The organism is Stenotrophomonas sp. SMYL89, assembly GCF_036319985.1.
GTDB classification, from domain to species: Bacteria; Pseudomonadota; Gammaproteobacteria; order Xanthomonadales; family Xanthomonadaceae; genus Stenotrophomonas; species Stenotrophomonas maltophilia_Q.
The window spans coordinates 1-57,671 of record NZ_JAWIRW010000018.1 but is presented as its reverse complement, the minus strand read 5'-3'; the positions used below and the strand labels follow the sequence as shown (position 1 = coordinate 57,671).

The window sequence follows — 57,671 nt, the reverse complement described above, 5'->3', positions numbered from 1 at the left end:
GCCTGCGCGCCATCGTCAGCAGCGAGATCGCCGACATCTTCCGTGGCAACTCGCTGAAGAACGGCCTGCTGCCGATCGTGCTGGACGAGGCCGATGTGCAGGCGCTGATGCAGCGCCCGGACGATGAGCTGACCATCGATGTGGCCGCACGCGAGCTGCGTACCCCCGATGGCCGCGTGTATTCCTTCCCGCTGGATGGCTTCTCGCAGACCTGCCTGCTGGAAGGTGTCGACCAGTTGGGGTATCTGTTGGGCCGTGTCCCTGAAATCGAACGTTACGAGAGTGAGCATGCACGCTGAAATTGTTGTCCTGCCCGGTGATGGCATCGGCCCGGAAGTGGCCGCCGCCGCGGTTGCCGTCCTGAAGTCCGTCGCCGAACGCTTCAACCACACCTTCACCTTCAGCGAGCACGATATCGGTGGCATTGCCATCGACCGCCACGGCGAACCGCTGCCTGCGTCGACGCTGGCTGCCTGCCAGGCCGCCAATGCGGTGCTGCTGGGCGCGGTCGGTGGCCCGAAGTGGTCCGACCCGAATGCCAAGGTGCGTCCGGAACAGGGCCTGCTGGCAATCCGCAAGGCGCTGGGCCTGTATGCCAACCTGCGCCCGGTGCGCACCCATGAAGCCGCGTTGCATGCCTCGCCGATCAAGGCCGAGCTGCTGCAGGGCGTCGACTTCGTGGTGGTACGTGAACTGACCGGCGGCATCTATTTCGGCGACAAGACCCGCGATGCCGAAAGTGCCAGCGACCTGTGCCGCTACACCGTGGCCGAGATCGAGCGCGTGCTGCGCAGTGCCTTCCGCCTGGCCCAACAGCGTCGCGGCAAAGTCACCTCGGTGGACAAGGCCAACGTGCTGGAGACCTCGCGCCTGTGGCGTGATGTGGCCGCGCGCATCGGCCGCGAGGAATTCCCGGACGTTGCGCTGGAGCATCAGCTGGTCGACTCGATGGCCATGCACCTGCTGGCCAAGCCGCGCGAGTACGACGTGATCGTGACCGAGAACATGTTCGGCGACATCCTCACCGATGAGGCCTCGATGCTGGCCGGTTCGCTGGGCCTGCTGCCGTCGGCGTCGCTGGGCGAGCCGGGTGCGGTCGGCATCTATGAACCGATCCATGGCTCGGCCCCGGATATCGCCGGCAAGGGCATCGCCAATCCGTACGCAACGATCTTCAGCGCGGCGATGCTGCTGCGCCATTCGCTGGGGCTGGAAGCAGAAGCCGCCGCCGTCGAAGCGGCGGTGCATGCCGTGCTGGACGACGGTGTGTTCACCGCCGACCTGGCCGCCAAGGGCCAGGCGGTGAGCACGGCAGCCGCCACCGACGCGGTGCTGGCAAAGCTGCGCTGACCCATCGGGCAACACCTGTAGAGCCGAGCCATGCTCGGCTCATTCAACAGCAGTCGAGCATCGCTCGACTCTACAGGTAGCCGGCGGCCAGGCCATGCGTGGCTGCCTTACTTGGTGGTGTACCCACCATTGACCAGAATCGTCTGCCCGGTCATCCACCAGCCATCGGTCACCAGGAAGCGGATCCACGGCACGATATCGGCGATGTCGGTCAGGCCGGTGCGGGTGAACGCCGACAGCGCCGCCGCGGTCTTGTGGTACGCCTGCGCATCGGCATTCTCGGCCGGGTAGAAGAACGGCGTATCCATCGGCCCCGGCCCGATCGCGGTCACCGAGATGCCGCGCTCACCAAACTCCTTCGACGCCGCACGGGTGAAATGCTCGACCGGCGCCTTGGTGCCGGCGTAGCTGGAGTAGAACGGTGTGTAGGCACCCAACAGCGAGGTGACCAGGGTGCAGATGCGGCCACCGTCGTTGACGTGGCGCCCCGCCTCCTTGAGGAAGAAGAACGCTGCCTTGGCGTTGACCGCGCTCATCTCGTCGTACTCGGCTTCATTGATCTCCAGCAGCGGCTTCTTCAGCACCTTGCCCACGGTGTTGATGGCAATGTCGGGACGGCCAACCGAGGCCACGGCATCGGCGAACAGGCGCTCCATCGCTGCCGCCGACGTCAGGTCGCCCTGCAGGGCCACCGCCTTGCTGCCGGCGGCCTGCACCGCAGCGACGGTCGCCTCTGCATCGGCGTGGGTGGCGGCACTGTTGTAGTGAACCACGATGGCCTTGGCGCCTTGTGCGGCGAAGTCGCGGGCGATCAGTCCGCCCAGGTTCTTGGCGCCTCCGGCAATCAGCACGGTCTTGCCCTTGAGGGAATGGTCGGTCATGGCTTCGATCTCGGGAGGGGGCTGCCCGGGGTGGCAACCCTGCCCTGACGACGATATCGTGCAGAAAATAAGGATAAAGCCCACCACATTGACTTAACTTTCCAGAGCCAGCGAACAATGGACCGGATCGATCGCTTCCGCATCTTCACCCGGGTGGTGGAGTGCGCCAGCTTCACCCGCGCTGCCGACCAGCTCGGCCTGCCCCGCTCCACCGTCTCGGCAGCCATTGCGGAGCTGGAACAGCGGCTTGGCACCCGCCTGCTGCAGCGCTCGACCCGCCGGGTGTCCACCACCCATGATGGCGACGTGTTCCATGCGCGCTGCCTGCGCCTGATCGCCGAAGTCGAAGACGCCGAATCGCTGTTCCGGCAGGACGATGCGCAGCCGGTGGGCCTGCTGAAGATCGACGTGCCCAGCCGCATCGGCCGCCGAATCATCGCCCCTTCCCTTCCGGATTTCTTCGCGCGCCATCCGCAGGTGGAAGTGGATCTGGGCATGACCGACCGCGCGGTGAACCTGATCGAAGACGGTTGCGATGCGGTGTTGCGTGTCGGCCAGCTGGGGGATTCCAGTCTGGTGGCGCGCACGCTGGGCCAGCTCGACTTCGTCAACGTCGCCGCGCCGGCGTACCTGCGTGAACACGGCATGCCGCAGCAGCCTGCCGACCTGCAGCAGCACCGTGCAGTGAACTACGCCTCGCCGACCACGGCACGGGTGGAACCGTGGGAGTGGCAGGAGGGCGCGCAGCTACGCACATTGCCGATGCCCGGCTGGGTGCGGGTGAACAGCGCAGAAGCGTCGATCGCGTGCTGCGTGGCCGGGCTGGGGTTGCTGCAGATTCCGCGCTACGACGTGCAGGCGGAACTGCAATCCGGCGAACTGGTGGAAGTGATGCCGCAGTACGTGGCACAACCGCTGCCGGTGACCCTGCTGCTGCCGCATCGGCAGCACCGCGCACAACGTGTACAGGTGTTCATCGAATGGCTGCTGCCGGTGCTTCGAAACGGCCTGCGATTGCGGTAGATCCACGCCATGCGTGGATGCTTCTGTAGCGTCGAGCCATGCTCGACTCATCCCACCATCATGCGAAGAGCAGCCGAGCATGGCTCGGCTCTACAGAAAGCAGATCCCGCGATCAGATCACTCCACGCCATGCGTGGATGCTTCTGTAGCGTCGAGCCATGCTCGACTCATTCCATCATCGTGCGAAGAGCAGCCGAGCATGGCTCGGCTCTACAGAAAGCAGATCCCGCGATCAGATCACTCCACGCCATGCGTGGATGCTTCTGTAGCGTCGAGCCATGCTCGACTCATCCCACCATCATGCGAAGAGCAGCCGAGCATGGCTCGGCTCTACAGAAAGCAGATCCCGCGAGCAGATCACTCCGCGCCATGCGTGGATGCAAAGCGCAGTGCCAACCCAGGTTGGCACCTACCAGAGGCGGTGGCCGTAGAACCCGGGGTGTTACGCCCCGGATTCGTCCGGCTTGACCCGGAACCACGCCGCGTACAGGGCCGGCAGGAACACCAGGGTCAGCACCGTGCCGACGATCAGGCCGCCCATGATCGAGATCGCCATCGAGCCGTAGAACGCACTGCGCGACAGCGGAATCATCGCCAGCACCGCTGCCAGCGCGGTCAGCACGATCGGGCGGAAGCGGCGCACCGTGGCGTCGATGATCGAATGCCAACGGTCATGCCCGGCATCGATGTCCTGCTGGATCTGGTCGATCAGGATCACCGAGTTGCGCATGATCATGCCGGCCAGCGCAATCGTGCCCAGCAGTGCCACGAAACCGAATGGCGCGCGGAACAGCAGCAGGAACAACGTCGCACCGATGATGCCCAGCGGCGCGGTCACCAGCACCATCGCCGCGCGCGAGAAGCTGCGCAGCTGCAGCATCAGCAGCGTGGCCACCACCACCAGGAACAGCGGCATGCCGGCCTTGATCGAGTTCTGGCCACGTGCCGAATCCTCCACGGTACCGCCGGTCTCCAGCAGGTAGCCGCTGGGCAGCTCGGCACGGATGCCGTCCAGCGTCGGCAGGATCTGGTGCACCACGTCCAGTGGCTGCATGCCATCGCTGATGTCGGCGCGCACGGTCACCGTCGGCAGGCGGTTGCGGTGCCAGATGATGCCGTCCTCGAAGCCGTACTCCATCGTCGCCACCTGCGACAGCGTGATGCTGCCGCCGTTGGCAGTCGGCATCGACAGGCTCGACAGCAGCTCCAGCTGGTTGCGCTCATCGGCCGGGCCACGCAGCAGCATCTCGATCTGGCGGTTGCCTTCGCGGTACACGCTCACCGACTGCCCGGCCAGCGAACTGGACAGGAACTGGCTGACCTGTGCACTGCTTACGCCCAGCGCGCGGGCACGCTCCTGGTCGATCACCAGCCTCACCACCTTGCTCGGCTCGCTCCAGTCCAGGTTGACGTTCATCACGTGCGGGTTCTCTCGCACCTTGGCCTCGACCTGGCGTGCGATCGCCTGCACCTTCTCGATGTGCTCGCCGGAAATACGCATCTGCACCGGATAACCGACCGGTGGGCCATTTTCCAAACGGGTCACGCGCATCTGCACGTCCGGGAACTTCGGGATCACCTCGTGCAGCAGCCAGTCGCGGGTGCTTTCGCGCGACTTGATGTCCTTGGCCAGCACCACGAACTGGGCGAAGTTGGTCGCCGGAAGCTGCTGGTCCAGCGGCAGGTAGAAGCGCGGCGAACCGGTGCCCACGTAGGACACGTAGTTGGCGATGCCCTCGCGGCTGGACAGCAGTTTCTCCAGCTTCTCGGCCTGCGCCTGGGTCGAACGCAGCGAGGCGCCCTCGGCCAGCTCGATGTCCACCATCAGTTCCGGCCGGGTCGAATCCGGGAAGAACTGCTGCGGCACGAAGCGGAACAGCATCAGCGAACCGATGAACAACGCGATGGTCGCGGCGATCACCCACCAGCGCCGGCGCAGGCAGGTATCCAGGAAGCGGCGGAAGCTACGATAGAACGGGCGCTGGTACGGATCATGGTCATGCCCGTGCTGCGGCGGCGCGATCAGGTTGGCCAGTGCCGGGTAGCGGTCGGCCCACTGCTGGCGCTTGGCGTGCCAGCGCGCAGGCAGGCTGCCCGGCTTCGGCGGCTGCGGATTGAACAGGTCCGGCAGCATCTTGTCGCCCAGGTACGGGATGAACAGCACCGCTGCGATCCACGACACCACCAGCGCGATGGTCACCACCTGGAACAGCGAGCGGGTGTATTCACCGGTGCTCGATGCCGCCGTTGCAATGGGCAGGAAGCCGGCCGCGGTGATCAGGGTACCGGTCAGCATCGGGAACGCGGTCGACTCCCAGGCGAAACTGGCCGCGCGCAGGCGGTCATAGCCCTGCTCCATCTTGGTGGCCATCATTTCCACCGCGATGATCGCATCGTCCACCAGCAGGCCCAGCGCCAGCACCAGCGCGCCCAGCGAGATCTTGTGCAGGCCGATGTCGAAGTAGTGCATGACGAAGAAGGTCATCGCCAGCACCAGCGGAATGGTCACGCCCACCACCAGGCCGGTACGCAGGCCCAGCGAGAAGAAGCTGACCAGCAGTACGATCACCACCGCCTCGGTCAGCACCTGCACGAACTCGCCGACCGACTCTTCCACCGACTGCGGCTGGTCGGACACCTTGCGCAGCTGCATGCCGGCCGGCAGGGTCTTCTGCAGGCGCTCGAACTCGGCATCGAGGTTGGCGCCGAGTTTGAGGATGTCACCGCCATCCTTCATCGCCACCGCCAGGCCGATCGCCTCTTCACCCATGAAGCGCATCTTCGGCGACGCCGGATCGGCAAAGCCGCGCTTGACCTCGGCGATGTCACCCAGGTGCACGGTGCGGTCACCGGCGCGGATCGGGAACTGGCGGATCGCTTCGATGTCGTTGAACTGGCCGGTCACGCGCAGCTGCACGCGGTCGGTGGCGGTCTCGAAGAAGCTGGTACCGCTTACCGCATTCTGGTCGGCCAGCGCCTGCTGCACCTGTTGCATCGACACGCCCAGCGTGGCCAGCCGGGTGTTGGACAACTCGATCCAGACCTTCTCGTCCTGCAGGCCGACCAGGTCGATCTTGCCGACGTCGGGTACGCGCTGCAGTTCCAATTGGATGCGGTCGGCGTAGTCACGCATCACCGCATAGTCGAAGCCCTTGCCGGTCAACGCATAGATGTTGCCGTAGGTGTCGCCGAACTCGTCGTTGAAGAACGGGCCGACGATCTCGCGCGGCAGCGTCGCGCGGATGTCGCCCACGCGCTTGCGCACCTGGTACCACAGGTCCGGAATCTGCTTGGAACGCAGGCTGTCGCGGGCCATGAAGATGACCTGCGATTCGCCCGGGCGCGAATACGAGCGGATGAACTCGTACTCGCCGGTGTTCATCAGCGCCTTCTCGATCGGCTCGGTCACCTGCCGCGAGACCTGCTCGGCGGTGGCGCCCGGCCACAGCGTGCGCACCACCATCGCCTTGAAGGTGAACGGCGGGTCTTCGGACTGGCCCAGATGCTTGTACGACCATGCACCGATCAGGGCGAAGGCGAGCATCGCAAACAGCACCAGCGGGCGATTGGCCAGCGCCCACTCGGAAAGATTGAAGCGGCGCACCGGCTTACTCCTTGGCCTTGGCGGCAGCAGGCGGCGCGGCCGGCTTCAGCACCGGGCGGTTCTGGCGGTCCACCGCGATCACCGGCTGGCCGGCGCGCAGCAGATGGCCGCCGGCGGCGACCACCCAGTCAGCGGCGCCAACGCCGGACAGCACCGGTACCGTTTCGCTGCCATAGGCACCGGTGGTGACCGACGCAGCTTTCAGCGTGCTGTTGGCCGGATCGACCACCCACACGCTGGCGGCACCGTTGGCGCCGCGCTGCAGCGCGCCCAGCGGCAGCTGCAGGGTGCCGTGGCGACCGGCACTGCTGTAGACGCGTGCGCTCTGGCCCAGTTCGACATCGGCCAGCGCATCGGCGGCCAGGCTCACCCGGGTGGCATAGGTGCGTGCCTGCGGATCGGCGGCGGCAGCGATCTCGCGGATCGTCCCCGGCAGGCGCTGGCCCGGGCGGTTCCACAGTTCCACCTCGACCGGCTGGCCGACCGCATAGTCGCGGATGGTGGCTTCGGGCAGGTCGATCAGCACTTCGCGGCCACCATCGGCGGCCAGGTTGAAGATGGTCTGCCCGGCGGACACCACCTGCCCGGCTTCGGCTTCGCGGCTGGCGATCACGCCATCGGCCGGTGCGCGCAGCTGTGCGTAGTCGGCCTGGTTGCGCAGCACATCAAGGTTGGCACGGGCCGCATTGGCCTGGCCCTGCGCAGCCTTGAACGCGGCGGACTGCTGGTCCAGCTGCGAGCGGCTGACCAGCTGCTGGTCGGCCAGCACCTGGTAGCGCTTGAGATCGTCACGGGCACGCACCAGATCGGCTTCCGCCGCCGCCAGCTGGGCCTGCGAGGCACGCGCCTGCAGCGCGAAGTCGGCCACGTCCAGTTCGGCCAGCACGTCGCCCTTCTTCACCCGCTGGCCGGCATCGACATGGCGCTTGACCAGGTTGCCGCCGACGCGGAACGACAGCGGGCTTTCCTGGCGGGCACGCACCGTGCCCGGGAACGCCGCCGGCGCCTGTCCGGCCTGTTCGCCGGGGTGAACCACCAGTACGGGCACGGCCGCCTGCGGCGCCTGTTCCTGTCCCGAACAGGCTGCCAGCGCAGCCACCCACACCATACCGCCCATCCAGCGCACGATCTTCATCGGTCAACGTCCTGAAAACGCAGGGTTGCAACAAGGGGGAGCCGCGACTGCCGGCCCAATTTAATAAACCGGTCGGTATAGTATAAATATCGAACCGCTTGGTCTAGTATTGTTGCGATGAGTTCTTCCACTTCCCGCAAGCCGTCGGCCAAGCCTGCTGCCAAGGCCGCCGGACCCGGGCGCCCCAAGGATCTGGGCAAGCGCGCGGCGATCCTTGAAGCAGCCAAGGTACTGTTCATCGAACAGGGCTATACCGGCGTGAGCATGGACGCCATTGCCGCCCAGGCCGGCGTCTCGAAGTTGACCGTGTACAGCCACTTCGGCGACAAGGAAACCCTGTTTTCCGAGGCCGTGCAGTCCAAGTGCATTGAAATGCTGCCCGATGCCCTGTTCGTGGCCGACGCGGACGGCCCGCTGCGCGACCAGCTGATCGGCATCGGCCTGGCCTTCTTCGAGCTGATCACCTCCGATGCGGCGATCTCGATCCAGCGCATGATGATGGCGCCGGAGACCGACGAACGCCTGCGCGAGCTGTTCTGGCAGGCCGGTCCGGAACGCACCTGCGAGGCCCTGGCCGACTTCCTGCGCGCCCGCGGCGAACGCGGTGAGCTGGCGATCCCCGACTACTACCTGGCCGGCCAGCAGTTCCTGACCCTGGTCAAGGGCGAAGTGCACATGCATATGATGTGCGGCATGCCACTGTCACCGGTGGAGTGCGACCCTCTTGCCCATGTGACCGCCAGCATCGACTTCTTCCTGCGCGCCTATGCGCCGCGGGGGGCCGCGACGGCTGAATAACCAAAACTGAACGAACCGGAGGTCGCGATGACTTCCGGCACTGCGACCCCGGCCACCCGGCAGCTGATGCTCTGGGCGCGCCGCCGGCCTCCGGCACCGGTAAAATGGCCGGCCCACTGCGCTGGATTTGAACCTCATGACGATTGATTACGCCCACGCCCGCGAACTGATGGTGGAACAGCAGATCCGTCCCTGGGACGTGCTGGACATCAAGGTGCTCGACGTCCTGGCCCGCCTGCCGCGCGAGGCCTTTGTCGCCGATGCACACCGGGCGCTGGCCTACGCCGATGTCGAACTTCCGATCGGCCATGGCCAGAAGATGATGAAGCCGGTCATCGAGGGCCGTACCCTGCAGGCACTGGATCTGCAGCCGGGTGACGAAGTGCTGGAAATCGGCACCGGCAGCGGCTTCCTGTCCGCCTGCATCGGCGCGCTGGCGCGCGACGTGCTGAGCCTGGAGATCGACCCGGATCTGGCCGCCGCCGCGCGTTCCCGCCTGGACGCCTCCGGCCTGGGCACCAACGTCCGCGTGGAAGTGGCCGACGCCCTGTCCTGGCAGACCGAACGCCGCTTTGACGTGATCTGTGTCACTGGTGCCGTCGACGTGGTGCCGTCACAGTTCGCCTCGTGGCTGCGTCCGGGTGGTCGCCTGTTCGTGATCCACGGCCGCTCGCCGGCGATGGAGGCCCTGCTGGTCAAGGCCGACGGCAGCACCGAGTCCCTGTTCGAGACCGATATCGATTACCTGCGTGGTGCCGCCCCGGCACCCCAGTTCCACCTCTGAGTCCAAGGAAGCCGCAATGATCCGCCGATCCCTCGCTGTTGCGCTGGCCACTGCTCTGCTGCCGTTGTCCGCCCATGCCGCCGACCTGCTGCAGGTCTACGAAATGGCGCGCAACGGCGATCCGCAGCTGTCCGCAGCCGAATCGACCCGGCTGGTCGACAAGGAAGGCGCCGTGCAGGCGCGCGCCGCCCTGCTGCCGCAGATCAACGGCCAGGCCACGCTGAACCGCACGCGCAGCGAGCCGAACGCCGACATCAACTCCGGCTCGTTCACCAACAAGCGCCGCAATTACACGATCGATGGCAGCCAGACGCTGTTCAACTGGAGCCAGATCAACAACCTGCGTTCGCAGCGTGAGCTGAGCAAGGCGGCGGACTTCACCCTCGAATCGGCCAACGACAGCCTGATCGTGCGCACCTCGGCGGCCTACTTCAACGTGCTGGTGGCGATCGAATCGCTGAATGCCGCACAGACCAATGAAGCGGCCGCGAAGAAGCAGTTCGACTTCGCCGACAAGCGCCTGGAAGTGGGCCTGGCGCCGATCACCGACGTGCACGAAGCCCGCGCCCAGTACGACCAGGCGCGCGCCAACACCATCGTTGCGCAGAACACCCTGGCCGATAACTACCAGGCCCTGACCGAACTGACCGGCCAGCCGGTGGTCAACCTGCGTGGCCTGCCGGCGGACTTCCGCCCGGAAGTGCCGGCCAACCGCGGCAACATCGACGAGCTGGTGCACCAGGCCACCACCCAGAATCCGGCGCTGAAGGCGCAGGAACTGAAGGTCAGCGCCGCCGAAGCCGGCGTGCAGGCCGCGCGTGGTGGCCACTACCCGACCCTGTCGCTGGGTGGCAGCTGGGGCAAGAGCGCGACCTGGGGCGACAGCACCGGCTCCGGCTCGCTGTCCCCCGATGCCCGCACCAACAGCATCGGCCTGACCCTGAACGTGCCGATCTTCGCCGGCGGTGCCACCCAGTCCAACGTTCGCCAGGCGCTGGCCCAGCGTGACATCGCCCAGGATGGCTACGAGCAGCAGAAGCGTGCCCTGGACCGCAACACCCGCAATGCCTACCAGACCCTGGTGCAGGGCATCAGCGAAGTGGAAGCCCGCCGCCTGGCGGTGGTCTCGGCGCAGAGCGCGTACGACGCGTCGCAGGTCGGCCTGGAAGTCGGTACCCGTACCGTGCTGGACGTGATCCAGAACCAGCGCATCCTGTTCTCGGCGCAGCTGGACTATGCCCAGGCTCGTTACACCTTCCTGCAGAACCGCCTGCTGCTGAGCCAGTCGCTGGGTGCGCTGGACGTGGCCGAGCTGCAGGACGTCAACCGCCTGCTGACCCAGGACGCGGGCAACCCGGCAACGACCACGCACTGAGTCGTCAGCCTGCCGGTCACGAAGAAGCCACCCGCGAGGGTGGCTTTTTTGTGGGTCGCGCGTACGGAAGCAAGCATGCATCCAGCGACCCGTCAGCCGGGCCAGACCCGCATCCGTTCGACTGCGGCCAGCAGACACAGTGCGATGGCGACGGGCGCCAGCACCGGCAGGGCGCGTGACCGCGGTACCTTTCCACGCAGCACGGCCAGGCACACGGCCCCCATCACCAACAGGGTTGCCGGGCCAGGCAATACCGGCAGGCTGCCCATTGGCGCCCACAACGCCAGCAATGCCGCCGACAGGACGACGGCAACCGGCACCAGCCTCTCCCGGAATTCCAGGGATTCGTCACCTTCCGTCGGCCACAGCTGTATCGCCAGCCGCGCAGCCAACATCAGCAGCACCAGAACGAGCGCCACCAACCCCGCCACTCCCGCCAGCGGCAGCAAGGGCATCATCCAGTACAGCTCCGGGTGATGCTGCAGGGCCACCGACAAAGGCCGCGTGCTGGCCAAGGACGGAAATTCGACCAGGCCAGCCTGCAACGCGGCCAGTACGATCAGCAGCACCATGGCCAGCAGCACGCACACCAGCAGCCGCGGCGTCCGTGCCCTCGCCTGCCTGCCGATGCCAGGGAATCCCAGCACCAGGCCAACGGTGGCGAACACACCGGACAGCGGCACGCTCGCCGCCAGTACACCGCCGATCCCGAAGCGATAGGGTGCCGTTGCCGGCGGCAGCCATGGAATCCAGTACGCGTAGTGCACATGGCGCGCTGCCAGCACCAGCAACAGCAGGCCGACGCCGATCTTCACCGTCAGCAGCACACCGGCAACCAGCACCACACGGTGTGGCCGCAGCAATCCGACCACTGCAAGCAGCAGCAGGCTGGCAGCAGCCATCAGTTGATCCGGCATCCCGTTGCGGGTCTCGATTCCAGAACCGGCCAGCAGCGCATGCAGATGGCTGGCGATCGACTGCGCCACGCCAGCGGTAGTCAGCACCAGTTCCAGCAGCAGCGCACCACCGAGCAGAACGGCCGGCACGCTTCCCAAACGATCCCGCAACACGCCATACAGGCCGTCGGCAGCGGGCCATTGCTGGTTCTGAACGTGCAGGCAGTACAGCAGCGGCCCCATGCCCAGCGCAGCCAGCAGCAGGCTCAGGACGATGGCCGGGCCGGCCTGGGCTGCGGTGTGCTGGCCGACCAGCGCGACCACGCTGCCTCCCAGCAGCAAGGTCAGTGCCACCACTACAAGGCGATCGCCGTACCCGGGCGCATCAATGCCGTCGGGGCTGCTGTCGCGGTCCATCGCAAGTTCCCTTGATATCCGCCAAGCGCGGTCGACAGCAGACTGACAGCCTGTGCCGGGAGGCGGTATCGGAATATGCGCCCTGCGCACCACGATGTGACGGCAGGCACGTTGGCAACGAACCTCCCGGTCCAGCTACGACAGGTTCCCGGTCGTCAAGCAGAATTGACGCGGTCTTTCACGACAGTCGCGTCGCACGCGCCGGCCCTTCGAACTCAGCGGCAAGGTGGCGGCAGGTGCGGTCCGACCAGCGCCAGCGTACGCTGCAGCGCGCCGCGTCCATTGCTGATCAGCGTGCAGCCTGCCCGCGCCATGTCCTCGCGCGCCTGCGGGTCTTCGAGCAGGTGCTGCAGCAGTTCACCGACCGCCTGCACGTCTTCGCCGATCAGCAGCGCGCCAGCCTCGCGCATGCGCCGGGAAATTTCCGAGAAGTTGTGCAGGTGCGGGCCAGTCACCGCAGCGGTGCCCATCGCCGCCGGCTCCAGCAGGTTGTGGCCACCGATCGGCTGCAGGCTGCCACCGACAAACGCCACCTGCGCGCAGGCATAGAACGGCATCAGCTCGCCGAGGGTATCGATGACGAACACATCGGTTTCAACCTCCGGCCACTGCTTCGCGCGCCGGGTTGCCACGTTCCAACCCTGTTCCCGTGCCAGTGCCTCCACCTTCGGGAAGCGCTCGGGGTGCCGCGGCGCCCACAGCAACAACAGGTCGGGGTGCTGCTGGCGCAGGCGCCGGTGCAGATCGATCACCGCCTGTTCTTCACCATCATGGGTACTGGCGGCGATCCACACCGGCCGCCGCGCCGGCACGCGGGCGTGGAACTGCTCGACGAAGCCCTGCACGTCCGGCGTGGTGATGTCGAACTTCAGGTTGCCCAGCGCCTGTACCTGCTCGGGCGCAGCGCCCAGCTGCACGAAACGGTCGGCATCGTCCTGCGACTGCGCGGCCACGCAGGTGACCGTGCGCAGCGCACGGCGGATCAACGCCGCCAGCAGCCGGTAGCCCCGCAGCGAACGCGCCGACAGGCGCGCGTTGAGAATGTAGACCGGAATGCCACGGTCACGGCAACCGAACAGCATGTTCGGCCACAGCTCGGTTTCCAGGATCAGCGCCAGGCTGGGCTGGAAATGGCCGAGGAAGCGGTTGACGCTGCCGGGCACGTCGTACGGCAGGTAGACGTGGTCCAGTGCATCGCCCCACAGCGCACGCACGCGCTCGGAGCCGGTCGGGGTGATGGTGGTGATGACCCAGCGGATGTCCGGCCGCTCCTTGCGCAGCGCGTTCACCAGCGGCGCAGCGGCATTGACTTCGCCCACCGAGACCGCGTGCAGCCAGACCCGCGGTTGGCCGGTGGGCTGCGGATAGGAGGCATAGCGCTCGTCCCAGCGCCGGAAGTATTCACGGACCCGGAAGCCGCGCCAGACCAGGTGGTACACGGTGATCGGCAGCAGGATGTAGAGCACGACCGAGTACAGGCCGCGCAGGATCCATTCGACAGGGTCTTTACGCATGCGGCAAGGATACGGGAGCCCCCCGGGAAAGACACGCGGCCGCCTTGGTAGAATGGGCCAATGTCCGATGCCACCACCGCCGTCCGCCCGTCGCTGCGCGATCCCCGCAACTGGCCGATGTTCGCCGCCATGCTGGGCGCCTTCGCCATCGCCCGCCTGCCGTGGATGCTGCAGCGTGCGCTGGGCCGGGGCGTCGGCTGGATCACCTGGCGCCTGCTGGGCAGCCGTCGCCGCGCCGCCGAGGTCAACCTGCAGCTGTGCTTCCCCGAGAAGGACGAGGCCTGGCGCCAGCGCCTGGTGCGCGACAGCTTCGATGCCCTGGGCGTGGGCGTGTTCGAGTGCATCCGCGCCTGGTGGGGCAGCATCGACAGCATCCGCCCGCAGGTGCAGATCGAAGGACTGGAACATCTGCGGCAGATGCAGGCGGAAGGTCGTGGCGTGCTGCTGGTGTCCGGCCACTTCATGACCCTGGAAATGTGCGGGCGCCTGCTGTGCGACTACGTTGATCTTTCGGGCATGTACCGCAAGCACAAGAACCCGGTGTATGAGTGGGCGGTGAAGTTCGGCCGCCTGCGCTATGCCAAGGCAATGTTCGCCAATGAGGACATCCGCGCTACCGTGCGCCACCTGAAAAAGGGGGGCTTCCTCTGGTATGCGCCGGACCAGGACATGCGCGGCAAGGACACCGTGTTCGTACCGTTCTTCGGCCATACCGCCTCGACCATCACCGCTACCCACCAGCTGGCGCGGATGACCGGCTGCGCGGTGATCCCGTATTTCCATCGCCGCGAAGGCGGGAAGTACTTCCTGAAGATCGGCGCGCCGCTGGAGAATTTCCCCAGCGAGGACGTGGAAGCGGATACCACGCGGGTCAACCAGGCCATCGAAGAGATGGTGCGCGAGGCGCCCGACCAGTACCTGTGGATCCATCGCCGATTCAAGCGGCAACCGGGTGGCCGGAGCGATTTCTACAAGTAACGCGGAGTCAGCTTGGCTCTATCCACGCCATGCGTGGATGCGCAGTTACTTCAGCGCCGGTGATTCGTCCGCGTCGCGGGCCAGCAGGCTGCCGGCGAACAGCGCGGCCAGCAATACGGTCAGCCCCCCCCAGAAGGCCGAGTAGAACGCCAGATGGGTGTTCAGCGGGAACACGGTCACCGCCAGCGCCAGCATCGCCGGACGCGCGCGTTCGCGGGCAATCGCCGGCGCGTAGCGCCATGCACGCCAGGCCTGGGCCACGGCCGCCAGCCACAGCAACAGGCCAATCACTCCGGTCTCTGCGAGGATTTCCAGCACGATCTGGTGGGCGTGCAGCGCCGGCGCATTGCCCCACACCGCCGGCCCCTCCTCCGCCACGCAGGCGGGATAGGCATCGCGGAAACCACGTGCACCCACGCCATTGATCGGGTGCGCTTCAATCATGCAGGCGGCAGCTTCCCAGATCCGCGCGCGCCCTGACAGGGCCTCGTCGACACCACGCTCGCCCCCATCCAGCGCCATGGCCGTACGCGCGAAGCGCTCGCGCAGCTGCGGCACGCTGGCGGTCAGCGCGCCCGCGCCGAGCACCGCCACCAGCGCCAGCGCGGCCAGCCGTTTCCAGCCGAACTGGCGCACACCGCTGTAGGCCAGCACCAGCGCGAAGGTGATCCACGAGGCGCGCGAACCAGCCAGCAGCAGCACGCTGCCCAGCGCTGCCGCAGCCAGCAGCCAGCCCGCATTGCCAAAGCGCCGCGCGACAGGCAGCAGCAGGAACGGCGACAGGCTGGCCAGCACCTGGCCGAACTTCAGGTTGCACGGTCCCAGTGCGCCGCTGAGGCGGTCGGCCAGCGCGGCCTCATCGGCCGGGCACAATGCGTGGCCACTGACCGCCAGCTTCAGGTGTTCCAGTGACCAGAACCATGGGCTGGTACCGGCCACGGCCTGCACCAGCGCATCCAGCGTCCATGCGCCGGTGATCAGCGCCAGACCTGCGAAGGTCAGCCGCCGCCGCTCTGGCGTGGCCACCGCGATCGCCACCAGCCACATGAAGGGCAGATAGCGCAGGCCCGCTGCAGCTTTGGTCCACGAGGCCGCCGGGTCGATCGCATCGAAGGCGGAAAATGCCTGCGGCAGCCAATAGCCGAGGAACAGGATCGAAGTCAGTGCCCAGGCCGCCGTGCTCAACAGATGCGGGCGGCGCTGCAGGCGGCGCATCACCATGCGCGCCGCCGCGTACAGCGCGCCCAGGCCCAGCACGGTTTCGGCGATGCCCGGCAACGGCCACATCGCCACGTACGCCAGCACCCACCAGGGCGCCCAGCGCCCGGCGCGGTCGTCGCGCACGATGACGGCAGGGTCAGCCGGCGAGGTCGGCATAGAGGCGGAGGGTATCGCGCTGCATGGCCTGCAGGGTAAACGGGATGCGGGTCGGCAAGGACGGAGGCTGGGCCAGCAGGGCCAGCGCACGTTCACCCAATGCGCGCGCATCGCCGAGCGGCACGGCACCTGCGGGTTGCAGCTGCCGAAGCAGTTCACCGACGCCACCATGGTCCCAGCCCAGCACCGGTCGGCCCACCGACAGCGCTTCGACCACGGTGCGGCCGAACGCTTCGGGTTTGTCCGACAGCTGCAGCACCAGGTCGCTGGCCGCGTAAGCCTGGGCGATGCGCGCGGTCGGTGTGCTGATGTGCACGGCCTCGGCCACGCCGAGCGCGGCCGCCTGCCGGCGCAGATCGGCCACGTAGGCTTCACGGCCGGGTTCATCGGTGCCCAGCATCCACACCTGTGCCGGCACACCGGCGGCGCGCACATCGGCCAGCAACTGCAGCGCATGTGCGTGGCCCTTCAGACGGGTACCCCGCCCCGGCAACAGCAGCAACGGGCCGTCCACCTGCGCCAGCCACGGGTAATCGGTTGCCAGCGCCAGCCGCGGCCGGTGGTCGGCGCGCGCCACCCGCGGGAACTGGGCGACGTCGACACCACGCGGAATCACCTGCAGCTTCTCTTCCGGCACGGTCGGGTAGTGCCGCTGCACGTAATCGCGGACGGTGTTGGACACGCAGATCACGCGCTCCCCACTGGTCATCACGGCGCTGTAGCGGCTGGGCGAATTCAGCCCGTGCACGGTGGTCACCCAGTGCGGGCGCTGCGCGGCGGGCATGGCGCGGATCGCGTACAGGCCCAGCCAGGCCGGCAGGCGCGAGCGGGCATGCACGATGTCCGCGCCAACCTCGGCGAACAAGCGGCGCAGGGTCGGCAGGTGGCGCAGGGTCAGCAGCGACTTGCGACCGATGTCGAGGGTAAGGTGCTCGGCACCGCTATCGAGCAGCGGCTGCACCAGGCGGCCACCGGCGGAAACCACCAGCGCGCGATGGCCGGCGGCGACCAGCGCCGCAGCAATTTCCAGGGTCGAGCGCTCGACACCGCCGGAGTGCAGCGCCGGCAGCAACTGCACCACGGTCAATCGGCGCATCGAGGGGGCAGCCGCTTAGTCGGCCAGCACGAACACGGAACCGCAGTACGGGCACTGCGCTTCGCCATTGGGCTCGTCTTCGATCGGCAGGTACACGCGCGGATGCGAGTTCCACAGCGCCATTTCCGGGGTCGGGCAGCTCAGCGGAAGATCGCTGCGGTGCACGGTGTAGCGCTTCTCGGCGTTGGCGGGCGCGGTGGCGGTATGGCTCATGGCGGATGTCGATGAACGGGTTGCGAGGCCTGTGATTCTAGCATCCGGGCCGCCCCGACATTGCGCCACAACAGGTCTTTGGGCGCCGAGGGCAGATTCCGCGTGGCGTTGCATGGCACCTGGGACGGTCTGTCTGCACGGATTCCCCGGTCGCCCGTGCGGGTTTGTGCCGGGATCCTGCCGATCCGCGATATTTTCCGCATTTGGATCGAACTAAATGGCACTTGTCAGGTCGCTGCCGCTGTTGCAGGATCGGGCCCGGGTCGTGAATCGACCCGTCCAATCGACCCGATCGCATGGCCCGCCCCCACCGGACCGGCATCGCCTCTCCCACTGCCATCCCGGCGGGCGGAGCGATGCTGCCCGTGGTGTCCGCCGATGCGGGTTCTGCCCGCCGCCTGCCCTTCCGGGAGACTCCTGCATGACCCTGTCCGATCCACGCCGCGCCCTGCTTCCGCTTGCCCTGGCCCTGGCCTGTGCGACCACTGCGATGCCGGTGCTGGCACAGGGACTGCAGACCTCGTTCGAACCCGGCGAACCTGCACCGGTGCAGGCCGCTGGCGCCCTGCAGGCAACGATCGGCAACGGCCCTGCCGCGCCTTACACCGCCAAGCGCAACGCCGGCTACAGCGGGCTGCATGCCCTTCGCTACAGCAGCGCAGGAGGCAAAGCGCGGCGCGAACTGTTCAAGACCGACCTGCCGATCGAGGCCGATACGACCCTGTCGTGGCTGGTGCTGCCGGAAATCGTTGGCCGGGACACCGTGGCCTCGACCTATGTGTCGCTGGACCTGCGGCTGGACGATGGCAGCCTCGTGTCGGCCGGCCCGGCACGCGACCAGCACGGCGTAGCCCTTGGCGCACGCGCGCAGGGCGAGTCGAAGACGCTGTACCCGCAACAGTGGGCACGCAAGGCGGTGCGACTGGGCGACGTGCCCGCGCTGAAGGGGCGCCGCGTGGCAGCGATCGAGCTGGAGGTGGCCAGCAGCGATGGCGCCCCGGTGTCCGGCTGGATCGACGACGTGCGCTTGGATGCCCAGCCGCGGCAACAGCCGCAGCGCGTCTCCGACTGGGTGCTGACCACGCGTGGCACCCAGGCCAACGGCACCTTCTCGCGCGGCAACAATTTCCCGGCCACGGCGGTGCCGCACGGCTTCAATTTCTGGACTCCGGTGACCGATGCAAGCGCGTTGAACTGGCTGTACCGCTGGAACGAGCAGAACGACGCACAGAACCGCCCGCAGCTGCAGGCGCTCGCGTTGAGCCACCAGCCCAGCCCGTGGATGGGCGACCGCCAGACCTTCCAGGTGATGCCTTCGGCCAACCGTGGCGTGCCGGAGGCTGATCGCCGCAAACGTGCCTTGTCGTTCGACCGCGGCCACGAAAGCGCCCGCCCCTACCGCTACGACGTGCGCTTCGACAACGGCGTCGCGGCATCGATCGCGCCGACCGACCATGCCGCGCTGTTCCGCTTTGATTTCCCCGAGGGCGGCGATGCCAACCTGCTGTTCGACAACGTCGATGCACGTGGCGGCCTGACCCTGGACGCCGCCACGCAGACGCTGTCCGGCTACACCGACACGCGCAGCGGCCTGTCCAACGGTGCCAGCCGCATGTACGTGGTCGCCAGCTTCGACAAACCCTGGCGCAGCAGCGGTCGCCTCGACACCGGCCGCCCGACCGGCTACATCAAGTTCGATGCCGGCAGCGAGCGACGGGTGACCATGCGCATCGCCACTTCGCTGATCTCGGTGGAGCAGGCACGGCACAACCTGGCGCTGGAAATCGCCGCTGCCGACACGCTGGAGAGCGTGGCCGGCCGCGCACAGGATGCGTGGGATGCGCGCCTGGCCCGCTTCGATATCGGCGCGGCCAGCGACGACCAGAAGACCACGCTGTACTCCAGCCTGTACCGGCTGTACCTGTACCCCAACTCCGGCCACGAGAACGTGGGCAGCGCGGCCGCACCCGACTGGCGCTATGCCAACCAGGCCAGCGCCAGCGATGACAACACCGATGGCAGCGCGACCCGCAGCTTTACCGCCGTGCGCGACGGCAAGGTGTTCGTCAACAATGGCTTCTGGGACACCTTCCGCACCACCTGGCCGGCCTATGCGCTGTTCACGCCCGACGATGCCGGGCAGATGGTGCAGGGCTTCATCGAGCAATACCGTGCTGGCGGCTGGATCGCACGCTGGTCGTCGCCAGGCTACGCAGACCTGATGGTCGGCACCAGTTCCGATGTGGCGTTTGCCGATGCGTGGCTGAAAGGCATCGGCGGCTTTGATCCGGCCGAGGCCTACGCCGCCGCAGTGAAGAACGCGACCGTGGTACCGCCGGACCGCCATGTCGGCCGCAAGGGCATGGACCGCTCGACCTTCCGCGGCTACGCCAGTGCCGACGTGCATGAGGGCATGTCGTGGACGATGGAAGGCGCGCTCAACGATTTCGGCATCGCCAACATGGCCGACGCCCTGGCCAAGCGCGCGACCTCGCCCGCCGCACGCGAGCGCTACAGCACCGAGGCCGACTACTTCCGCCACCGCGCCGCCAGCTACGCGACGATGTTCGATCCGGCGGCCGGCTTCTTCCAGGGCCGCACTGCGGATGGCCGCTGGCGCGTGGACGCCAAGCATTACGACCCGCGCGTGTGGGGCCACGACTACACCGAATCCAACGGCTGGACCTTCGCCTTCACCGCCGCCCACGACGGTGAAGGCCTGGCCGCCCTGTACGGTGGCCGCGACAAGCTGGCCGCCAAGCTCGATACCTTCTTCGCTACGCCGGAAACCGCCGACGCCGCGTTCGCCGGCTCCTACGGCGGCACCATCCATGAAATGACCGAAGCGCGCGATGTGCGCATGGGCATGTACGCGCACAGCAACCAGCCGGCGCACCACATCCCGTGGATGTACCTGTACGCCGGGCAGCCGTGGAAGACCCAGCAGCACGTGCGCGAGATCCTGTCGCGGCTGTATGTGGGCAGTGAGATCGGCCAGGGCTATCCCGGTGACGAGGACAACGGCGAGACCTCGGCCTGGTACGTGCTGGCATCGCTGGGCCTGTACCCGCTGCGCATGGGCGCGCCGGAGTACGTGATCGGTTCACCGGCCTTCGAACATGCGCGCGTGGAACTGCAGGGCGGTGCCGTGCTGACCGTGAACGCAGCCAACAACTCGCGTGAGAACGTCTACGTGCAGTCGCTGAAGATCAACGGCAAGCCCTGGACCAGGACCTGGGTGCCGCACGAGCTGATCGCCAAGGGCGCGACCCTGGACTTCGTGATGGGCCCGCAACCGTCGCGCTGGGGCAGTGGTGTGGAAGACGTGCCACGCTCGCTGACCGCGCGAGGCCAGCGCCCGCAACTGCTGCACGATCTGCTCGGCAGTGGCGCGAAGGCGACGCTGGCCGATGGCCGCGCCCTGCCCGCGCTGGTCGACGACGATGCGGCCACCACCGTGGGCCTGGGGGGCGGCGCAACCATCGCGCTGACCGGCCTGGCCGATGGCACGGCAACGATGTACACGCTGACCAGTGGAGACGGCAGCATCCGTGGCGGTGAATGGACGCTGGAGGCGCGCAATGGCACCGGCAGCTGGACCGTGCTCGACCAGCGCAGTGGCGAAGACTTCGAATCTGCCCGCCAGACCCGTCCGTTCCGCATCGCGAAACCCGGTCGCTACAGCGAGTACCGCCTGCGCCTGGCGGCACCAGGGCGACTGCCACTGGCGGAGATCGAACTACTGGCGGCCAGCACCGTACAATGAGCCGCATGCGCTACCGTCTTCTGCCCCTGGCCCTTGTTGCCCTGTCCTTCTCCAGCTTCGGCCAGACCCACGCGTTCGATACGCAGCTGACCCGCGATGGCGTGACGCTGAACTACCAGGACGCCCGTGGCGCCCTGGCGGCGCCGCAGCGCAAGCGGGTGATCGATACGTTCTTCTTCGCCTATCTGCGCGAACGGGCTGATTTCCACCCGGCCGCGCCGTCGATGTTGCGCATCGTGATCGATCCGGCCTACACCGGCATCGCCTTCGTCGGCGACAAGGACCAGGCCGCAACCATCACCATCAATCCCGGCTGGTTGGCGCAGCACCCGAACGATATCGATCTGGTCACCCACGAGGCGATGCACATCGTGCAGGGCTATCCCGGCTACGGCGATGCACGGGTACCGGGCTGGCTGGTGGAAGGCATCGCCGACTACGCGCGCGACCGCTACGGCATGGACAATGCCGCCGCGGGCTGGGCACTGCCCGGCAAGGTCGAGAAGGGTCAGAACTTCGACAGTGGCTACCGGGTGACCGGTGCGTTCCTGAAATGGGCCGAGGCCGAACATCCCGGCCTGGTGCCGGCGCTGGACAAAGCCTTGCGTGATGGCCGCTATACACCTGCGCTGTGGCAGAAGCACACCGGCAAGGCATTGCCGGCACTGTGGACGCAGTATGCCAAGCCGCGTTCGGATGCACCGCCGCCGGTCCCTGCACGCCGCGGCAAGCGGCACTGAGCGGGTTGCCGACTGGGTATCGGGGCGACTGGGTAAAGTCGACTGCCTTTCGTACAACCACCGAAAACCCCGCGCTTCGCGCGATAGTCGACCAACGGTCGACTCTACCTCCCTGCCTTCTGCGTCTCAGCGCGACTGCACGAAACCGGCGTACAGCGCGAACAGTTGCTGGAAGTAACGCCGCGTCACTCGATTACGCATGACACCCTCGCCGATGGAAAGTTGGTCGGGCCCAGGGTGGGAAGGCCGGTCCGGTCCCTTCCCACGGCCGGGCCGCGTGGGCGTATTGGGCCGCAACGGCGTTGCAGGGAAATGACCAAGTCGCGTCGCGCGTATGGCAGCGATGGAACCGGCATCGGGACCGGCATCGGGACCGGCATCGGGACCGGCATCGGGACCGGTAGAGTCGACTGTTAGTCGACTATCGCGCGATCGCGCGGGGTTTTCGGTGGTTGTACGAAAGGCAGTCGACTAACAGTCGACTCTACCCGTTTCCACTGCGCGGAAACAGAAACGCGCCCCGTGGGGCGCGCTTCTGCAGCTGTCGCTGGAAAGAAGGCTTACGCCTTCTTTTCCGCTTCCAGCTGCTTCCTGATCTGCGCATCAACCGCGGCAATCGCGGTCATGTTCAGGATCCTGCGCGAGGTCGCGCTGGTGGTCAGGATGTGCACCGGCTTGTTCACGCCCATCAGGATCGGGCCGATCGCCACGCCGTCAGTGAACACGCGCACCAGGTTGTAGGCGATGTTGGCCGCTTCCAGGTTCGGCAGCACGAACAGGTTGGCACGGCCCTGCAGGGTCGAGCCCGGCAGCAGCTTCTGGCGCAGCGCTTCGTCCCATGCGGTGTCGCCCTGCATCTCGCCGTCCACATTCAGTCGCGGGTTGCGCTTGAGCAGCAGCTCGCGCACCTGGCGCATCTTCAGCGCGTCCTTCGAGTCGTGGCTGCCGAAGTTGGAGTGCGACAGCAGCGCCACCTTCGGCTCAATGCCGAACAGCTTCATTCGGTAGGCCGCCTGCAGGGTCGCTTCGCACAGCTGCTCGGCGGTCGGGTCTTCCTGCACGTGGGTATCGACGAAGAAGAACACACCCTGCTGGTTGATCACGCCGGTCATGGCCGAGGTCGAGGTGACCTTCGGCTCCAGCGGCAGCACGCTGCGCACGTAGCCCAGCTTCTTGTGGAAGCGGCCGACGATGCCGGTCAGCATCGCATCGGCTTCGCCACGGGCCACCATCACCGCCGCGATCAGCGTCGGGCGCGAACGCATCAGGTTCTTCGCCGCGGCCACGGTCACGCCGCGGCGGCCGGTCAGGCCGTGGTAGTACTGCCAGTATTCGTTGAAGCGCGGGTCGTCGTTGATGTTGGTGACTTCAACGTTCTCGCCGATCTTCAGGCGCAGGCCGAGGCGCTCGATGCGCGATTCGATCACTTCCGGGCGGCCGATCAGGATCGGATGCGCCAGGCCGTCATCGACCACGTTCTGCACCGCCTGCAGCACCACTTCCTCTTCGCCTTCGGCGTACACCACGCGCTGCTTGTCGCTGCGCGCGCGGTCGTAGACCGGCTTCATCATCAGGCTGGTGCGGTAGACGAACTGGGCCAGCTTGTCGCGGTAGGCGCCCATGTCGGCAATCGGGCGCGCGGCCACGCCCGAATCCATCGCGGCCTGGGCAACGGCGGCGGACAGCTCCACCAGCAGGCGGCGGTCGAACGGGCGCGGGATCAGGTATTCACGGCCGAAGCTCGGGGTCTCGCCGCCGTAGGCCGAGCCCATGTCGGTGGCGGCACGGCGTGCCAGCGCGGCGATGGCGCGCACGCAGGCGATCTTCATTTCCTCGTTGATCGCGGTCGCGCCCACGTCCAGCGCACCGCGGAACAGGTACGGGAAGCACAGCACGTTGTTGACCTGGTTCGGGTAGTCCGAACGGCCGGTACCGATGATCGCGTCCGGACGCGCGGCGCGCGCCACCTCCGGCATGATTTCCGGGGTCGGGTTGGCCAACGCGAAGATCACCGGATCCGGCGCCATGGTCTTGACCATGTCGGCAGTCAGGATGCCCGGTGCCGACAGGCCCAGGAAGATGTCCGCGCCATCAACGATCTCGGCCAGGGTGCGCTTGTCGGTGTCGCGCGCATAGCGCTGCTTTTCCGGATCCAGGTCGGTACGACCGGTGTGGATCACGCCCTCGCGGTCGAAGGCCAGGATGTTCTCCGGCTTCAGGCCCAGCTGCACCAGCATGTTCACGCAGGAAATACCGGCCGCGCCCATGCCCGTGGTCGCCAGCTTCACTTCCTCGATCTTCTTGCCGGTGATCGCCATGGCGTTGAGCACCGCTGCGCCGACGATGATCGCCGTGCCGTGCTGGTCGTCATGGAACACCGGGATCTTCATGCGCTCGCGCAACTTGCGCTCGACCACGAAGCATTCCGGGGCCTTGATGTCTTCCAGGTTGATGCCGCCGAACGTCGGCTCCAGCGAGGCGATGATGTCGACCAGCTTGTCCGGGTCGGTTTCATCCACTTCGATGTCGAACACATCGATGCCGGCGAACTTCTGGAACAGCACGCCCTTGCCTTCCATCACCGGCTTGCCGGCCAGTGCGCCGATGTTGCCCAGGCCCAGCACCGCGGTGCCGTTGGAGATCACCGCCACCAGGTTGCCGCGCGCGGTCAGTTCGCTGGCCTGCTGCGGGTCGGCCTTGATCGCTTCACAGGCGTACGCCACGCCCGGCGAATACGCCAGCGACAGGTCGCGCTGGGTCAGCATGGGCTTGGTAGCGGAAACCTTGATCTTGCCGGGCGGAGACATCCGGTGGTAATCGAGGGCGGCCTGTTTGAAATCTTCGTTGGACATCGATGTGGGTTACATGAATGGGCAGAAGGGACAGGGGATGATACCCCCGTTGGAGCGTCCGGACCTGTCGCTATCCTGTCGCAGGCATGCTGCGACCGCACAATTCCGTGCCGTATGCGACGGTACCGCGAGACCAGCTTCGGCGCCTCCCGTGACAGCCGTGGGACGCCCTGAAACGCCGCGGGGCCGTACCACTGTCGTGATCGGCCCCGCGGTACCACACACCTGGATCAGCCCTTGACCGGCAGCGCCTCGGGCAGCGCGTCCACCGGCGGCGGCAGCTCGCTCTCGCGGCCATCCAGCGCCAGCTGCAGGCGGTTGCGGTCCAGCGCGCCTTCCCAGCGCGAGACCACCACGGTGGCCACCGCATTGCCGATGAAGTTGGTCAGCGAGCGGCATTCGCTCATGAAGCGGTCCACGCCCAGGATCAGCGCCATGCCGGCCACCGGCACTTCCGGCACCACGGCCAGGGTGGCAGCCAGGGTGATGAAGCCGGCGCCGGTGACGCCGGCCGCGCCCTTGGAGCTGAGCATGGCAACCAGCAGCAGGGCGATCTGGTGGCCCAGGGTCAGTTCGGTGTTGGTGGCCTGGGCAATGAACAGCGCGGCCAGGGTCATGTAGATGTTGGTGCCGTCCAGGTTGAACGAATAGCCGGTCGGGACCACCAGGCCCACCACCGACTTGCTGCAGCCGGCGCGTTCCATCTTCTCCATCAGCGACGGCAGCGCCGACTCCGACGACGACGTGCCCAGCACCAGCAGCAGTTCGGCCTTCAGGTAGCGCGCCAGCTTGAACACCGAGAAGCCACACAGTCGGCAGACCAGGCCCAGGATCACCGCCACGAACAGGAATGCGGTGAGGTAGAACGAGCCCACCAGCCACGCCAGGTTGACCAGCGAACCGACGCCGTACTTGCCGATGGTGAAGGCGATCGCGCCGAAGGCACCGATCGGGGCGGCCTTCATGAGGATGTGGACCAGCTTGAACACCGGGGCGACCAGCGCCTCCAGGAAGTTCAGGATCGGCTTGCCCTTCTCGCCCACCGATGCCAGCGCGATGCCGAACAGCACCGCGATGAACAGCACCTGCAGGATGTTGCCGTCGACGAAGGCGCTCACCAGCGTCTTCGGAATGATGTCCATCAGGAAGCCGACCAGGGTCAGGTCGTGCGACTTCTCGACATAGCTGTGCACCGCGGTCTGGTCCAGCTCGGCCGGATTGATGTTCATGCCGGCGCCGGGCTGCACCACGTGCGCCACGATCATGCCGACGATCAGCGCCAGCGTGGAGAAGAACAGGAAGTACGCCATTGCCTTGGCAAACACGCGGCCCACCGTGCGCAGGTGGGTCATGCTGGCGATGCCGGTGACGATGGTCAGGAAGATCACCGGCGCGATGATCATCTTCACCAGGTTGATGAAGGCATCGCCCAGCGGCTTCATCTTCTCGCCGACCAGAGGTTCGTAGTGGCCGAGGATGGCGCCCAGGACGATCGCCACGATCACCTGGAAATACAGCTGGCGATAGATCGGCAACGGCTTTGCAGGCGCCGGGGCTGCGGTCGGGATGTGCATGGCGGACTCCGGAAGGGGCGTTTTCAGGCACGTACGGCCCCGGGACAGCGCGGGAACCGTTACCGTGGAAACTGCTCGCAGGCCCTGTGCTGCACGCGCAGGGGTGCGACCAATGGACGCCTTTGTACGCGCCGGGCACGCCGGCGCAGATAACCTATTGGTACTAGCCCCCCGGTTCAGGTGGCGGCGATGCCTACACTGGCGCCGCACCGCCCGATCACGGGGAGGCCGGTGGCCCGGGCTGAACGGCCGGGCGTGTCCTTGCGAAAGTTTCGGCCCCTGCGGCCGTTGTTGTCCTGTCCACACGCAATCTGAGAGAGCCGCACCCAACATGCGCCCGATTCCCACCTTGCTGGCCCTGTCCCTGGCCGCCCTTCCCGCCTTCGCCTCGGCTGCCGATTTCGACAACTGGCCGACCAAGTACACCTTCGGCGACGGCACCGAACTGGCCGCCACCGCCAACATCGCCTACGACTACAACGACTTCTCCTCGGGCAGCGGCCTTGAGGACGACGACGCCGTGCGCCGCAAGGAGTTCGGTGCGACGCTGAAGAAGAAGGGCGTCTACGACGCGATGGTCTACTACGACTTCCAGGCCGACACCTGGCTGGACGTATTCGTGCGCTTCGAGAGCAAGGCCTTCTTCGGCCGCGACGTGGGTCGTTTCCGCTTCGGCTACATGAAGACCCCGGTCGGCCTGGATGCGAACACGTCCTCGCGCGCCGGCACGTTCCTGGAAACCGCGCTGCCCGTGCAGGCCTTCTACGCCGGCCGCCGCACCGGCGTGGAATGGGTGCTGGAGCGCCCCCAGTACCTGCTGCAGGCCGGCGCCTACGGTGGCAAGGACCTGCAGGGTGACAACCCCGGCACCACCCAGGCGGTGCGTGCGGTATGGACCCCGGTGAAGGCGCCGGGTGACGTGATCCACCTGGGACTGGCCTACTCGCAGGAAAATCCGCGCGGCTACAGCGATGGCCGTGACGTGCACCACGAGGCCAGCGCGCGCCTGCGCGCACGCCCGGAAGCCGGCCTGACCGACATCCGCTACGTCGATTCCGGTGCCCTGGTCACCGCCGACCAGATCCGCCGCACCGGCCTGGAAGGCATCTGGATCCGCGGCCCCTTCTCGCTGCAGGCCGAAGCCCTGCGCGCCACGGTCACCCGCCATGACGGCAAGCCGGATTACACCGGCAGCGGCCAGTACGCGATGGCCAGCTGGGTGCTGACCGGCGAGTCGCGCCCGTACAACGCCGGTGCCGTGGCCAACATCAAGCCGGCGCACGACTACGGTGCGGTGGAGCTGGTGGCCCGCTACAGCCGCCTGGACCTGGACGACGGCAGCATCCTCGGTGGCCGCCAGCACGACCTGACCCTGGGCGCGAACTGGTACCTGACCAGCCACTTCAAGTTCCAGGCCAATTACGTGAAGGTCGACGCCAGCCGTCGTGGTGTGCACAGCACGCCGGAGATCTTCGAACTGCGCGCGCAGATGCACTTCTGACCCCTTCCACGTCAGACCCCGGCGGGCGTGCATGCCACGCCCGCCGGCCCTGCGTAGACTGCCGCCATGTACTGGCTCAGCCGCCACCGGATGCTGTTGCTGACCATCGCGGTGATGGTCGGTGGCACCGTGCTGTCTGCAGTGGCCGCCGGCCACTACGCATGGCGGCGTGCCCTGGGCGACGAAAGCAGCCAGGTGCAACGCCAGCTGCAGCTGTATGGCCAAGGCCTGCAGCAGCGCATCGACCGCTTCGGCACGCTGCCGCAGGTGCTGGCGCTGGACCCGGACCTGTTGCACGCCCTGCGCGTGCCGCCCTCGCCCGCCGAACGGCAGCGGCTGAACCTCAAGCTGCAACGCGCCAATGAGGTCACCCGCGCCTCGACCCTGACCCTGGTCGGCCACGACGGCGTGGCGGTGGCGGCCAGCAACTGGGACCAGCCGACCACCAATGTCGGCGAGAACTACAGCTATCGCCCGTATTACCGGCAGGCGCTGGCCAAGGGCCGTGGCCGCTTCTACGGCATCGGCATGACCACCGGCGTACCCGGCTATTACCTGTCGCAGGCCATCGAGGAAGGTGGCCAGCGGCTGGGCGTGGTGGTGATCAAGGTCGAGCTGTCGGCGCTGGAACAGGAATGGCTGAGCAGCCCGGACGTGGTGCTGGCCAGCGACGACCACGACGTGGTCTTCCTGGCCAACCGAGACAACTGGCGCTACCGCCTGCTGCGCCCGTTGGGCGCCGACGAGCGCCGCGAAATGCTCGATGCCCGCCAGTACGCCGACCGTGCGCTGCAGCCACTGCGTGCGCGTACCGAGGACGTGCTGGCCGACGGCGGCCGCATGGTGCGCCTGCTGGATCCCGCATTGCCGCAGCCGATGCTGTGGCAGAGCCTGGCGCTGCCTGTGGAAGACTGGAACCTGCATCTGCTGCACGATGCCAGTGCAGCCACTTCTGCCGGTCGCGCGGCCGCACTCACCGGCGGTGCTGCGTGGCTTGCACTGGGCTTCCTGGTGCTGTTCGTGCAGCAGCGCCGGCGTCTGGCCAAGCACCGCCTGCGCAGTCGCCGCGAGCTCGAAACCCTGCTCAAGCAGCATGCGCAGGAACTGCGCACCGCACAGGATGGCCTGCTGCAGGCTGCAACCGACGCTGACAGCGGCCTCAGCCGCAGCCTGGCGCACCTGCCGCAGGGCGTGGTGGTGATCGACCGCGAACTGCGGCTGGTGGCATGGAATGCACGCTATCTCGAACTGTTCCGGTTCCCGGCAGACCTGGTGCGCGTCGGCCGTCCAATCGAGGAACTGTTCCGTTTCAATGCACGCCGTGGCCTGCTCGGTCCGGGCCCGGTGGACGAGGCCATCGAGCGTCGCCTGAACCACCTGCGCAGCGGCCGCCCGCACATGCGCGAAAGCGAGAAGGACGACGGCACGGTGCTGGAGATCCGTGGCAACCCGCTGCCCGACGGCGGCTTCGTCACCAGCTACGCCGACATCACCAGCTACAAGAATGCCGCGCGCGAACTGCGTTCGCTGGCCGACGCGCTGGAGCACCGCATCGCCGAGCGCACCCGTGACCTGGACGAAGCACGCCGCGAAGCCGAACAGGCCAACCGCTACAAGACCCGCTTCGTCGCCTCGGCGGTGCACGACCTGCTGCAACCGCTCAACGCCGCGCGCATGTTCGTCTCGGTGCTGCGCGGCAAACTGAGCGACCCGGCACAGCAGCAGACCAGCGACCACATCGACGCTGCACTGGCCGCGCAGGACGCGATCCTCAACAGCCTGCTGGACATCGCGCGACTGGAATCGGGCAGCCTGCCCACGCGCGTGCAGGCGTTCCGGCTGGGCCCGCTGCTGCAGACGCTGGCGCGCGAGTTCGGCATCGCCGCACAGTCACGCGGGCTGGTGGTCGACTGGGTCGATACTGCTGCGGTGGTGGTCAGCGATGAAGCGCTGCTGCGGCGCATCCTGCAGAACTTCCTGTCCAACGCATTGCGCTACAGCGAACGCGGCCGCGTGCTGCTCGGCTGTCGCCGCCGCGACGGTCTGCTGTGGATCGAAGTGCACGACCAGGGCCCGGGCATTCCCGATGCGCTGCAGGGCGAGATCTTCGAGGAATTCCGCCGCCTGCACGACGGCCAGCAGCGCGGCGCCGGCCTTGGCCTGGCGATCGTCGACCGCATCGGCCGCCTGCTTGGCCATCCGATCCGGCTGCGCTCGCAGCTGGGCCAAGGCAGCGTGTTCGCGGTTGGCGTGCCTTTCGGCGACGCCAGCGCGATTCCAGCCACCGCGCCAGCCCCGGTACTGGCGCAGGAGCCGGCGGCGGACAATCCACTGCGCGGGCGCCGTGTGTGGGTGATCGATGACGATCCGCACGTCTGCGCGGCCAGCCGCGCCCTGCTGGAACGCTGGGGCTGCGAGGTGATGCTGGCCGATGGCCCGCAGGCCGCGTTGCTGCTGGCCAGTGTCGAAACGGTGCCGGAGCTGGTGCTGCTGGATGTACGCATGGGCGATCACCATGGCCCGGTGCTGTACGAGACGCTGGCCGAGCTGTGGCAGGCGCGCCCACCGGTGGTGCTGGTGACCGCCGAGCGTGATGCGGGGCTGCGCGAGATGGCTGCGGAGCGCGGTTGGGGGATGATGGCCAAGCCGGTGAAGCCGCCGGCGCTGCGGGCGTTGATGAGTCAGTTGCTGATCCGGCATCGCGGGTAGTTTCCAGCCAACGGCACAGCCCCTCGTGGGTGGTGTCTGGCTGGTCGCGGAAGGCAGGATTGCTGAGGGCTGGCCGGGGGGGGGGGGGGGGGGGGGGGGGCCGGCGGCCACCCCAACAAGTGGCCCCCCGCGGGGGGGGGGGGGGGGGGGGGGCCGCGCCCCCCCCCCCGCGCCCCCCCCCCCCCCCCCCCCCCCCGGCCGCTGACAGTTCACGGATGTTCTCCACCCACGGAGAAGAAAAAGAAGATCAAAAGCGGGTCGCGCGCTGCGCTTGCTCGTGTAGAGCCGAGCCCATGCTCGGCTTCGCGGGCCGACCGGAAAGCAGCCGAGCGTGGGCTCGGCTCTACAAAAGGCGGCCTGCCAGGCTGCTTTTTCTTTTGATCTTCTTTTTCTTATCCGTGGCGTCCACCGCGCACCCCACCCGACCGGCTCACTCGCAGCTTTTGCTTTCAACGCCCCCAAAACCACCCACGAGGGGCTGCGCCGTTGGCTGGAAACTACAACCCGATGCCGGCGTCGCCTTCCGGCTCCAGCGCCTTCACCAGCACCGCCGCCTGTGTGCGGCTGTGGCATTCGAGTTTCTTCAGGATCGCGGTGACATGCACCTTCACCGTGTTCTCGGCCAGGCCCAGCGTGTAGGCAATCTGCTTGTTGAGCAGGCCATCGGCCAGGCACAGCAGCACCCGGAACTGCTGCGGCGTCAGCTGCGCCAGGCGGCTGGCCAGCAGCGCATCCGCCTCCGAGCGTTCGGCGGCCATCGCCGGGAACCACAGCCCACCGTCGAGTACGGCCTGCACCGCCTCGCCGATGGTCTCGGCCGGGGCCGACTTCGGGATGAAACCGGCGGCGCCGAACTGCTGGGCGCGGCGGATCACCCGTGGATGGTCGTTGGACGAGAGAATCACCACAGGAATGTCCGGATGCGAGCCTCGCACGTGCAGCAGCGCGGAAAAACCATGCGCACCGGGCATGGTCAGGTCCAGCAGCACCAGATCGACCTCGGGCTGCGCATCAAGGGCTTCGGCCAGCGCATCGGCACTGGCCACCTCGCGCACCTGTGCCAGCGGCAGGCTCTGCCGCAACGACTGCACCACCGCAGAACGCAGCAGCGGATGGTCATCGGCGATCAGGATGGTGTATTCGCTCATGCCGACATTGTACGGGCAGCAAACCGCATCCGCCGGGCATGGCCCGGCGCTACCAGCACATCAGCGCCCTGCCGGCTCTACGCTGCTGCGCCAGGCGTCGAGGAACTGGCGGCGCTTGAGCGCGTCCAGGTACACCAGCAGGCCGGGGCCAAGCTGGATCGGGCGGCGGCTACGGCCGGGGGCATCGTCGCCGCGCGCGTTGCCGGTCACGATCGGCATCAGCCGCGCTTCGCGCGACAGCACCTGCTGGCCACGCGGCGAGAGCAGGTAATCGAGGAAGCGCCGCGCCTCTTCCGGGTGCGGGCCGGTGCGCGGTATGACTGCGGTGCGCAGTACCACCAGCGTGTAGTCCTCGGGCTCGACGATGGCCAGCGGCGCGCCGGCATCGACACGGGCCTGCGCGTAGGAGCCGAGCACGTTGTAGACCAGTGACAACTGGCCGTTGGCGACCTGGTCCAGCAGCACGCCGGTGCGTTCCTCGCGCACCACGTCGTTGTCGCCGAGCGCACCCAGCAACGCACCTGCGATGCTACCGCGCTGTGCGTCCTGGGTGGCCAGCAGGTAGCCGACGCTGCTGCGCTCGATGTCATAGGTGCCGACCCTGCCGCGCAGCGGTGCGCCTTCGGCACGCAAGCGATCAAGCAGCTGGCGGCGCGTATGCGGCACCTTTGCCGCGGCCAGCGCACGGGTGTTGTAGACCATCACCACCGGCTCGTAGCTGATGCCGAAGGCCTCGTTGCGCCACTGCGCCCAAGCCGGCAGCGCGGCGGTCTGCGCCGAGCGATGCGGCAGTGCGTGGCCATCGTTGACCAGCTTGGTCTGCAGGTCCATGCCGCTGGAGATCAGCAGGTCCGGCGATGCCGGCCCGGCGCGGTCATGCAGGTAACGCGCGTACAGGTCCTGGGTGATGATGTCCTCGTACACCACTTCGGTGCCGGGATGCAGGCGCTGGTAATCAGCTATCACCACCGCGAACACTTCGATATCGGTGGTGCCGTGAATGCGCAGCTGCGCCGTCGCGGCTCCCTTCGCAGGGAAACGGCGCACATCGCCGGGCGCGGCCAATACCGGCAGGGCCAGCAGCAGGGCAACGGCAGCGGCGAACAGGCGGATCATGGCGTACTCCGGGGCAGGCGGATGGTGGCGATCAACCCACCCTGCGGGCGATTGCTGAGATCGATACGACCGCCGTGGCTGTCGACCACACGCTTGACGATGGCCAGGCCCAGGCCGGCGCCTCCAGACGGTGCTCCGTCGCCACGGGCGAAGCGTTCGAATACGCGCTCGGCGTCGGCTGCAGCGATCCCCGCACCATGGTCGGCGATGGTCAGCACCGCCTGCCCACCGTCGACCGTCAACGCGATCTGCAACGGACCGTCGCCGCCGTACTTCAGCGCGTTGTCGACCAGGTTCTTGATCGCCTCGCGCAGCAGCAACGCGTCGCCGTGCACCTGCACCGGCTCGGCGGTCATCGCAAGTTGCACGCGCGGTGCCGGACCGGCCTGCGGCAGGGCTTCATGCAGGGCCTGGTGCACGGTTTCGGCCAGATCCACCGCCGCAAAGCGCTGCAGGTGCGAACGATGGATCACACTGGCATCGCTGAGCAGCTGGTTGAGCAGGCGGCTCATATGGGTGGCATTGCGCTCGATCGCCTGCAGGCTGCGCCGCATGTCGTCCGGATCGTCATCATCCAGCGCCAGCTGTGCCTGCGCGCGCAGCGCCGCCAGCGGCGTTCGCATCTGGTGCGCGGCCTCGGCCATGAACGCACGCAGCGTTTCGTTGCTGCTGGACAGGCGTTCCATGAAGCGGTTCAGTGCCGCCACCATCTGGTCCATCTCGCGCGGCACGCGCGCGTCCAGCGGCTTCAGGTCGGACGGTTCGCGCCGCGACAGCTCGCGCTCCACCCGTACCAGCGGGCGGAACGCGCGATGCACGCCGAACGCCACCAGCGCCAGCAACAGGCCGGACAACACACCGATCGCCAACAGCGCACGGTTGACCATGTCCTGCGCCACGGCTTCGCGGGCACGCCGGGTCTGGCCCACCTGCACCTGCACCTCGCCCTGCGCCGAGGCCGCGGCGAAACTGCGGCTGACCACCACGAAGCGCACCGTCTCACCGCTGTAGGCAGCATCGAACAACTGCGGCTGCGTACCGGGCCGACGCGGCGGCGACGGCAGATCGGCATAACCGGTGATCAGGTTGCCGCGGCTGTCGGCGACGCGATAGAACACGCGATCTTCTGGCGCCATCGCCAGCAGATCCAGCGCCGCATACGGCAGATCCACCTGCCACTGCCCATCGACCAGGGCGACCGAATCGGCGATGGACAACGCCGAAGACACCAGCAGGTGATCGTAGGAACGGTTTGCCGCACGCTGGCCATAGTCGCGCGCGGCGAACAGCAGCGCCACCGCGAACACCGCCAGCAACGCACCGAGGTAGAGCAGCAGCGTGCGCCGCAGCGAGCCCGGCGCCGCGTTCGCAGCGCGTACGTCAGCCATCGGCGTCGGCGCTGCCATCACTGGCTTCCAGCAGGTAGCCGACACCGCGCACGGTGGTGATGCGCAGCGGTGCGCCCGCCAGTTTCTTCCGCAGGCGACCGACGTACAGTTCGATGGCATTCGGACCGGCTTCGTCGTCGAAGCCGAACAGGCCGTTGCCGATCTCGTCCTTGCCCACTACCTGGCCCATACGGCCGACCAGGATCTCCAGCAGGCGGTATTCGCGGTTGGGCAGCTCGATCGGTTCGCCGTCGAGCGTGACCCGGTGCGCCGCGTTGTCGAACTGGAAGCCACCCACCTGCACCACCTCGCTCGCCTGGCCACGCGCGCGCCGCAGCAGCACGCGGCAGCGCGCCTCGAATTCGCGGAAATCGAACGGCTTGCCGAGGTAGTCGTCGGCGCCGACATCCAGCGCCTGCACGCGGTCCTCGATGCCGTCGCGTGCTGTCAGCATCAGCACCGGCGTGCTGTCGCCGCGCTCACGCATGCCGGCCAGCACGCGCAGGCCGTCGAGCTTGGGCAGGCCGATATCCAGCACTACCAGGTCGAAGCTCTGGTAGCGCAGCACGCTGGCCGCCGCCAGGCCGTCGGCCTGCCAGTCCACGGCATGGCCACTGCGACGCATGCGACGGATGATCGCATCGGCCAGATCCGGGTTGTCTTCGACCAGCAGCAGGCGCATGGGCACGACGGTGGGAGGGGAAGCGAATGCTACCGCATGACGCCGGGGCCGCCCGCCGGGGCGCGCCCGGCGGCCTTTTACGCTGCACCGCACAATCCGTTGACAGGACGATGACAGCTTGCCCGACCCAGACTGCGGCCGCGCACCGTCCGGTGCCCACGATTGCCGCGCGCCTGGCGCGCACCTGGGAGGGTTTGTGGAATTCACGTTTGCCTGGCGGCGTCCTGCCGCCATGATGGCGCTGGCTGCCTTGTCGGCGCCGGCCTTCGCTGCCGAAGACGACCGTCCGGTCACCGCCACTCTGGGTGGCCGCCTGCACCTGGACTTCGCCACCTTCGACAACGACAACCGCGGCACCCCGAACAAGGACGACACCGAAATCCGCCGTGCGTGGGTTGACGTGTCTGGCAAGTTCTTCGTGGTCGACTACAAGCTGGAGGCCGATTTCTCCGGCGACCGCGTCGAGGCCAAGGACGTGTACCTGGCGCGCAGCTTCGGCAAGGCCGGCAAGCTCACCGTCGGCCAGTTCAAGCAGTACTTCTCGCTGGATGACCGCACCAGCTCCAACTACGGCAGCTTCCTGGAGCGCGGCAATGCCGGCACCACGCTGGCGCCGCTGTACCGTCTGGGCGCGTCGTGGCAGGCCAATCCGGGTGACTTCACCTGGGCCGCCAGCATCTACAGCCTGGAAAGCATCGACGCCTGGCAGGTGAAGGGGCGTGCTGCCGGTGGCCGTGTCACCTGGGCGCCCTCGCCCGCCGATGGCGACGTGCTGCACCTGGGCCTGTCGCTGGCCCGCGAGGCCTATGACAATCCGGGCGCGAACGGCGTTCCGGGCCTGAAGATCCGTCCGCGCCCGGCCGGCCACCTGTCCGACAACAGCCGCCTGACCCTGGTCGACTTCTCGGCCGGCCGCGATACCGACGTCAACAAATGGTCGCTGGAGTACGCGCAGGTGCGCGGCCCGTTGTCGTGGCAGGGCGAGTTCAGTGGCGCCACCTTCGATGACGGTGCGCAGCGCGGCGACGTGATGGCCGCCTACGGCATGGTCAGCTGGTTCGTCACCGGCGAAAGCCGCGCCTACGACCGCAAGACCGGCCGCTTCGCGCGGGTGAAGGATATCCGCCACAAGGCCGGCGCGTTCGAAGTGGCGCTGCGCTACGACCAGATGTGGGGCGCGCAGCATCTCGATGGTGCGCCGGACCTGCGCCGCGGCAGCACCGAGGCGTGGACGCTGGGTGGCAACTGGTACCTGCGCGACAACCTGCGCTTCATGCTCAACGTGATCGAAAGCCGCAACCGCGACCGCCTTGCCGGGGTGACGGTGGACCGCACGCGCGCGGTCACCGGCCGCCTGCAGTACGACTTCTAAGCCCGAATTCCCGGGCATGCCGCCCGGGCCCCTTCCACTCCCCCACGTCCTGTATTCGCAAGGAGTCCGCAGATGATGCTGAGCATCCTCGGCTTTGGCATGGTCATTACGTTCATGTACTTGATCATGAGCAAGCGGCTGTCGCCGCTGGTGGCCCTGATCACCATTCCCATCCTGTTCGCGCTGATCGGCGGCTTCGGCGCCGGCATCGACGAGATGATGCTGGAGGGCATCAAGAAGATCGCGCCGACCGGCGTGATGCTGATGTTCGCCATCCTCTACTTCGGCGTGATGATCGATGCCGGCCTGTTCGATCCGCTGGTGCGGGTGATCCTGCGCTTCGTCAAGGGCGATCCGATGAAGATCGTGCTCGGCACCGCGGTGCTGGCGATGCTGATCTCGCTGGACGGCGACGGCTCGACCACCTACATGATCACCGTCTCGGCGATGCTGCCGCTGTACCAGCGCCTCGGCATGAACGCGCTGAACATGACCTGCGTGACCATCCTGGCCGGCGGCGTGATGAACCTGACCCCGTGGGGCGGCCCGACCGCACGTGCGGCCACCGCGCTGCACGTGGATCCGGCTGATGTGTTCGTGCCGCTGATCCCGTCGATGGTGATCGCCTGTGCCGGTGTGCTGCTGCTGGCCTGGTACCTGGGCCTGAAGGAACGCCGTCGCCTTGGCGTGGTGACCCTGCCCAAGGGCGGCAGCTGGATGGACAACAGCGTGTCCGACGACAGCAATCCGCTGCCGACCGTGGAAGACGCCGAGGACATCAAGCGTCCGAAGCTGCTGTGGGTCAACCTGGCCCTGACCGTGGCACTGATGACCGCGCTGATCATCGGCGTGCTGCCGATGCCGGTGCTGTTCATGGTCGGCTTCGCCATCGCGCTGGTGATCAACTACCCGAACCTGGCCGAGCAGCGCCGCCGCGTGGTCAACCATGCAGGCAACGTGCTGTCGGTGGTGTCGCTGATCTTCGCCGCGGGCATCTTCACCGGCATCCTCAACAACACCGGCATGGTCGAAGCCATGTCGCACAGCTTCCTGGCGGTGATTCCGGAATCGTGGGGCCCGTACCTGGCGGTGATCACCGCCGTGGCGTCGATGCCGTTCACCTTCTTCATGTCCAACGACGCCTTCTACTTCGGCGTGCTGCCGATCCTGTCCGAGGCCGCCGGCAACTACGGCATCACCCCGGTGGAGATGGCGCGCGCCTCGCTGGCCGGCCAGCCGGTGCACCTGCTCAGCCCGCTGGTGCCCTCTACCTACCTGCTGGTGGGCCTGGCCAAGGTCGAATTCGCCGACCACCAGAAGTTCACCCTGAAGTGGGCCATCGCCATCTCGATGCTGCTGATGATCGGCAGCCTGCTGTTCGGCCTGTATCCCCTAGCCGCCTGACCCCTTGCCAAGGAGCCTTCTGCAATGACGCTTCGAATCGCTTACGTCACCAGTGGAATGGGCAGTGTCGGCACTGCCATCTGCCAGAGCCTGGCCCGCAGCGGCCACACCGTGGTTGCCGGCTGCGCGCCGAACTCGCCGCGCAAGGCCAACTGGCTGCGCGAGCAGCGCGAACAGGGTTTCGATTTCATTGCCTCCGAGGGCAACGCCACCGACTGGGCCTCGACCAGCGCCGCGTTCGCCAAGGTGCGTGCCGAGGTCGGCGAGGTGGACGTGCTGGTCAACAATTCCGGCGGCAGCCGCGATCTGCTGTTCCGGCAGATGACGGTGGAAGACTGGAACGCGGTGATCGCGTCCAACCTCAATTCGCTGTTCAACCTGACCAAGCAGGTGGTCGATGGAATGGCCACGCGTGGCTGGGGCCGCATCATCAACATCGGTTCGGTCAGCGCCCACAAGGGCCAGATCGGGCAGGTGAACTACGCCACCGCCAAGGCCGCGATGCACGGTTTCAGCCGTGCACTGGCTGCCGAAGTTGCGTCGCGCGGGGTCACCGTCAACACGCTGTCGCCGGGCTACATTGCCAGCCAGGCGATCAGCAGCTTCCCGCCGGACGTGCTGGACCGGCTGGCCGCCTCGGTACCGGTGCGCCGCCTCGGTCGCCCGGAAGAAGTGGCCGGCCTGTGCGCGTGGCTGGCCTCGGACGAAGCCTCGTACGTGACCGGCGCCGACTATCCGGTCAACGGCGGCCTGTACATGGGTTGAGCCCGTCTCCACGCAATGCGTGGACCGCCTCCCCCACGGAGTGCGCGGGGCCGGTGAACCTTTGCTTGCGAGGGGGATCCGGCCCCTTTTTTCATTCGGCTGCCAGACCTGCGCCGGTCCTGCACCGTTCGTTGGTTTTTCGTAAAGAAGGTTTCATGTTCCGTTCGCATAGTGGCCAAGCACCGCGCACGCGTGCCGGTGACCACCCCCAATGCAACGGACCACCATGCAGACCCGATACCTGACGATCGCCGTGGCGATCGCGCTCTCCGCCGCCAGCGCCCACGCTGCCACCACCGCCGATACCGGCGCCAGCACCGATGCCGCGCTGAGCGCGCAGACGCTGGATACCGTCTCAGTGATCGGCCAGGGCGAGACCCGCCAGGTGCAGCGCATCACCACCGTCGACAAGCAGGTGCTGCCGCCGGGTACCAGTGGCCAGAAGATCCTCGACCGCCTGCCGGGCGTGTCGGTGCAGTCCAACGATGCCTTCGGTGCCAATGAGGAATCGCAGACCATCAGCCTGCGTGGCTTCGACAAGAGCCGGCTGGGTTACACGCTCGATGGCATTCCGCTGGGTGACAACAGCTACGGCAACTACAACGGCCTGAGCATCGCCCGCGCGATCATCGCCGAGAACCTGGCTGGCGCCGAACTGTCGCAGGGCATCGGCTCGCTGGGCGTGGCCTCGACCAGCAACCTGGGCGGCACCATCCAGTATTTCTCGATGGACCCGTCCACCGAATTCGGTGGACGCGCCAGCGTCACCGTCGGCGACAACAACCAGCGCCGTGGCTACCTGCGCGTGGATACCGGCGACCTCAACGGCTTCTCGGCCTATGTGTCCGGCGTGCACCAGGACCAGGACATGTGGGCCGCGCCGTACCAGAACCAGACCACCCGCCAGTTCAATGCCAAGGCGGTGTGGAATGTCGGCGACCACCGCTTCGGTGCGTTCGTGGCCACCTCGCGCGCCAGCCAGGCCAACTACGCCTACCTGTCCAAGGACATGCTGGCCCGCGGCCTGGGCTATGACTGGAACATCTACGCACCGGACTGGGATCGCGCCGTCGCTGCCGCGTACTGCGCACCGGGCACGCTTGACCGCAGCAAGTGCAAGTTCAGTGGCGGCGTCACCAGCATCGACGATGCCTACTACCAGAGCCGTGCGCTGCGCGACGACAACCTGTACTCGGTTGATGCCGACCTGCGTCTGGGTGAGCAGGGTCGCCTGAAGCTGCTGGCCTACCACCATGACAACCGTGGTCAGGGCCACTGGTGGGCACCGGGCCAGCCGTCCTACCCGGGCACCGACAAGATGCTGCCGATCTCGATCCGCAGCACCAACTACACGATCAACCGCGATGGCCTGACCGCCGCGCTGTCGTGGACGGTGGGCATCCACGAACTGGAGGCCGGGCTGTGGTACGAGCAGAACGACCATAACGTCTCGCGCAACTTCTACTACATCAGCGGCCCGTTCCTGGACGACCTGTACCTGAAGAACCCGGACCGCCTGCTGTTCAACCAGGACTTCGACATCCGCACGCGCCAGTTCTACGTGCAGGACCGCATGCGCTTCCTGGACCAGCGCCTGACTGTGGACGTGGGCATCAAGAGCCCCAACACCCGCATGCGCGCCACTGCCAAGCCGGGCGTGGAAACCAGCATCGCCTCGGGCACGCTGACCGCCAGGGAATCGGTGCTGCCGCAGGTAGGCCTGGGCTTCAAGCTCAACGCCAACAACGAGTTGTTCGCCTCGTACGCCGAGAACATCGCCGCCTTCGTCGGTGGCGGCAGCGGTGGCCCGCTGCAGGTGTCGCCGGAATCGTTCGCGGCCAGCGCCGGCCTGGAGCCGGAGAAGTCCAAGAGCCTTGAAGCCGGCTTCCGTACCTTTGGCGAGAAGTACCAGGCCTCGATCGCCGCCTACAACGTGAAGTTCGACAACCGCCTGCTGTCGCTGAATCCGTGTTCCAGCATCGAAGTCGGTACGCGTCCGGAGTGCGTGACGCGCTTCATCAACGTCGGTTCGGTGAAGAGCCACGGTGCGGAGCTGACCTTCATCCTCAAGCCGATCGACGGCCTGCAGTGGTACAACGCGCTGTCCTGGAACAAGACCACCTACGAGGATGACTACACCTCGGGCGGCGCCATCGTGCCGGTAGCCGGCAAGATCACGGTGGATACGCCGCAGCGCATGGCCTCCAGTGAAATCAGCTGGAACCGCGACGGCTTCTTCGCCAGCCTGCGTGCCAAGTACACCGGCAAGCGCTACTACACCTACACCAACGACCAGTCTGTGCCGGGCGTGACCACCTTCGACGCCGGTGCGGGCTACGACTTCGGCCCGGGCCTGGGCCTGCGCAACGTGCGGGTGTCGTTGAATGCGACCAACCTGACCAACAAGCGCTATGCGGGCCAGCTGAGTTCGTTCGCACCGACCGATCCGAAGGGCACGCGGTATGCGATCCATGCGAGCGCGCCGCGGCAGCTGTTCATGACGGTGGCGGCGGAGTTCTAAGTCAGAAGCGGGCGCTGCGGCGCATTGCGTATTTCTGCATGGCGCGGAGGCAATGGAAAGCAAGAGCAAAAGCAAAAGCAGAGAGCCGGGCATTGCCCGGCTCTCTGCTTTTCAAGCTCTTCAAGCGCAATCCCTCTGGTGGACTGCTGGCCGTCTCGCGGGAAATTGTCTGGAGCGGGAGGCTTGCGCTGGCCAGGACCGTCCACGGCATGGATGCCGTGGCCGAGCCTACAGGGACGTACTTGCGGCGTGTCCTGGCCAGCGCAAGCCTCCCGCTCTCCCCGATATCAATCAAGACGCCACAATCCGCCAACGCATTTCATTCCGGCGCCAGCTGGTCCATCCGTATCCGGTTGGCAAACAGCGAAAACGCCAGCATCCCGGCCAGGCCGTTCGCCCGGCTCACCCAGTGCGGCAGCCAGCGCGGCGGCTTCAGCACACCCGCTTCGAACAGTGGCGCGAAGGCAATCGCATCGGCCAGGCTCATCTTGCCGGCAAACAACCAGCGGCAGACCTGCAGGCGGTCCTCGGCCAGCATGTGGCGGAAGAAGGTGTGCACCGACACCAGGCCGCGCAGGTACACCGTGTCCTTGGTGAAGGCCAGGCCGCCATTCGGCGGCACCCCACGGAACACGCGCTGTGCCGACGCAAAGCTCTCTTCGGCGTTCTGCCCGGCATTGCAGAAGTAGCGGAACACCTCGATGAAATCGGCACCTTCGCGCGCCATTGCAATCGCTTCGGTACGCAGGCTGATGCGCTTGAGGCGCTCGATGTCGATGCTGCCGGTGATCTGTTCGGCGAAAGTAGCCAGTCCTTCCTGGGTTGCCGTCACCCGTGGCGACGACAGCGCCAGGCTGGGCAGCACCGGCTGCTCGCGGCCGTTCAAAGCGGTCAGCGAATGCACCAGTGCTTCGTGGTGGAACAGCTGCGCACGGTCGTAGGCACTGAAGCGCGCACTGGTGCGCAGGCGGATACGGGTCGGACCGGCGGCGGCCTTGGAGACCAGTTCCGGGTCCAGCTGCACCTGGATGATGCGCGATTCAAAGAACGCATCGAGGTCGTTCTGCAGTTGCAGTTGCAGGGCGATGGCCGAGACCGGCACCTGCTCTTCCGGCGCCAGCAGTTCGTGGTCCAGTTCGGCGGCGATCTGGATGAAGTGCCGCGCCGCTTCGCGCGTACTCGGGCCATTGCCTGGCAGCGGCTGCTCGGGCGCACCAAACAGCTGCACCGAACAGGTATCGACGACGGCGGTGCCCAGCCCTTCCAAGAGCTGCGCGGCCAGGTCCCAGCTCTGCGCCGACTGCTGCACGTAGTGGCCCAGCGGGTGGCTGTCGTCGCAGTCGGCAGAGATCGCCGCCAGCGCGCGGCGCTCCTCGCTGAAATCCAGCCTCGGGTAGTCCACCTTCGGCAGCACCGGTTGCCCACGAGCCACGCTTTCCAGGAACGGCGCCTGCAGCGTTGCCGGCCAGCTGGTCAGGCCCAGCAGGCGGATGCCTCCCACGGCCTCGACCAGGCGCGCATCGAGCGCTGCATGGTGGGCCACGTCACGGTCCAGCGTCGCGGTCGGTTCCATGGGCGGACTATAGCGCCCTGCCGTATCCGGCGCTGTGCGCCGCCGCCCGAGCATCGGCTCGGGCGCTACAGGGTGTCCCAGGATGCAACCGTTGTAGAGCCGAGCCCATGCTCGGCTGCCTTGCTACCGCCTACGCGGCTTTCCGGCCGGGCGGAACTGCTGGCCCTTGCCCTTCCTGCCACCGCGCTCCTGCGCGGTCTCGGCCTGTCGAACGGCCAGCTTGGCGGCGGCGGCGGCCACTTCTTCCTTCAGCTTGAAGTAGTTCAGCAGCCGGCTCTCTTCGATCTCACCGGCCTCGATCGCCGCACGCACCGCGCAGCCCGGTTCCTGCTGGTGCTTGCAGTCGTTGAAGCGGCACTGTGCCGCCAGCGCTTCGATATCGGCGAAGCCACCTTCGGACAGTGTTTCTTCGCCGGTCGGCTTCAACTCGCGCATGCCAGGGGTATCGATCAGGCAGGCGCCCATCGGCAGCGGCATCAGCGCACGATGGGTGGTGGTGTGGCGGCCGCGCGAATCGTTGGCGCGCACCGCGTTGGTCTTCATCCGCTGCTCGCCGAGCAGCGTGTTTGTCAACGTGGACTTGCCGGCACCGGAGGAACCGACCAGCACCACGGTGCGGCCCGGGCCCAGCCACGGTTGCAGCACGGCAACGCTTCCGGCATCCAGGCCGTTGATCGCATGCAGGGCAATGCCCTGCATCTCCAGCTCTTCCAGCACCGCCAGTGCGTCCTCGCTGTACTCGGTCTGGTCGGCCTTGGTCAGCACCACCACCGGTTCGGCACCACCACCACCGACCAGCAGCAGGTAGCGCTCGATGCGGCGCGGATTGAAGTCGGCATCCAGCCCGCAGACGATGAACACCGTATCGATGTTGGCCGCGATCACCTGCTGGTGGTAATGCTCGCCGGCCGCGCCGCGCTTGATCGCGGTACGCCGCGGCAGCAGGGCGACGATGCGGATGCCGTCGAGCAGCACCCAGTCGCCCACCGCCGGCCGTTCATGGCTGGGGAAACGCGGGCGCTGCCATTCGGGCAGCGACTCGGCCTTGATCGAGGCGTACGGGCCATCGGCCACCACGTAGTGGGTGCGGTGCTGTTCGATCACCCGTGCCGGGCGGGCCTGCGGGTGCGCGGCCATCGCGGCCTGCCAGTCGGCCTGCTGCGCCGGGCCCGGCCAGGGCCAGCCGATGGTCTGCAGGGCGATGAAATCGGGGGTCTGGGTCATCGCCGCCATTCTACCTGTGCCGGCGCCCTGCCAGCCCAGCAGTGACGGGCCCGGAGCCCTTGCCATGCATTGCAGCAATTCCGGTAGGATGGAAGCCCCATGCCTTTTGACGGCCCATACCCCATGTCCACCTCCTCGCCCAAGCCCCTGGCCATCCGCGAGCGCCTTTCCGAAGTGCGCTACGAAATCCGCGGAGAACTGGCGCGGCGAGCCCGGGAGCTGGAGGCGCAGGGCCGCAAGCTGATCAAGCTCAACATCGGCAACCCGGGCAACTTCGGTTTCCGCGCGCCCGAGCACCTGCAGCGCGCGATCGCCGACGACATGGGCCGCACCGACCCGTACACCCACCAGCAGGGCCTGCCGGTGGCGCGCGAAGCGATCGCGTCGTACTACGCCCGCCGCGGTGCACCCGATGCGCACCCGGACCGCATGTTCGTCGGCAACGGCGTCAGCGAACTGATCGACCTGTCGCTGCGCGCACTGCTCAACCCGGGCGACGAAGTGCTGGTGCCCTCGCCGGACTACCCGCTGTGGTCGGCCTCGACCATCCTCAACGATGGCCGCCCGGTGTACTACCGCTGCGCCGCCGAAAACGGCTTCCAGCCGGACCCGAGCGAGATCGAGGCCCTGGTCTCTTCGCGCACGCGCGCCATCGTGCTGATCAACCCGAACAACCCCAGCGGCGCCAGCTACCCCCGCGAACTGCTGGAGCGCGTGGTGGAGATCGCGCGCCGCCACAACCTGCTGTTGCTGGTCGATGAGATCTACGACCAGATCCTGTACGACGATGCGGTGTTCCAGCCGGTCGCGCCGCTGGCCGGCGACCACCCGTGCCTGACCTTCAGCGGCCTGAGCAAGGTGCACCGCGCCTGCGGCTGGCGCGTGGGCTGGGCCCACCTCAGCGGCGACGACGCGCGCCTGGGCGATTTCCGCGCCGCGCTGGACCTGCTCGGTGCGCTGCGCCTGTGCGCCAACGTGCCGGGGCAGTACGCCATCGAGGCTGCGGTGAATGGCCCGGACACCATTTCCGAGCTGTGCGCCCCCGGTGGCCGCCTGTATGAAACCCGCCGCGCGGTGATCGAAGCGTGCGAAGCCAGCGAGCACCTGTCACTGGTCGCGCCGGCTGGCGCGCTGTACGCGTTCCCGGCCGTGATCGGCGCCGCCGCCAAGGGCTTCGACGACCATAATTTCGCACTGGACCTGATGAACAACGAAGGCGTGCTGGTGGTGCCGGGCTCGAGCTTCAACGTGCCCTACCGCCATCATTTCCGCGTGACCCTGCTGCCGGAAGCCTCAGTGATGCGCGATGTGTTCGCCCGCATCAACCGCGTGCTGGCGCGCCGTGCCGAGGACGCGACCAAGGTCGTGCCGATGAAGCCACGCCGCTCGGTGGCCTGAGCCGTGGCGTTGTCCTACCTGGCGCTGGGCGATTCGTACACCATCGGTGAAGCGGTTGCAGTCGAAGGCCGTTGGCCGCACCAGCTGGCCGCTGCGCTGCGTGCGCAGGGCATCGACTTGTCCAACCCGCAGACCATTGCGACCACCGGCTGGACGACCGACGAGCTCGACGCGGGTATCGACGCGACCGCACCGCAGGGTCCGTTCGATTTCGTCAGCCTGCTGATCGGCGTCAACAACCAGTATCGCGGGCGTCCGCTGGACGAGTACCGCAACCAGTTCCAGGCCTTGCTGCAGCGGGCGATCGGCTTCGCCGGCGGTGATACCGGCCGCGTGCTGGTGCTGTCCTTCCCCGATTGGGGTGCCACCCCGTTCGGTGCCGGCAGTGGCCGCGACCTGGCCGCGATCGAGATCGAAACCGACGAGTTCAATGCCGCCGCCGAAGTGATCAGCACCCGGCACGGCGTGGCCTTCGTCGACATCACCGACATCAGCCGCGCACAGGGCGACCAACCGACGATGATCGCCGAAGACGGGCTGCACCCCTCGGCGAGGATGTACGCGCTGTGGAGCGCGCGCGCGCTGCCGGTTGCCGCGCATCTGCTTGGCGGCACGGACTGAGGCGATGGACGGCACGCCACGGAACGGCCCGCCCCTGCCCTGTACTCCCCTGACGGCCCCGCAGGCCCGCTTGATCGCCGAAGCGTTCCGCCCGGCGCAGGCCTGGGGCAACCGCCGCGACTACTACTACACCCGCAGCAAGCTCGGCAGCGATCCGCTGTACGACGGCGTGCTGCAGCATCTGCCTGACGACGGGCAGCCGGTGCTGGACCTGGGCTGCGGGCTGGGCCTGTTCGCCCATGTACTGCGCCAGCGTGGCGGTACCCAGCCCTACCTGGGCGTGGACGTGGATGCCGGCAAGATCGCCCGCGCGCAACGTGCCGCCGCCGGGCTGCATGACGTGCACTTCGACTGCGTGGACGTGCAGGCGCCACTGCCGGCGCAGGCCGGGCACGTCCTGCTGCTGGACGTGCTGCAGTACCTGGACGCGGGCCCGCAACAGGCGCTGCTGCACGCCGCCAGCGAGCAGGTGGCACCCGGCGGCCGCCTGCTGCTGCGCACACCGCTTGCCACCGGCGATGGCCGCGACCGCACCACGCGGGTGGCGGACCGGCTGGCCTGGCTGGTCGGCTGGATGGGCACGCGCCCGCGCCACTACCCCGATCCACGGGTACTGCAGACGACGCTTGCCGAAGCGGGATTGCAGGTGACCGCCCCCCGGCCGCTGCATGGGCGTACGCCCTTCAACAGCTGGCTGCTGGTGGCCGAACGCCCTGAGGTGTAGAGCCGAGCCCACGCTCGGCTGTGCTGTTGCGGTAGATCCACGCCATGCGTGGATGGCATACATGGCGGAGTCGAGCATGGCTCGACTCTACAATGTGTTTCTCGCGACCATTCCTGTAGAGCCGAGCCCACGCTCGGCTGCTCCACGCGGCCAGAACCCGGTGCTACGAGTCAGGCAGCTGCACCTTCAAGCCGCGCTCTTCCAGCGCCTGCAGCACGCGCTCGATGATCACCAGATTGTGGCCGTGGGCGGCGCCCTCGTGCAGCAGCACGATGGCCCCTGGGCGCAGGTCCGGCAGCAACCGCGCCAGCACGCTGTCCGGGGTGCAGCCGACGCCGTCGTAACCGCGCGCGCTCCAGCCCACGCGCGTCAGGCCCAGCGCCTTCAGCACCGGCGCCACGAACGGGTTGGTCATGCCCACCACCGAGCGATACCAGCGCACCGGATGCCCGCTCAGGGCCTGCAGTGCATGCTGGCAGCCTTCGATCTCGGCCCGCATCGCCGCTGGGCCGAGGCGCCAGAAGCGGGCCTGCGGGTGGCTGAGACTGTGATTGCCCAGATCGTGGCCACGGCGCAGGATCTCGGCCACCAGTTCCGGCTGCGCCAGCGCACGGTCCCCCACCAGGAAGAAGGTCGCACGCGCCTGGTGGCGGTCCAGCAGGTCGAGCACGGCACGGGTTTCCGGGCCGGGGCCGTCATCGATCGTCAGCCAGACACTGTTGCCAGCGTCCGGCACCCGGCTGAGTACCGGTGCGTAGAAACGGCTGTTGGGCAGGAACACCGGCACCATGAACAGCGCATGGCTGGCCACCATCAGCGGCAGCCCCCAGTGCCACCCAGCCTGTACCCAGACCAGAATCACGGCCAGCTGCGACGCCACCAGCCAGGGCAGCCAGCGCCAGGGGCGGGCCGGGATGCGATGCAATGTTCCTGCGTTGCTCATCCCCCATGATGCCATGGGGGTTAGAATTGATGATTCGAATTCCCGGAACCCCGACGTCCATGTCCCTCGATCCCGCCCTGCGTTCGCGCATCGAATCCATCCTCAACGCCAACCGCGTCGTGCTGTTCATGAAGGGCCAGCCGTCGATGCCGCAGTGTGGTTTCTCGGCCAAGGCCGTGGGCGCGCTGCAGGACCTCGGTGTCGAGTTCGCCCACGTCAACGTGCTGGCCGACCAGGAAATCCGTGAAGGCATCAAGGCCTACGGCGACTGGCCGACCATCCCGCAGCTGTACATCGACGGCGAACTGGTCGGCGGCAGCGACATCGTGCTGCAGATGGCCGCCAGCGGCGAGCTGAGCAGCGTGCTGGGCCTGGCCGCACCGGACCGCACCCCGCCGAGCATCACCGTCACCCCGGCCGCCGTGGAAATGCTCAAGGGCGCGCTGGCCGACGCTCCGGGCGCTGCCCTGCAGCTGAGCATCGACGCCGGCTTCCAGCCGAACTTCCAGCTGGCCCCGCATGACGAAGGCGCGATCGCTGCCGAGTCCAACGGCCTGCGCGTGCAGTTCGACCTGTCCAGCGCCCGTCGCGCCAACGGCATCACCATCGACTGGGTGGACGACATCCGCGGCAAGGGCCTGGCGATCGACAACCCGAACGCACCGAAGCCGGTACAGGAAATCAGCGTGCGTGATGCCGACGACCAGGTGCGTGCCGGCAACATCACCTTGGTGGACGTGCGTCCGGCCGACGAGCGCGCCATCGCCGCCGTCGGCGTGCCGTTCAGGAGCTTCGACGGCAACGGCCGTGCGGAGCTGGAAGCCCTGCCGAAGGACACCGCACTGGCCTTCCTGTGCCACCACGGTGGCCGCAGCGCGCAGGCCGCCGAGCAGTTCCGTGCACTGGGCTTCACCAAGGTGTTCAACGTCACCGGCGGCATCAATGCCTGGTCCGAAGACGTGGACAACGGCGTGCCGAAGTACTGACCGGTCCCGGCATGGGGTCGACTTGGGGTCGGATCCCTTTCCGCAGGAAAGGGCTCTGACCCCAGCACAGAAAACGCCGGCATTCGCCGGCGTTTTCTGCATCCACGCATGGCGTGGACCTACCCGGCAAACCCGCCTTCGGCCAGGTAATCCAGCTCTTCCGCCGTGGGCAAGCGACCGAGCACGGCATTGCGATGCGGGAAACGACCGAAGCGGCGGATGATGTCGCGGTGCAATTCGGCGTACTGCAGGTATTCCTTGTCACCCAGCACGTCGAACATCGCCACCGAACGGTCCTGGTCCAGCGGATCCTCGGAGTGCTCGAACGGCAGGTAGATGAAGGCGCGCAGCTTCGGGACCAGCTGCAGGTCCAGACCTTCCTCGATGGCGCGCATGGCGTAGTGCCGGGCCAGGCCATCGGTGGCGTAGGAATGGGCGGTTCCACGGAAGCAGTTGCGCGGGAACTGGTCCAGCAGCAGCATCAGCGCCAGCGCCCCTTCGGCGCTGCCCAGCCAATGCTCGCGCGCGCGCGCGGCCGCGGCGAAATGCTCATCCAGAAACAACTGGCGGAACTGCGCGTCGAACGCATCGTCGCGGGCGAACCACTTCGCAGGGCCCGCTTCTTTCCAGAATTCCACCACTTGCGCGGCAACGTCCATCACCTACTCCCCAGGGCCGGCGCGCCGCGCCAGGCCATCATCATCATTCGTCGAAGCGCAGGTGGCGGACCGACTTGCCGTTGCGCCGGATAAGCTTAAGCGCCTCGATACCGATCTGGATATGGTTTTCCACGAACTGGGAGCTGACCTTGGCATCGGACGCCTCGGTCTTGACCCCGTCGGGGATCATCGGCTGGTCCGAGACCAGCAGCAGCGCGCCGCTGGGGATGTGGTTGGCGAAGCCGGCGGCGAACACCGTGGCCGTTTCCATGTCGATGGCCATGCAGCGCATCGCCCGCAGCCGCTCCTTGAAGGCCTCGTCGTGCTCCCAGACCCGGCGATTGGTGGTGTAGACGGTACCCGTCCAGTAGTCGTGGCCGAGGTCGCGGATCATGGTCGAGACCGCACGCTGCAGCGCGAATGCCGGCAACGCCGGTACTTCCGGCGGCAGGTAATCGCCCGAGGTGCCCTCGCCACGGATCGCGGCGATCGGCAGCACCAGGTCACCCAGCTGGTTCTTGCGCTTGAGGCCACCGCACTTGCCCAGGAACAGCACCGCCTTGGGCATCACTGCCGACAGCAGGTCCATGATGATCGCGGCATTGGGGCTGCCCATGCCGAAGTTGATCATGGTGATGCCGTCGATCGTGGCGCTGGCCATCGGCCGGTCCAGGCCGATGACGGGCGCACCGGTCAGCTCGGAAAAGGTGTGCAGGTAGCCGCCGAAGTTGGTCAGCAGGATGTGCTGGCCGAACTGGTCGAGGGGGACGCCGGTATAGCGCGGCAGCCAGTTGTCGACGATTTCCTGCTTGCTCTTCATGGTCGGGGACCGGTACGGCGGGGGACCGGCTATTTTCGGCCAGCCGGGCGGTGCCGTCGAGCCGCCATCGACCAGCCTGTGAAGAAGGTCACTTGGCAGCGCGCCGCGGCCCGGCTAGCGTCGGCGGCTGGATCACGCCGCGAAGGAAACTGCATGGCATCGACGTTGTTGCGCGCCGGGGTGGCACTGGCGCTGCTTTCATTGAGCACGGCACCGGCGATGGGCGCCTCGCGCTTCGTCGCCGATCCCTACCCCAGCACCTACCAGGCCCATCCTGATGCGCCGGTGCTGATCCAGAACGCCACGGTGCTGACCGGTACCGGCCAGCGCCTGGACAACGCCGACGTACTGCTGCGCGACGGCCGCATTGTCGCCGTTGGCCGCCAGCTGCAGGCCGATGCGGGCGTCACCCGCATTGATGCACAGGGCAAGTGGGTCACCCCCGGCCTGATCGACGTGCATTCGCACCTGGGTGTCTACCCCAGCCCGGGCGTTGGCGCGCACAGCGACGGCAACGAGGTCACCGCACCGGTCACCGCCAATGTCTGGGCCGAGCACTCGGTGTGGCCGCAGGACCCGGGCTTCGCCACGGCGCTGGCCGGCGGCGTGACCAGCATGCAGGTGCTGCCCGGCTCGGCCAACCTGGTCGGCGGCCGCGGCGTGACCCTGAAGAACGTCCCGGCCATCACCTACCAGGCGATGAAGTTCCCCGGCGCACCGTGGGGCCTGAAGATGGCCTGCGGCGAGAACCCCAAGCGGGTCTACGGCGAGGGCAAGGGCGTGGCCCCGGCCACGCGCATGGGCAACGTGGCCGGCTACCGTGCCGCCTTCATCGATGCCGCCGACTACATCGCCAAGACCAAGCCGGCCAAGCGCAAGGGCTGGTTCGGCAGCGACAAGGGCGACAGCGCCGGTGATGCCGGCGGCAAGCGCGATCTCAAGCTGGACACGCTGGCCGGCGCCATCGAAGGCGACATCCGCGTGCACATCCACTGCTACCGCGCCGACGAAATGGCCACCATGCTCGACCTGGCCAAGGAATTCGGCTTCAAGGTGGCCGCCTTCCACCACGGCGTGGAGGCCTACAAGCTGGCCGACCGGCTAGCCGCCGACGGCGTCTGCGGCGCACTATGGGCCGACTGGTGGGGCTTCAAGATGGAAGCCTTCGACGGCATCCAGGAGAACATCGCGCTGGTCGACCGCCCGAAGAACAGCTGCGCCATCGTCCATTCCGATTCTCCCGAGGGCATCCAGCGCCTGAACCAGGAAGCGGCCAAGGTGATGGCGTCCGCGCGCCGCGCGCGCATGCCGGAGATCACGCCCGAACACGCCATCACCTGGATGACCGCCAACGCCGCCAAGGCACTGGGCATCGAAGGCCAGACCGGCACCCTGGAGGCCGGCAAGATGGCCGACGTGGTGGTGTGGAACGGCAACCCCTTCAGTTCCTACGCGCTGGCCGAGCAGGTCTTCATTGATGGCCGCCGGCTGTACGACCGTGGCGCGCCAGCGAGCACGCCGCGTTCCGATTTCCAGCTTGGCCAGGAGGTGCGCTGATGGGCGCGTTGAACAAGCGTCGTCGGGCATGGCCCGGCGCGACCGTGGTGGCATTGCTGTTGCTGGCAACCACGGCATCGGCACAGGACCTGCTGGTGCGCAACGCAACGGTGCACACGGCCAGCGCACGCGGCAGCCTGCAGAACACCGATGTGCTGGTCCAGGGTGGCATCATCCGTGCGGTCGGCCCCGGCCTGTCCGCGCCGGCCGGGGCGATCGTTGTCGAAGCCAATGAGCGGCCGCTGACCCCCGCCCTGTTCGGTGGCATCACCGAGACCGGCATCGAAGAGGTCTCGGGTGAATCGAGCACGGTGGACAGTTCGCTGAAGCTCGGCGAGCAGCCGCTGCGCCCGGAATTCGACGTCACCCTGGCCTACAACCCGGCCTCGGTGTTGATCCCGGTGACGCGGCTGGAGGGCTTCGGCTTCACCGCACTCGGCGCCGCCACCGGTGGCGGCTTCGTGGCCGGCCAGGGCGGCGTGATGCGGCTGGATGGCAGCGTCGACCCGATCGGTCCGCGCGCGCTGTTCCTGCGCCTGGGCTCGGCGGCATCGGAGCTGACCGGGCATTCGCGCGCCGCGCAATGGATGCTGCTGCAGCAGATGGTCGACGAAGCACGCGGCCAGGTGGCTGCGGATTCGCCGCACGCGCTGTTGACCCCGGCCGGCCGCCGCACGCTCAGCCGCTACCTGGCCGGCCAGGGCCGCATCGTGGTGGAGGTCGATCGTGCCTCGGACATCCGCCAGCTGCTGCGCTGGGCCGCGCGCGAGAAGGTGAAGATCGCGATCGCCGGTGCCGGCGAAGCCTGGCAGGTCGCGCCGGAGCTTGCCGCCGCACAGGTGCCGGTGTTCGTTGACGTGCTGGCCAACCTCCCGGCCAGCTTCGACCAGATCGGCGCCACCCTGGAAAACGCCGCGCGCCTGCAACGTGCCGGCGTGCCGGTGTCGTTCGTGCAGCGCGGCGACGCCACCCACAACGCGCGCAAGATGCGCCAGCTGGCCGGCAATGCAGTGGCCAACGGCCTGCCCTGGGCCGACGGCTTGGCCGGGCTGACCCGGGTGCCGGCACAGGCGTTCGGCGTGGCCGACCAGATCGGCAGCATCGAGCCTGGCAAGCGCGCCGACCTGGTGCTGTGGGAGGGCGACCCGCTGGACGTGGCGCACTATGCCGAACAGGTCTGGCTGGGTGGCCGTGCGATGCCGATGCGCTCGCGCCAGACTGACCTGCGTGACCGCTACCTGCAGCGCAACGCGCAGCCCTGACCGCCTTCAAGGAAACCCTCATGGCCACGCTGCGCTGGTATTTCGACTTCGTCTCACCCTATTCCTACCTGCACTGGCAGAAGCTGAAGCGGCTGCCGCAGGTCGGCCAAATCCAGCCGGTGCCGATCGCCTTCGGTGCGGTGCTGCATCACCTGGGCAACCTGGGCCCGGCGGAAATCCCCGCCAAGCGCCGCTTTGCCTACCGCCACCTGCAGTGGACCGCGCAGGCCGAGGGCACCCCGATGCGCTTCCCGCCCGGCCATCCGTTCAATCCGTTGTCGGCGCTGCGCCTGTGCCTGGCCGTCGGAGCCAGCGCACAGGCGGTGGACGTGCTGTTCGACTGGATCTGGCGCGACGGCCATGCCGGTGACAGCGCCGAGGCCCTGCGCGAACCGGGTGCGCAGCTGGGCATCGAGGATGTCGCCAGCGCCATCACCGCCCCGGCGGTCAAGGAACAGTTGCGGCGCAACACGGAGGCCGCGATCGCGGCCGGCGTGTTCGGGGTACCCACCCTGGCCATCGGCGACGAACTGTTCTGGGGCAACGACGCACATCCGCTGATGGCCGCAGTGCTGGCCGATCCCACCCTGCTGCAGCAGCCTGAATGGCAACGCCTCGACAGCCTGCCGATGGCGGTACAACGCAATCGCTGAACAGGGGTGACGCCTTTCCCTCGGGCGCGGGCTCTGGTTTTGAGATAGATTTCACGTTTCCGAATCTACAACCGCCCTGGAGGGGGAGCCGCGGATGCGCATCGGAATCGTCGTCGACTCGGCCTGCGACCTGCCGCAGGACTTCATTGCCGAGCACAACATCGTGCTGCTGCCGATCACCGTCCGCATCGGCGAAGCCGTGCTGGCCGATCACCGCGATGAGCAGGCCACGCTGAGCTTCCTGCACGCGCACGTGGCCGAACACGGCGCCGAGGCGGAAACCATTCCCTTCAGTGTCAACCAGATCCGCGACCTGTTCCTGCAGCAGCTGGTGATCGATTACGACCACGTGTTCTGCATGACCATCACCAAGACCCGCAGCCCGATCCATGACAACGCGCTGCAGGCCAGCTTCGCCATCCTCAACGACTACAAGCCGGTGCGCCAGGCGGCAGGCTACAACTCACCGTTCGCGCTGCGCGTGCTCGATACCCAGAACCTGTTCGCTGCCCAGGCGGTGACCGCGGTGGAAGCGGTGCGCCTGCGCGAGAGCAACGCCAGCGTGCAGCAGATCCGCGAACGGCTGGAGGAACTGGCTGGCAACGTGCACGGCTACATGGTGACCCGTGACCTGTATTACATGCGTGCGCGTGCACGGCACAAGGGCGACCGCAGTGTCGGCCTGCTCAGCGCGGCGCTGGGCAGCGCACTGGACATCAAGCCGGTGCTGCACGGCTATCGCGGCGAAACCGGGCCGGTCGCCAAGATCAAAGGCTTCGACAACGCGGTGCAGAAGCTGTTCGCGGTGGTCGGCCAGCGCGTGCGTGCCGGGCTGATGACACCAACGGTGTGCGTCAGTTACGGCGGTGAGCTGGACGAGCTGCGTACCCTGCCCGGCTACGCCCAGTTGAAGGAGGTCTGCGCCACCCATGGCGTGGCCGTGTACGAATCGGTGATGAGCCTGACCGGCATGGTCAATGTCGGCAAGGGCGCGGTCACCGTGGGCTTTGCCGATGGGCCACATCGGTTTGAATGAAGGTCGACCGTGGCGGGAATCTGCACATCGATTCCACCGCCACTGTGCCAGCCTTGCCGCACTTCAAGGAGAACTCCATGCCTGCGCAGTACCACATCAGCCTGCCCGACCCGTCCAAGGCCCGTGGCAATGACCCTGACCTGTCCTTCCACTCGCAGGGCGCCGCCGGTTTCGCCGAAGAGCTGCAGAATGCCCTGCGCAGCGGCACGCTGTTCGAGCGCTGGAAGGCCAAGCAGCCCGATCCCGATGCAGTGGAACCGCAGTGGGGCGTGACCGATCCGGACGCCACCGTGACCGGCGAGCAGAAGGACCTGCGCATCAACCTGGTGGCCACCACCCGCATCGACAGCGATGTGTTCAAGCAGCGCCTGCGCCTGCTGGCCGGCAGCCACTGGGAACTACGCGACGTGCGTTGAGGCACCCGCCCGCCGGGCATGGCCCGGCGCTGACCATGCTCTGGTAGACGCCAACCTTGGTTGGCGCTTGCACAAACGGCTGCCAACCAAGGTTGGCCACTACTGACGCGCCGCCGAACATGGCCCGGCGCTTCCGAGGCATGCTCCGGTAGATGCCAACCTTGGTTGGCGCTTTCCAACGCGCCGCGCATGTGGCTGGCACACTGTGGGAATGAGAAACAGAGATGCGATCACCCGGCCGGGTACGCGCGGCGAGAAGAAGCTGCGCGATGCCCCACGCCGACTACGCGACCTGCAGCATTGGGCTGACTGCTTCAGTGGTGCGTTTCCCTCGCCAGAGGAGTTGGGCAGTCAAGCTCGCTACTGGAACTACAAGGTTCCAACCCGAGCCGGTCTGATCGAAGGCCCGGCCACCACCCTGAGAATCCAGCGTGCCTGCGCCCAATCGCTCATCAGCGCCTGCGCAAATCTGATCCAGTCGCGGCCCGCTTCACAGGCTACTGTGCGGGTAACCTGCTGCATCGCCCAGCCGGGGATGTTCTCCAGCGAGATTTGCCTTTACCTGGACGAAACGTACTTCCAGGGCCACGTCGCCTCGACAGCGGATGGCCAGGTCACCGCCATCACCTCGCGCAGCCTTTCCGCCGAATGGCAGCTCGTCCTACCCCAAGGCGTTGAGGAGCGAGGTGTGCAGGTCAGCATTCCTCCCACCGACCACGATGACGGTCTGGAACAGGAATACTGGTTCTACGGCGAGGTCGCCGACAGGCGTCGGTGAACGAGGACGCAAGCTCGGTCGGCGCTTCCGGGAAGCGCTGCCAACCAAGGTTGGCAACTACCGAACCGCCGGGTAGTGGCGGCCGCTACCCAGCGCGCGGTACAGCGCTATGCGCACGATCGCAGCCCCGGTCTGACTGTACAGCGCGATGTCCTTGGATGGCCGGAACCCCAAACAGGCTGGTTCTGTACGACCAGCGGCGAGCCGGATTGGCCTGGCCGAACAGGATGAGGCGGTTTGGCGGCAACGGGCAGCAGCGCGTGACGGGCTGGCCTGCTCAGCAATCCATGGTTCCGTGCGCGTTGCCCTCGTCATCCAGCACGTGCGCATGCAGGACCACCTGGTTGCGGCCGGCCCGCTTGGCGGCATACAGGCCGGCATCGGCATCGGCCAGCAGTTGGTCGGCGCTGGCCATCGCTGGCGGATGCAAATAGCCCACGCCGATGCTGATGCTGACCGACCCTTCCGGCAGCGGCAGCGCCGCCACCGCCTCGCGCAGGCGTTCGGCCAGTGCCAGCACGCCCGACAACGCACTTCCGGGCACGATCACCGCGAATTCCTCGCCGCCGTAGCGCGCAACACGGTCACCGGCGCGGCCAGCACTCGCCTTCAGGACCGCTGCCACGGCCTGCAGGCAGCGGTCGCCGGCGGGATGGCCGTGGCGGTCGTTGAAGGCCTTGAAATGATCGATATCCAGCAGCAACAGGCCCAGTTCGGTGCCACTGCGCCGTGCGCGGTTCCACTCGGCCAGCAGCAGCGCGTCGAACTCGCGCCGGTTGGCCACGCCGGTCAGGCCATCCTGGCGCGCCAACTGATCCAGCGAGGCCTGCCGTTCCATCAGGTCCACCTGCAGCAGGATGCTGCGCAGGCCGAACCCCAGCGTCGCCACCACGAACCCGCTCACGGCCAGGGGCCGGGCGTGGTCGACCACCAGCGTGCCTACCACCAGCAGCAGCAGCGGCAGGATCATCGGACCCGCCGCCTGCACCGTGCGCGCCATCCGCGGATGCGGCGCCAGGACCCGCGCCGGTGCCTGGCTGAGCGCGAGCAGCGCCAGCAGCAGGAACGGCAGATCGATCAGCAGGTCGGCATAGGCACCGAACGCATCGCCGGAGGTGTAGTGGTTGATGTAGTACGCCACCAACAGGTAGGTCACCGCATACATCGCCAGCGCGCGGAAAAAGGTGCGCCGCTCGGGAACGTCGCCGGCCAGCCAGCGCACCACCGCGAACACAGCGATGCACAGGTTCTGGATATCGAACATGCGTTGCATGTTGGACAGCGCGTGGTCGTCGATGTCAACGCGGGCGGCAAACGACTGCGCGTGCACGAAGAACAGCACGCCCAGCAGCGCCGCCATCGCCGCATCGATCAGGCTGATGCTGACCCGTTCCCGGCGCGCCCGGGCCAGGATGAACACCAGGGGCACACCGTAAAGCACGTAAAGGAACAGGCTTGCGCGCGGGGTGAAATCGGCACGCCCGGCGCCCAGGGCGTCGATCATGTTGAAGGCCATGCCGCCGGCCCACAGCAGCAGCGCCGCTGCCGTGGCGCGCCAGCCGAGCGCCGCCTTGTCGCGGCGCGCCCGCCACAGGCAGGCGGCGGCTGCCAGCAGCGGGGCGGCGGTCAGGAACACGAAGGAACCCGCACCGACCGGCCCCGGCCACATGGCCAGGACCAGGCCATGGCACAGCACATACAGCAGCGCCAGCACTACCGGCATGCATCCCCCGATCGGCAAGGCCGTATGGGTGCACGATAGCCCGGGGCGGCGCCACGATGGTGTGATCCACCACCGGAAAAGCGGCGCGCAACCGTAGAGCCGAGATCCTATGTTCGCGGTCAAGCCTGCTGGAAGCAGGCTTGACCCACTTTCAGCATGGCTGGGTCAAAGTCCCGACCGCTTTTGAAGACTCCCCAGGCGATCCTGGCCAGCTTTCTGGCCAGGATGTTAAAGCTGGCGGTACTGCTGTGGCCACGTTCGCGGATGGCCGTATAAAGGGCTTTGCCGCCTTTGGATCGGGTCAGGCCCATGGCCGCCA

At 67.3% G+C, this 57,671-nt stretch carries 46 protein-coding genes (1 of these 46 running past the window's edge); 25 read left to right on the top strand and 21 right to left on the bottom strand.

The window, feature by feature from the left end; translation table 11 throughout:
- Both leuD and leuB read left to right on the top strand, forming a co-directional pair.
- A protein-coding gene (gene leuD, locus V3B41_RS17555; RefSeq protein ID WP_006390726.1) for a 3-isopropylmalate dehydratase small subunit crosses the window boundary here: on the top strand, positions 1-299 show its 3' portion. Its footprint begins 280 nt before the window's first position; 299 of the gene's 579 nt are visible here — the last part of the coding sequence; its start codon lies off the left edge, out of view; its stop codon occupies positions 297-299.
- On the top strand, positions 289-1,350 hold the full coding sequence (leuB, locus tag V3B41_RS17550; protein WP_295549925.1) for a 3-isopropylmalate dehydrogenase: 1,062 nt from the start codon (positions 289-291) through the stop codon (positions 1,348-1,350). Before leuD ends, leuB begins: the two co-directional genes overlap by 11 nt.
- Before the next feature lie 107 nt (positions 1,351-1,457).
- Here the strand turns inward: leuB and V3B41_RS17545 are convergent, their stop codons facing one another.
- A complete protein-coding gene (locus V3B41_RS17545; protein WP_197620300.1) occupies positions 1,458-2,231 on the bottom strand; it encodes an SDR family oxidoreductase in 774 nt (257 codons plus the stop codon).
- Positions 2,232-2,348: 117 nt separating this feature from the next.
- Here V3B41_RS17545 and V3B41_RS17540 point away from each other — a divergent pair, with 117 nt between their 5' ends.
- Positions 2,349-3,254, top strand: coding sequence for a LysR family transcriptional regulator (locus V3B41_RS17540; protein ID WP_049428501.1), 906 nt, complete (start codon positions 2,349-2,351; stop codon positions 3,252-3,254).
- Positions 3,255-3,696: 442 nt separating this feature from the next.
- Here the strand turns inward: V3B41_RS17540 and V3B41_RS17535 are convergent, their stop codons facing one another.
- Entirely contained in the window at positions 3,697-6,858 is a 3,162-nt protein-coding gene (locus tag V3B41_RS17535; RefSeq protein WP_295549929.1) for an efflux RND transporter permease subunit, read from the bottom strand.
- Between the two features lie 4 nt (positions 6,859-6,862).
- Positions 6,863-7,993 (bottom strand): efflux RND transporter periplasmic adaptor subunit, encoded by a 1,131-nt coding sequence (locus tag V3B41_RS17530; protein WP_049429068.1) that lies wholly within the window; start codon positions 7,991-7,993, stop codon positions 6,863-6,865.
- Between the two features lie 117 nt (positions 7,994-8,110).
- Between V3B41_RS17530 and V3B41_RS17525 the strand changes: the two genes are divergently transcribed.
- The 3 genes from V3B41_RS17525 (at position 8,111) to V3B41_RS17515 (ending at position 10,950) form a co-directional block, all read left to right on the top strand.
- Positions 8,111-8,791: a TetR/AcrR family transcriptional regulator gene (locus V3B41_RS17525; protein WP_049429069.1), complete on the top strand. Its 681-nt coding sequence runs from the start codon at positions 8,111-8,113 to the stop codon at positions 8,789-8,791.
- 136 nt (positions 8,792-8,927) lie between these two features.
- Entirely contained in the window at positions 8,928-9,575 is a 648-nt protein-coding gene (locus tag V3B41_RS17520) for a protein-L-isoaspartate O-methyltransferase (RefSeq protein ID WP_049429070.1), read from the top strand.
- Positions 9,576-9,591: 16 nt separating this feature from the next.
- Entirely contained in the window at positions 9,592-10,950 is a 1,359-nt protein-coding gene (locus V3B41_RS17515) for a TolC family outer membrane protein (RefSeq protein ID WP_295549933.1), read from the top strand.
- Between the two features lie 92 nt (positions 10,951-11,042).
- Here the strand turns inward: V3B41_RS17515 and V3B41_RS17510 are convergent, their stop codons facing one another.
- Complete coding sequence (locus V3B41_RS17510) at positions 11,043-12,263, bottom strand: amino acid transporter (protein ID WP_329861728.1); 1,221 nt, start codon at positions 12,261-12,263, stop codon at positions 11,043-11,045.
- Positions 12,264-12,478: 215 nt separating this feature from the next.
- Positions 12,479-13,777 carry a lipid IV(A) 3-deoxy-D-manno-octulosonic acid transferase gene (waaA, locus tag V3B41_RS17505; protein ID WP_049429073.1) on the bottom strand — a complete coding sequence of 433 codons (1,299 nt, stop codon included), beginning with the start codon at positions 13,775-13,777 and terminating at the stop codon, positions 12,479-12,481.
- Positions 13,778-13,837: 60 nt separating this feature from the next.
- Here waaA and V3B41_RS17500 point away from each other — a divergent pair, with 60 nt between their 5' ends.
- Entirely contained in the window at positions 13,838-14,755 is a 918-nt protein-coding gene (locus V3B41_RS17500) for an LpxL/LpxP family Kdo(2)-lipid IV(A) lauroyl/palmitoleoyl acyltransferase (RefSeq protein ID WP_049429074.1), read from the top strand.
- Positions 14,756-14,800: 45 nt separating this feature from the next.
- Here V3B41_RS17500 and V3B41_RS17495 read toward each other — a convergent pair whose 3' ends face one another.
- Genes V3B41_RS17495 through V3B41_RS17485 form a run of 3 tightly spaced genes read right to left on the bottom strand, consistent with a single transcriptional unit; the run spans position 14,801 to position 17,441 of the window.
- The gene (locus V3B41_RS17495; RefSeq protein ID WP_295549940.1) at positions 14,801-16,132 is read right to left on the bottom strand and encodes an O-antigen ligase family protein; all 1,332 of its coding nucleotides are present in this window, start codon (positions 16,130-16,132) and stop codon (positions 14,801-14,803) included.
- A complete protein-coding gene (locus tag V3B41_RS17490) occupies positions 16,113-17,228 on the bottom strand; it encodes a glycosyltransferase (RefSeq protein WP_329861727.1) in 1,116 nt (371 codons plus the stop codon). The genes V3B41_RS17495 and V3B41_RS17490 overlap by 20 nt, the downstream gene beginning before the upstream one ends.
- Before the next feature lie 15 nt (positions 17,229-17,243).
- Positions 17,244-17,441 carry a zinc-finger domain-containing protein gene (locus V3B41_RS17485; RefSeq protein WP_005410967.1) on the bottom strand — a complete coding sequence of 66 codons (198 nt, stop codon included), beginning with the start codon at positions 17,439-17,441 and terminating at the stop codon, positions 17,244-17,246.
- Positions 17,442-17,862: 421 nt separating this feature from the next.
- On the opposite strand from V3B41_RS17485, the gene V3B41_RS17480 reads away from it, so the two are divergent.
- Together V3B41_RS17480 and V3B41_RS17475 are read left to right on the top strand one after the other, a co-directional pair.
- Positions 17,863-21,207: a GH92 family glycosyl hydrolase gene (locus V3B41_RS17480; RefSeq protein ID WP_329861726.1), complete on the top strand. Its 3,345-nt coding sequence runs from the start codon at positions 17,863-17,865 to the stop codon at positions 21,205-21,207.
- Positions 21,204-21,947, top strand: a complete 744-nt coding sequence (locus V3B41_RS17475; RefSeq protein ID WP_049429078.1) for a basic secretory protein-like protein — start codon at positions 21,204-21,206, stop codon at positions 21,945-21,947. Before V3B41_RS17480 ends, V3B41_RS17475 begins: the two co-directional genes overlap by 4 nt.
- Before the next feature lie 560 nt (positions 21,948-22,507).
- Here V3B41_RS17475 and V3B41_RS17470 read toward each other — a convergent pair.
- Both V3B41_RS17470 and V3B41_RS17465 read right to left on the bottom strand, forming a co-directional pair.
- Complete coding sequence (locus tag V3B41_RS17470) at positions 22,508-24,799, bottom strand: NADP-dependent malic enzyme (protein WP_049429079.1); 2,292 nt, start codon at positions 24,797-24,799, stop codon at positions 22,508-22,510.
- A gap of 230 nt (positions 24,800-25,029) precedes the next feature.
- On the bottom strand, positions 25,030-26,373 hold the full coding sequence (locus tag V3B41_RS17465) for a dicarboxylate/amino acid:cation symporter (RefSeq protein WP_049429080.1): 1,344 nt from the start codon (positions 26,371-26,373) through the stop codon (positions 25,030-25,032).
- Positions 26,374-26,704: 331 nt separating this feature from the next.
- Between V3B41_RS17465 and V3B41_RS17460 the strand changes: the two genes are divergently transcribed.
- Entirely contained in the window at positions 26,705-27,874 is a 1,170-nt protein-coding gene (locus V3B41_RS17460; protein ID WP_049429081.1) for a porin, read from the top strand.
- 66 nt (positions 27,875-27,940) lie between these two features.
- Positions 27,941-30,583: a PAS-domain containing protein gene (locus V3B41_RS17455; protein WP_295549947.1), complete on the top strand. Its 2,643-nt coding sequence runs from the start codon at positions 27,941-27,943 to the stop codon at positions 30,581-30,583.
- A gap of 497 nt (positions 30,584-31,080) precedes the next feature.
- Here V3B41_RS17455 and V3B41_RS17450 read toward each other — a convergent pair whose 3' ends face one another.
- Genes V3B41_RS17450 through V3B41_RS17435 form a run of 4 tightly spaced genes read right to left on the bottom strand, consistent with a single transcriptional unit; the run spans position 31,081 to position 34,917 of the window.
- Entirely contained in the window at positions 31,081-31,731 is a 651-nt protein-coding gene (locus V3B41_RS17450; RefSeq protein ID WP_197650680.1) for a response regulator, read from the bottom strand.
- A 60-nt stretch (positions 31,732-31,791) separates the two neighbouring features.
- Positions 31,792-32,847 carry an ABC transporter substrate-binding protein gene (locus V3B41_RS17445; protein ID WP_329861725.1) on the bottom strand — a complete coding sequence of 352 codons (1,056 nt, stop codon included), beginning with the start codon at positions 32,845-32,847 and terminating at the stop codon, positions 31,792-31,794.
- Complete coding sequence (locus V3B41_RS17440; protein ID WP_329861731.1) at positions 32,844-34,235, bottom strand: sensor histidine kinase; 1,392 nt, start codon at positions 34,233-34,235, stop codon at positions 32,844-32,846. Before V3B41_RS17440 ends, V3B41_RS17445 begins: the two co-directional genes overlap by 4 nt.
- Positions 34,228-34,917: a response regulator transcription factor gene (locus tag V3B41_RS17435; RefSeq protein ID WP_049426910.1), complete on the bottom strand. Its 690-nt coding sequence runs from the start codon at positions 34,915-34,917 to the stop codon at positions 34,228-34,230. Before V3B41_RS17435 ends, V3B41_RS17440 begins: the two co-directional genes overlap by 8 nt.
- A 232-nt stretch (positions 34,918-35,149) precedes the next feature.
- Here V3B41_RS17435 and V3B41_RS17430 point away from each other — a divergent pair, with 232 nt between their 5' ends.
- From V3B41_RS17430 to V3B41_RS17415, 4 genes are all read left to right on the top strand, one after another.
- Positions 35,150-36,289, top strand: coding sequence for a porin (locus V3B41_RS17430; RefSeq protein ID WP_134735771.1), 1,140 nt, complete (start codon positions 35,150-35,152; stop codon positions 36,287-36,289).
- A 75-nt stretch (positions 36,290-36,364) separates the two neighbouring features.
- Positions 36,365-37,693 (top strand): CitMHS family transporter, encoded by a 1,329-nt coding sequence (locus V3B41_RS17425; RefSeq protein ID WP_005419191.1) that lies wholly within the window; start codon positions 36,365-36,367, stop codon positions 37,691-37,693.
- 24 nt (positions 37,694-37,717) lie between these two features.
- Positions 37,718-38,458 carry an acetoacetyl-CoA reductase gene (gene phbB / locus V3B41_RS17420; RefSeq protein ID WP_012481221.1) on the top strand — a complete coding sequence of 247 codons (741 nt, stop codon included), beginning with the start codon at positions 37,718-37,720 and terminating at the stop codon, positions 38,456-38,458.
- Between the two features lie 226 nt (positions 38,459-38,684).
- Positions 38,685-40,979, top strand: coding sequence for a TonB-dependent receptor (locus V3B41_RS17415; RefSeq protein ID WP_049426906.1), 2,295 nt, complete (start codon positions 38,685-38,687; stop codon positions 40,977-40,979).
- A gap of 319 nt (positions 40,980-41,298) precedes the next feature.
- Here V3B41_RS17415 and V3B41_RS17410 read toward each other — a convergent pair whose 3' ends face one another.
- Positions 41,299-42,552, bottom strand: a complete 1,254-nt coding sequence (locus tag V3B41_RS17410) for a flavohemoglobin expression-modulating QEGLA motif protein (RefSeq protein WP_049426656.1) — start codon at positions 42,550-42,552, stop codon at positions 41,299-41,301.
- Between the two features lie 123 nt (positions 42,553-42,675).
- The gene (gene rsgA, locus V3B41_RS17405) at positions 42,676-43,785 is read right to left on the bottom strand and encodes a ribosome small subunit-dependent GTPase A (protein WP_049426657.1); all 1,110 of its coding nucleotides are present in this window, start codon (positions 43,783-43,785) and stop codon (positions 42,676-42,678) included.
- 114 nt (positions 43,786-43,899) lie between these two features.
- On the opposite strand from rsgA, the gene V3B41_RS17400 reads away from it, so the two are divergent.
- The 3 genes from V3B41_RS17400 to V3B41_RS17390 are packed head-to-tail and all read left to right on the top strand — an operon-like array spanning position 43,900 to position 46,519.
- Positions 43,900-45,174, top strand: a complete 1,275-nt coding sequence (locus tag V3B41_RS17400) for a pyridoxal phosphate-dependent aminotransferase (protein ID WP_197633258.1) — start codon at positions 43,900-43,902, stop codon at positions 45,172-45,174.
- Positions 45,175-45,177: 3 nt separating this feature from the next.
- Complete coding sequence (locus V3B41_RS17395) at positions 45,178-45,795, top strand: SGNH/GDSL hydrolase family protein (protein ID WP_049426659.1); 618 nt, start codon at positions 45,178-45,180, stop codon at positions 45,793-45,795.
- Positions 45,796-45,799: 4 nt separating this feature from the next.
- The gene (locus tag V3B41_RS17390) at positions 45,800-46,519 is read left to right on the top strand and encodes a class I SAM-dependent methyltransferase (RefSeq protein ID WP_295546820.1); all 720 of its coding nucleotides are present in this window, start codon (positions 45,800-45,802) and stop codon (positions 46,517-46,519) included.
- A 163-nt stretch (positions 46,520-46,682) separates the two neighbouring features.
- On the opposite strand, the gene V3B41_RS17385 is transcribed toward V3B41_RS17390, so the two are convergent.
- A complete protein-coding gene (locus V3B41_RS17385; protein WP_049426661.1) occupies positions 46,683-47,462 on the bottom strand; it encodes a polysaccharide deacetylase family protein in 780 nt (259 codons plus the stop codon).
- A gap of 59 nt (positions 47,463-47,521) precedes the next feature.
- Between V3B41_RS17385 and grxD the strand changes: the two genes are divergently transcribed.
- Positions 47,522-48,448, top strand: coding sequence for a Grx4 family monothiol glutaredoxin (grxD, locus tag V3B41_RS17380; protein ID WP_295546817.1), 927 nt, complete (start codon positions 47,522-47,524; stop codon positions 48,446-48,448).
- A gap of 119 nt (positions 48,449-48,567) precedes the next feature.
- On the opposite strand, the gene V3B41_RS17375 is transcribed toward grxD, so the two are convergent.
- Entirely contained in the window at positions 48,568-49,107 is a 540-nt protein-coding gene (locus V3B41_RS17375) for a DUF924 family protein (protein WP_049428215.1), read from the bottom strand.
- A 43-nt stretch (positions 49,108-49,150) separates the two neighbouring features.
- A complete protein-coding gene (locus V3B41_RS17370; protein WP_005414446.1) occupies positions 49,151-49,927 on the bottom strand; it encodes an AMP nucleosidase in 777 nt (258 codons plus the stop codon).
- 219 nt (positions 49,928-50,146) lie between these two features.
- On the opposite strand from V3B41_RS17370, the gene V3B41_RS17365 reads away from it, so the two are divergent.
- The 6 genes from V3B41_RS17365 (at position 50,147) to V3B41_RS17340 (ending at position 55,629) form a co-directional block, all read left to right on the top strand.
- Positions 50,147-51,484, top strand: coding sequence for an amidohydrolase (locus V3B41_RS17365; RefSeq protein WP_295546840.1), 1,338 nt, complete (start codon positions 50,147-50,149; stop codon positions 51,482-51,484).
- Positions 51,484-52,746, top strand: coding sequence for an amidohydrolase family protein (locus V3B41_RS17360; RefSeq protein WP_049428222.1), 1,263 nt, complete (start codon positions 51,484-51,486; stop codon positions 52,744-52,746). The genes V3B41_RS17365 and V3B41_RS17360 overlap by 1 nt, the downstream gene beginning before the upstream one ends.
- A 20-nt stretch (positions 52,747-52,766) precedes the next feature.
- Positions 52,767-53,399, top strand: coding sequence for a 2-hydroxychromene-2-carboxylate isomerase (locus tag V3B41_RS17355; protein WP_049428225.1), 633 nt, complete (start codon positions 52,767-52,769; stop codon positions 53,397-53,399).
- A gap of 94 nt (positions 53,400-53,493) precedes the next feature.
- On the top strand, positions 53,494-54,435 hold the full coding sequence (locus V3B41_RS17350; RefSeq protein WP_049428227.1) for a DegV family protein: 942 nt from the start codon (positions 53,494-53,496) through the stop codon (positions 54,433-54,435).
- A gap of 77 nt (positions 54,436-54,512) precedes the next feature.
- On the top strand, positions 54,513-54,851 hold the full coding sequence (locus tag V3B41_RS17345; RefSeq protein WP_107232087.1) for a hypothetical protein: 339 nt from the start codon (positions 54,513-54,515) through the stop codon (positions 54,849-54,851).
- Positions 54,852-55,062: 211 nt separating this feature from the next.
- Positions 55,063-55,629: a DUF3916 domain-containing protein gene (locus V3B41_RS17340; RefSeq protein ID WP_329861724.1), complete on the top strand. Its 567-nt coding sequence runs from the start codon at positions 55,063-55,065 to the stop codon at positions 55,627-55,629.
- 277 nt (positions 55,630-55,906) lie between these two features.
- On the opposite strand, the gene V3B41_RS17335 is transcribed toward V3B41_RS17340, so the two are convergent.
- Together V3B41_RS17335 and V3B41_RS17330 are read right to left on the bottom strand one after the other, a co-directional pair.
- Positions 55,907-57,352, bottom strand: coding sequence for a GGDEF domain-containing protein (locus V3B41_RS17335; RefSeq protein ID WP_100443678.1), 1,446 nt, complete (start codon positions 57,350-57,352; stop codon positions 55,907-55,909).
- Positions 57,353-57,471: 119 nt separating this feature from the next.
- The coding region (locus V3B41_RS17330; protein ID WP_329861714.1) for an IS110 family transposase at positions 57,472-57,671 on the bottom strand (200 nt) is incomplete at its 5' end.

Excerpts from the sequence above, each read along its gene's own strand:
- V3B41_RS17455 (WP_295549947.1), top strand. The coding sequence starts at position 27,941 with ATGTACTGGCTCAGCCGCCACCGGATGCTGTTGCTGACCATCGCGGTG.
- V3B41_RS17410 (WP_049426656.1), bottom strand. The coding sequence starts at position 42,552 with ATGGAACCGACCGCGACGCTGGACCGTGACGTGGCCCACCATGCAGCG.
- V3B41_RS17475 (WP_049429078.1), top strand. The coding sequence starts at position 21,204 with ATGAGCCGCATGCGCTACCGTCTTCTGCCCCTGGCCCTTGTTGCCCTG.
- V3B41_RS17365 (WP_295546840.1), top strand. The coding sequence starts at position 50,147 with ATGGGCGCCTCGCGCTTCGTCGCCGATCCCTACCCCAGCACCTACCAG.
- V3B41_RS17495 (WP_295549940.1), bottom strand. The coding sequence starts at position 16,132 with ATGCCGACCTCGCCGGCTGACCCTGCCGTCATCGTGCGCGACGACCGC.
- V3B41_RS17500 (WP_049429074.1), top strand. The coding sequence starts at position 13,838 with ATGTCCGATGCCACCACCGCCGTCCGCCCGTCGCTGCGCGATCCCCGC.
- V3B41_RS17400 (WP_197633258.1), top strand. The coding sequence starts at position 43,900 with ATGTCCACCTCCTCGCCCAAGCCCCTGGCCATCCGCGAGCGCCTTTCC.
- V3B41_RS17360 (WP_049428222.1), top strand. The coding sequence starts at position 51,484 with ATGGGCGCGTTGAACAAGCGTCGTCGGGCATGGCCCGGCGCGACCGTG.
- leuB (WP_295549925.1), top strand. The coding sequence starts at position 289 with ATGCACGCTGAAATTGTTGTCCTGCCCGGTGATGGCATCGGCCCGGAA.
- V3B41_RS17490 (WP_329861727.1), bottom strand. The coding sequence starts at position 17,228 with ATGCGCCGATTGACCGTGGTGCAGTTGCTGCCGGCGCTGCACTCCGGC.
- V3B41_RS17525 (WP_049429069.1), top strand. The coding sequence starts at position 8,111 with ATGAGTTCTTCCACTTCCCGCAAGCCGTCGGCCAAGCCTGCTGCCAAG.
- V3B41_RS17470 (WP_049429079.1), bottom strand. The coding sequence starts at position 24,799 with ATGTCCAACGAAGATTTCAAACAGGCCGCCCTCGATTACCACCGGATG.
- V3B41_RS17450 (WP_197650680.1), bottom strand. The coding sequence starts at position 31,731 with ATGAGCGAATACACCATCCTGATCGCCGATGACCATCCGCTGCTGCGT.
- V3B41_RS17375 (WP_049428215.1), bottom strand. The coding sequence starts at position 49,107 with ATGGACGTTGCCGCGCAAGTGGTGGAATTCTGGAAAGAAGCGGGCCCT.
- V3B41_RS17445 (WP_329861725.1), bottom strand. The coding sequence starts at position 32,847 with ATGATCCGCCTGTTCGCCGCTGCCGTTGCCCTGCTGCTGGCCCTGCCG.
- waaA (WP_049429073.1), bottom strand. The coding sequence starts at position 13,777 with ATGCGTAAAGACCCTGTCGAATGGATCCTGCGCGGCCTGTACTCGGTC.
- phbB (WP_012481221.1), top strand. The coding sequence starts at position 37,718 with ATGACGCTTCGAATCGCTTACGTCACCAGTGGAATGGGCAGTGTCGGC.
- V3B41_RS17340 (WP_329861724.1), top strand. The coding sequence starts at position 55,063 with ATGAGAAACAGAGATGCGATCACCCGGCCGGGTACGCGCGGCGAGAAG.
- V3B41_RS17530 (WP_049429068.1), bottom strand. The coding sequence starts at position 7,993 with ATGAAGATCGTGCGCTGGATGGGCGGTATGGTGTGGGTGGCTGCGCTG.
- V3B41_RS17425 (WP_005419191.1), top strand. The coding sequence starts at position 36,365 with ATGCTGAGCATCCTCGGCTTTGGCATGGTCATTACGTTCATGTACTTG.
- V3B41_RS17480 (WP_329861726.1), top strand. The coding sequence starts at position 17,863 with ATGACCCTGTCCGATCCACGCCGCGCCCTGCTTCCGCTTGCCCTGGCC.
- V3B41_RS17345 (WP_107232087.1), top strand. The coding sequence starts at position 54,513 with ATGCCTGCGCAGTACCACATCAGCCTGCCCGACCCGTCCAAGGCCCGT.
- V3B41_RS17440 (WP_329861731.1), bottom strand. The coding sequence starts at position 34,235 with ATGGCTGACGTACGCGCTGCGAACGCGGCGCCGGGCTCGCTGCGGCGC.
- V3B41_RS17350 (WP_049428227.1), top strand. The coding sequence starts at position 53,494 with ATGCGCATCGGAATCGTCGTCGACTCGGCCTGCGACCTGCCGCAGGAC.
- V3B41_RS17335 (WP_100443678.1), bottom strand. The coding sequence starts at position 57,352 with ATGCCGGTAGTGCTGGCGCTGCTGTATGTGCTGTGCCATGGCCTGGTC.
- V3B41_RS17515 (WP_295549933.1), top strand. The coding sequence starts at position 9,592 with ATGATCCGCCGATCCCTCGCTGTTGCGCTGGCCACTGCTCTGCTGCCG.
- grxD (WP_295546817.1), top strand. The coding sequence starts at position 47,522 with ATGTCCCTCGATCCCGCCCTGCGTTCGCGCATCGAATCCATCCTCAAC.
- V3B41_RS17465 (WP_049429080.1), bottom strand. The coding sequence starts at position 26,373 with ATGCACATCCCGACCGCAGCCCCGGCGCCTGCAAAGCCGTTGCCGATC.
- V3B41_RS17370 (WP_005414446.1), bottom strand. The coding sequence starts at position 49,927 with ATGAAGAGCAAGCAGGAAATCGTCGACAACTGGCTGCCGCGCTATACC.
- V3B41_RS17540 (WP_049428501.1), top strand. The coding sequence starts at position 2,349 with ATGGACCGGATCGATCGCTTCCGCATCTTCACCCGGGTGGTGGAGTGC.
- V3B41_RS17435 (WP_049426910.1), bottom strand. The coding sequence starts at position 34,917 with ATGCGCCTGCTGCTGGTCGAAGACAACCCGGATCTGGCCGATGCGATC.
- V3B41_RS17430 (WP_134735771.1), top strand. The coding sequence starts at position 35,150 with ATGATGGCGCTGGCTGCCTTGTCGGCGCCGGCCTTCGCTGCCGAAGAC.
- V3B41_RS17460 (WP_049429081.1), top strand. The coding sequence starts at position 26,705 with ATGCGCCCGATTCCCACCTTGCTGGCCCTGTCCCTGGCCGCCCTTCCC.
- V3B41_RS17485 (WP_005410967.1), bottom strand. The coding sequence starts at position 17,441 with ATGAGCCATACCGCCACCGCGCCCGCCAACGCCGAGAAGCGCTACACC.
- rsgA (WP_049426657.1), bottom strand. The coding sequence starts at position 43,785 with ATGGCGGCGATGACCCAGACCCCCGATTTCATCGCCCTGCAGACCATC.
- V3B41_RS17520 (WP_049429070.1), top strand. The coding sequence starts at position 8,928 with ATGACGATTGATTACGCCCACGCCCGCGAACTGATGGTGGAACAGCAG.
- V3B41_RS17385 (WP_049426661.1), bottom strand. The coding sequence starts at position 47,462 with ATGAGCAACGCAGGAACATTGCATCGCATCCCGGCCCGCCCCTGGCGC.
- V3B41_RS17415 (WP_049426906.1), top strand. The coding sequence starts at position 38,685 with ATGCAGACCCGATACCTGACGATCGCCGTGGCGATCGCGCTCTCCGCC.
- V3B41_RS17510 (WP_329861728.1), bottom strand. The coding sequence starts at position 12,263 with ATGGACCGCGACAGCAGCCCCGACGGCATTGATGCGCCCGGGTACGGC.
- V3B41_RS17355 (WP_049428225.1), top strand. The coding sequence starts at position 52,767 with ATGGCCACGCTGCGCTGGTATTTCGACTTCGTCTCACCCTATTCCTAC.
- V3B41_RS17545 (WP_197620300.1), bottom strand. The coding sequence starts at position 2,231 with ATGACCGACCATTCCCTCAAGGGCAAGACCGTGCTGATTGCCGGAGGC.
- V3B41_RS17390 (WP_295546820.1), top strand. The coding sequence starts at position 45,800 with ATGGACGGCACGCCACGGAACGGCCCGCCCCTGCCCTGTACTCCCCTG.